Origin of the sequence: Curtobacterium sp. MCSS17_007 (genome assembly GCF_003234175.2) — a bacterium.
GTDB lineage: Bacteria > Actinomycetota > Actinomycetes > Actinomycetales > Microbacteriaceae > Curtobacterium.
The window spans coordinates 391,792-449,462 of record NZ_CP126257.1 but is presented as its reverse complement, the minus strand read 5'-3'; the positions used below and the strand labels follow the sequence as shown (position 1 = coordinate 449,462).

51 protein-coding genes (1 of these 51 running past the window's edge) are annotated in these 57,671 nt (G+C 70.9%); 17 read left to right on the top strand and 34 right to left on the bottom strand.

Translation table 11 applies throughout. The features are described 5' to 3' along the window. Position 1 precedes the first annotated feature (1 nt). From DEJ22_RS02210 to DEJ22_RS02130, 17 genes are all read right to left on the bottom strand, one after another. A complete protein-coding gene (locus DEJ22_RS02210; RefSeq protein WP_111226775.1) occupies positions 2–2,146 on the bottom strand; it encodes a PTS fructose transporter subunit IIABC in 2,145 nt (714 codons plus the stop codon). An 82-nt stretch (positions 2,147–2,228) separates the two neighbouring features. Beyond that, a complete protein-coding gene (locus DEJ22_RS02205) occupies positions 2,229–3,230 on the bottom strand; it encodes a 1-phosphofructokinase family hexose kinase (RefSeq protein ID WP_111226776.1) in 1,002 nt (333 codons plus the stop codon). Then, positions 3,227–4,015 carry a DeoR/GlpR family DNA-binding transcription regulator gene (locus DEJ22_RS02200; protein WP_111226777.1) on the bottom strand — a complete coding sequence of 263 codons (789 nt, stop codon included), beginning with the start codon at positions 4,013–4,015 and terminating at the stop codon, positions 3,227–3,229. Before DEJ22_RS02200 ends, DEJ22_RS02205 begins: the two co-directional genes overlap by 4 nt. A gap of 149 nt (positions 4,016–4,164) precedes the next feature. Next, on the bottom strand, positions 4,165–4,719 hold the full coding sequence (locus tag DEJ22_RS02195) for a DUF2231 domain-containing protein (RefSeq protein ID WP_111226778.1): 555 nt from the start codon (positions 4,717–4,719) through the stop codon (positions 4,165–4,167). 78 nt (positions 4,720–4,797) lie between these two features. Beyond that, positions 4,798–5,985, bottom strand: coding sequence for an ABC transporter permease (locus DEJ22_RS02190; RefSeq protein ID WP_258379595.1), 1,188 nt, complete (start codon positions 5,983–5,985; stop codon positions 4,798–4,800). Continuing rightward, the gene (locus DEJ22_RS02185) at positions 5,982–6,752 is read right to left on the bottom strand and encodes an ABC transporter ATP-binding protein (protein ID WP_111226779.1); all 771 of its coding nucleotides are present in this window, start codon (positions 6,750–6,752) and stop codon (positions 5,982–5,984) included. The genes DEJ22_RS02190 and DEJ22_RS02185 overlap by 4 nt, the downstream gene beginning before the upstream one ends. Positions 6,753–6,784: 32 nt before the next feature. Further along, entirely contained in the window at positions 6,785–7,846 is a 1,062-nt protein-coding gene (locus DEJ22_RS02180; protein ID WP_146241724.1) for a peptidoglycan-binding protein, read from the bottom strand. A gap of 35 nt (positions 7,847–7,881) precedes the next feature. Then, positions 7,882–8,382: a hypothetical protein gene (locus DEJ22_RS02175; protein WP_146241725.1), complete on the bottom strand. Its 501-nt coding sequence runs from the start codon at positions 8,380–8,382 to the stop codon at positions 7,882–7,884. Between the two features lie 201 nt (positions 8,383–8,583). Next, positions 8,584–9,120, bottom strand: a complete 537-nt coding sequence (locus DEJ22_RS02170; protein WP_111226782.1) for a hypothetical protein — start codon at positions 9,118–9,120, stop codon at positions 8,584–8,586. Between the two features lie 48 nt (positions 9,121–9,168). Further along, positions 9,169–10,272: a sensor histidine kinase gene (locus tag DEJ22_RS02165; protein WP_146241726.1), complete on the bottom strand. Its 1,104-nt coding sequence runs from the start codon at positions 10,270–10,272 to the stop codon at positions 9,169–9,171. Between the two features lie 32 nt (positions 10,273–10,304). Continuing rightward, complete coding sequence (locus DEJ22_RS02160; protein WP_111226784.1) at positions 10,305–10,958, bottom strand: response regulator transcription factor; 654 nt, start codon at positions 10,956–10,958, stop codon at positions 10,305–10,307. Positions 10,959–10,980: 22 nt separating this feature from the next. Beyond that, entirely contained in the window at positions 10,981–11,103 is a 123-nt protein-coding gene (locus DEJ22_RS02155) for a hypothetical protein (RefSeq protein WP_258379596.1), read from the bottom strand. Between the two features lie 119 nt (positions 11,104–11,222). Continuing rightward, positions 11,223–13,391, bottom strand: coding sequence for an ATP-dependent Clp protease ATP-binding subunit (locus DEJ22_RS02150; RefSeq protein ID WP_111226785.1), 2,169 nt, complete (start codon positions 13,389–13,391; stop codon positions 11,223–11,225). Positions 13,392–13,444: 53 nt separating this feature from the next. Continuing rightward, the gene (locus tag DEJ22_RS02145) at positions 13,445–14,839 is read right to left on the bottom strand and encodes an MFS transporter (RefSeq protein ID WP_111226786.1); all 1,395 of its coding nucleotides are present in this window, start codon (positions 14,837–14,839) and stop codon (positions 13,445–13,447) included. Positions 14,840–14,960: 121 nt separating this feature from the next. Further along, positions 14,961–15,254 (bottom strand): twin-arginine translocase TatA/TatE family subunit, encoded by a 294-nt coding sequence (gene tatA / locus DEJ22_RS02140; RefSeq protein WP_502862171.1) that lies wholly within the window; start codon positions 15,252–15,254, stop codon positions 14,961–14,963. 217 nt (positions 15,255–15,471) lie between these two features. Beyond that, positions 15,472–16,959, bottom strand: coding sequence for a sugar transferase (locus tag DEJ22_RS02135; RefSeq protein WP_181430731.1), 1,488 nt, complete (start codon positions 16,957–16,959; stop codon positions 15,472–15,474). Positions 16,960–17,029: 70 nt separating this feature from the next. Then, the gene (locus DEJ22_RS02130; RefSeq protein ID WP_111226788.1) at positions 17,030–19,711 is read right to left on the bottom strand and encodes a glycoside hydrolase family 2 protein; all 2,682 of its coding nucleotides are present in this window, start codon (positions 19,709–19,711) and stop codon (positions 17,030–17,032) included. A gap of 270 nt (positions 19,712–19,981) precedes the next feature. Between DEJ22_RS02130 and DEJ22_RS02125 the strand changes: the two genes are divergently transcribed. Both DEJ22_RS02125 and DEJ22_RS02120 read left to right on the top strand, forming a co-directional pair. Then, positions 19,982–20,392: a pilus assembly protein CpaE gene (locus DEJ22_RS02125; RefSeq protein ID WP_502862168.1), complete on the top strand. Its 411-nt coding sequence runs from the start codon at positions 19,982–19,984 to the stop codon at positions 20,390–20,392. 103 nt (positions 20,393–20,495) lie between these two features. After that, positions 20,496–21,326: an aldo/keto reductase gene (locus DEJ22_RS02120; protein ID WP_111226789.1), complete on the top strand. Its 831-nt coding sequence runs from the start codon at positions 20,496–20,498 to the stop codon at positions 21,324–21,326. Between the two features lie 90 nt (positions 21,327–21,416). Here the strand turns inward: DEJ22_RS02120 and DEJ22_RS02115 are convergent, their stop codons facing one another. After that, on the bottom strand, positions 21,417–22,565 hold the full coding sequence (locus DEJ22_RS02115) for a class I SAM-dependent methyltransferase (protein ID WP_258379597.1): 1,149 nt from the start codon (positions 22,563–22,565) through the stop codon (positions 21,417–21,419). A 142-nt stretch (positions 22,566–22,707) separates the two neighbouring features. Here DEJ22_RS02115 and DEJ22_RS02110 point away from each other — a divergent pair, with 142 nt between their 5' ends. Beyond that, positions 22,708–23,367, top strand: coding sequence for a GntR family transcriptional regulator (locus DEJ22_RS02110; protein WP_111226791.1), 660 nt, complete (start codon positions 22,708–22,710; stop codon positions 23,365–23,367). A gap of 166 nt (positions 23,368–23,533) precedes the next feature. Here the strand turns inward: DEJ22_RS02110 and DEJ22_RS02105 are convergent, their stop codons facing one another. From DEJ22_RS02105 to dnaK, 4 genes are all read right to left on the bottom strand, one after another. Continuing rightward, the gene (locus DEJ22_RS02105) at positions 23,534–23,944 is read right to left on the bottom strand and encodes a heat shock protein transcriptional repressor HspR (RefSeq protein ID WP_111226955.1); all 411 of its coding nucleotides are present in this window, start codon (positions 23,942–23,944) and stop codon (positions 23,534–23,536) included. A 124-nt stretch (positions 23,945–24,068) separates the two neighbouring features. Beyond that, on the bottom strand, positions 24,069–25,073 hold the full coding sequence (locus DEJ22_RS02100; RefSeq protein ID WP_111226792.1) for a DnaJ C-terminal domain-containing protein: 1,005 nt from the start codon (positions 25,071–25,073) through the stop codon (positions 24,069–24,071). A gap of 23 nt (positions 25,074–25,096) precedes the next feature. Next, entirely contained in the window at positions 25,097–25,756 is a 660-nt protein-coding gene (locus DEJ22_RS02095; RefSeq protein ID WP_111226793.1) for a nucleotide exchange factor GrpE, read from the bottom strand. A gap of 2 nt (positions 25,757–25,758) precedes the next feature. Continuing rightward, positions 25,759–27,627, bottom strand: coding sequence for a molecular chaperone DnaK (dnaK, locus tag DEJ22_RS02090; RefSeq protein ID WP_111226794.1), 1,869 nt, complete (start codon positions 27,625–27,627; stop codon positions 25,759–25,761). A 246-nt stretch (positions 27,628–27,873) separates the two neighbouring features. On the opposite strand from dnaK, the gene DEJ22_RS02085 reads away from it, so the two are divergent. From DEJ22_RS02085 to DEJ22_RS02070, 4 genes are all read left to right on the top strand, one after another. Continuing rightward, positions 27,874–30,507: an Ig-like domain-containing protein gene (locus DEJ22_RS02085; protein ID WP_111226795.1), complete on the top strand. Its 2,634-nt coding sequence runs from the start codon at positions 27,874–27,876 to the stop codon at positions 30,505–30,507. 92 nt (positions 30,508–30,599) lie between these two features. Next, the gene (locus tag DEJ22_RS02080) at positions 30,600–31,736 is read left to right on the top strand and encodes a glycosyltransferase (protein WP_111226796.1); all 1,137 of its coding nucleotides are present in this window, start codon (positions 30,600–30,602) and stop codon (positions 31,734–31,736) included. Then, positions 31,733–32,773 (top strand): glycosyltransferase, encoded by a 1,041-nt coding sequence (locus DEJ22_RS02075; protein ID WP_146241727.1) that lies wholly within the window; start codon positions 31,733–31,735, stop codon positions 32,771–32,773. The genes DEJ22_RS02080 and DEJ22_RS02075 overlap by 4 nt, the downstream gene beginning before the upstream one ends. Then, a complete protein-coding gene (locus DEJ22_RS02070) occupies positions 32,770–34,206 on the top strand; it encodes a tyrosine-protein kinase domain-containing protein (protein WP_111226798.1) in 1,437 nt (478 codons plus the stop codon). Before DEJ22_RS02075 ends, DEJ22_RS02070 begins: the two co-directional genes overlap by 4 nt. A 111-nt stretch (positions 34,207–34,317) precedes the next feature. Here DEJ22_RS02070 and DEJ22_RS02065 read toward each other — a convergent pair whose 3' ends face one another. Continuing rightward, on the bottom strand, positions 34,318–35,577 hold the full coding sequence (locus tag DEJ22_RS02065) for a nucleotide sugar dehydrogenase (RefSeq protein ID WP_111226799.1): 1,260 nt from the start codon (positions 35,575–35,577) through the stop codon (positions 34,318–34,320). 66 nt (positions 35,578–35,643) lie between these two features. Here DEJ22_RS02065 and DEJ22_RS02060 point away from each other — a divergent pair, with 66 nt between their 5' ends. Further along, positions 35,644–36,075 (top strand): DUF3060 domain-containing protein, encoded by a 432-nt coding sequence (locus DEJ22_RS02060; protein WP_181430732.1) that lies wholly within the window; start codon positions 35,644–35,646, stop codon positions 36,073–36,075. A gap of 43 nt (positions 36,076–36,118) precedes the next feature. Here the strand turns inward: DEJ22_RS02060 and DEJ22_RS02055 are convergent, their stop codons facing one another. Next, on the bottom strand, positions 36,119–37,114 hold the full coding sequence (locus DEJ22_RS02055) for an acyltransferase family protein (protein ID WP_111226801.1): 996 nt from the start codon (positions 37,112–37,114) through the stop codon (positions 36,119–36,121). Between the two features lie 167 nt (positions 37,115–37,281). On the opposite strand from DEJ22_RS02055, the gene DEJ22_RS02050 reads away from it, so the two are divergent. The 5 genes from DEJ22_RS02050 (at position 37,282) to DEJ22_RS02030 (ending at position 42,791) form a co-directional block, all read left to right on the top strand. Then, positions 37,282–38,019: a hypothetical protein gene (locus tag DEJ22_RS02050; protein ID WP_111226802.1), complete on the top strand. Its 738-nt coding sequence runs from the start codon at positions 37,282–37,284 to the stop codon at positions 38,017–38,019. Between the two features lie 239 nt (positions 38,020–38,258). After that, positions 38,259–39,326, top strand: coding sequence for an O-antigen ligase family protein (locus DEJ22_RS02045; protein ID WP_146241728.1), 1,068 nt, complete (start codon positions 38,259–38,261; stop codon positions 39,324–39,326). Further along, positions 39,265–40,662 (top strand): lipopolysaccharide biosynthesis protein, encoded by a 1,398-nt coding sequence (locus tag DEJ22_RS02040; protein ID WP_349775154.1) that lies wholly within the window; start codon positions 39,265–39,267, stop codon positions 40,660–40,662. The genes DEJ22_RS02045 and DEJ22_RS02040 overlap by 62 nt, the downstream gene beginning before the upstream one ends. 88 nt (positions 40,663–40,750) lie before the next feature. Then, on the top strand, positions 40,751–41,842 hold the full coding sequence (locus DEJ22_RS02035) for an acyltransferase family protein (protein WP_181430734.1): 1,092 nt from the start codon (positions 40,751–40,753) through the stop codon (positions 41,840–41,842). A gap of 10 nt (positions 41,843–41,852) precedes the next feature. After that, positions 41,853–42,791 (top strand): ankyrin repeat domain-containing protein, encoded by a 939-nt coding sequence (locus tag DEJ22_RS02030; protein ID WP_181430735.1) that lies wholly within the window; start codon positions 41,853–41,855, stop codon positions 42,789–42,791. 163 nt (positions 42,792–42,954) lie between these two features. Here the strand turns inward: DEJ22_RS02030 and DEJ22_RS02025 are convergent, their stop codons facing one another. From DEJ22_RS02025 to DEJ22_RS02000, 6 genes are read right to left on the bottom strand one after another with little or no spacing between them, the layout of a single operon-like run. After that, complete coding sequence (locus DEJ22_RS02025; RefSeq protein ID WP_111226956.1) at positions 42,955–44,151, bottom strand: family 1 glycosylhydrolase; 1,197 nt, start codon at positions 44,149–44,151, stop codon at positions 42,955–42,957. A gap of 8 nt (positions 44,152–44,159) precedes the next feature. Next, positions 44,160–45,047: an alpha/beta fold hydrolase gene (locus tag DEJ22_RS02020; RefSeq protein WP_111226806.1), complete on the bottom strand. Its 888-nt coding sequence runs from the start codon at positions 45,045–45,047 to the stop codon at positions 44,160–44,162. Then, on the bottom strand, positions 45,044–46,816 hold the full coding sequence (locus tag DEJ22_RS02015) for an ABC transporter ATP-binding protein (protein ID WP_258379598.1): 1,773 nt from the start codon (positions 46,814–46,816) through the stop codon (positions 45,044–45,046). The genes DEJ22_RS02020 and DEJ22_RS02015 overlap by 4 nt, the downstream gene beginning before the upstream one ends. Next, positions 46,813–47,739, bottom strand: coding sequence for an ABC transporter permease (locus tag DEJ22_RS02010; protein WP_111226807.1), 927 nt, complete (start codon positions 47,737–47,739; stop codon positions 46,813–46,815). The genes DEJ22_RS02015 and DEJ22_RS02010 overlap by 4 nt, the downstream gene beginning before the upstream one ends. Beyond that, on the bottom strand, positions 47,736–48,716 hold the full coding sequence (locus DEJ22_RS02005; RefSeq protein ID WP_111226808.1) for an ABC transporter permease: 981 nt from the start codon (positions 48,714–48,716) through the stop codon (positions 47,736–47,738). Before DEJ22_RS02005 ends, DEJ22_RS02010 begins: the two co-directional genes overlap by 4 nt. Then, positions 48,713–50,473: an ABC transporter substrate-binding protein gene (locus tag DEJ22_RS02000; RefSeq protein ID WP_258379599.1), complete on the bottom strand. Its 1,761-nt coding sequence runs from the start codon at positions 50,471–50,473 to the stop codon at positions 48,713–48,715. The genes DEJ22_RS02005 and DEJ22_RS02000 overlap by 4 nt, the downstream gene beginning before the upstream one ends. Positions 50,474–50,639: 166 nt before the next feature. Here DEJ22_RS02000 and DEJ22_RS01995 point away from each other — a divergent pair, with 166 nt between their 5' ends. Then, entirely contained in the window at positions 50,640–51,836 is a 1,197-nt protein-coding gene (locus DEJ22_RS01995) for a glycosyltransferase (protein ID WP_111226810.1), read from the top strand. A 94-nt stretch (positions 51,837–51,930) separates the two neighbouring features. Here DEJ22_RS01995 and DEJ22_RS01990 read toward each other — a convergent pair whose 3' ends face one another. Then, positions 51,931–53,034: a LacI family DNA-binding transcriptional regulator gene (locus DEJ22_RS01990; RefSeq protein WP_181430736.1), complete on the bottom strand. Its 1,104-nt coding sequence runs from the start codon at positions 53,032–53,034 to the stop codon at positions 51,931–51,933. 205 nt (positions 53,035–53,239) lie between these two features. On the opposite strand from DEJ22_RS01990, the gene DEJ22_RS01985 reads away from it, so the two are divergent. Continuing rightward, positions 53,240–53,395, top strand: coding sequence for a hypothetical protein (locus DEJ22_RS01985; RefSeq protein ID WP_181430737.1), 156 nt, complete (start codon positions 53,240–53,242; stop codon positions 53,393–53,395). A gap of 118 nt (positions 53,396–53,513) precedes the next feature. Here the strand turns inward: DEJ22_RS01985 and DEJ22_RS01980 are convergent, their stop codons facing one another. Next, positions 53,514–54,257 (bottom strand): GntR family transcriptional regulator, encoded by a 744-nt coding sequence (locus DEJ22_RS01980; RefSeq protein ID WP_258379600.1) that lies wholly within the window; start codon positions 54,255–54,257, stop codon positions 53,514–53,516. 135 nt (positions 54,258–54,392) lie between these two features. On the opposite strand from DEJ22_RS01980, the gene DEJ22_RS01975 reads away from it, so the two are divergent. Then, positions 54,393–55,541 (top strand): MFS transporter, encoded by a 1,149-nt coding sequence (locus tag DEJ22_RS01975; protein ID WP_111226959.1) that lies wholly within the window; start codon positions 54,393–54,395, stop codon positions 55,539–55,541. 123 nt (positions 55,542–55,664) lie between these two features. On the opposite strand, the gene DEJ22_RS01970 is transcribed toward DEJ22_RS01975, so the two are convergent. Together DEJ22_RS01970 and DEJ22_RS01965 are read right to left on the bottom strand one after the other, a co-directional pair. After that, the gene (locus tag DEJ22_RS01970; RefSeq protein ID WP_111226812.1) at positions 55,665–56,831 is read right to left on the bottom strand and encodes a baeRF2 domain-containing protein; all 1,167 of its coding nucleotides are present in this window, start codon (positions 56,829–56,831) and stop codon (positions 55,665–55,667) included. Continuing rightward, complete coding sequence (locus DEJ22_RS01965; RefSeq protein WP_111226813.1) at positions 56,831–57,115, bottom strand: hypothetical protein; 285 nt, start codon at positions 57,113–57,115, stop codon at positions 56,831–56,833. The genes DEJ22_RS01970 and DEJ22_RS01965 overlap by 1 nt, the downstream gene beginning before the upstream one ends. A gap of 270 nt (positions 57,116–57,385) precedes the next feature. Between DEJ22_RS01965 and DEJ22_RS01960 the strand changes: the two genes are divergently transcribed. After that, a protein-coding gene (locus DEJ22_RS01960; RefSeq protein WP_111226814.1) for an ABC transporter substrate-binding protein crosses the window boundary here: on the top strand, positions 57,386–57,671 show its start. 1,079 nt of this gene lie beyond the right edge of the window; only the first 286 of its 1,365 coding nucleotides appear in the window; its start codon is at positions 57,386–57,388; the stop codon falls past the right edge of the window.

Here is a 57,671-nt window from a genome sequence, read left to right as displayed (position 1 = left end):
GCTACGCCGCGGCCGGTGCGCGCTGGCCGACCGTCTCGCCGGCCACCGCTGCCTGCTCGGCGGCGGCGGACTCTGCCGCCGGCGACTTGCGCACCCACTTCTTCAGGCCGACCAGGACCAGCGCGGAGACGACCGTGCCCGCCAGGATCGCGACGATGAACATCAGGATGTCCCCGATGGCGAAGAAGACGAAGATGCCGCCGTGCGGGGCACGCGACGTCACGCCCGCCGCCATCGAGATCGCACCCGTGATCGCGGCGCCCACCATCGAGGCGGGGATGACGCGCAGCGGGTCGGCCGCGGCGAACGGGATCGCGCCCTCGGAGATGAACGACGCACCGAGCAGCCACGCGGCCTTGCCGTTCTCGCGCTCCGGCTTCGTGAAGCCCTTGCGGTACAGCACGGTCGAGGCGAGGGCCAGGGCCAGCGGCGGGACCATGCCGGCTGCCATCACAGCGGCCATGATCTCGAACGGCACGACGTTCGTCGCGGTGCCGGCACCGAGCCCGGCGACGGCGAAGGAGTAGGCGACCTTGTTGACCGGGCCACCGAGGTCGAACGCCATCATCAGGCCGAGGATGACACCGAGCAGGATCGCCGAGGCGCCGTTGAGCGAGTTGAGCCAGTTGGTGAGCTGCGTCATGAGCCACGCGATCGGGCCGCCGAGCACGAGGAGCATGAGGCCCGAGGCGATGATCGACGCGAAGAGCGGGATGATCACGACCGGCATGAGGCCACGGAGCCAGCGCCAGGTCGGGATGCGACCGATCCAGTACGCGGCGGCACCGGCGATGAGACCACCGACGAGCCCGCCGAGGAAGCCGGCGTTCATGAAGACGGCGATCGACCCCGCGACGAAGCCCGGCGCGATGCCCGGACGGTCGGCGATGGCGTAGGCGATGTACCCGGCCAGCGCGGCGACGAGGAACCCGAGGGACACCCCGCCGATCTGGAAGGCCGCTGCGCCGAGGTAGTAGTCGAGGCCCTCCGGCGGCAGGTTGAGCAGCGTGTAGTTCGTCAGCGTGTAGACGGCGTTGTTCTGGCCGGAGTCGCCGTGCGGCAGCGCGATCGCGTAGCCGGAGAGCAGGAAGCCGAGGGCGATGAGGAGACCGCCGCCCGCGACGAACGGGATCATGTAGGAGACACCGGTGAGCAGCCAGCGCTTGAGCGCCTGGCCGAAGTGCTCGTCGGCCTTGTTCGACTCGGTCGCGATCGCGGCACCGCCCTGCACGCGCGCGGCGTGCGGGTCGTCGGCTGCTCGGATGGCCTCGGCGATCATCGCGTCGGGCTCGTCGACACCGCGCTTGACCGGTCCGGACACCAGCGGCTTGCCGGCGAAGCGGTTGCGGTCGCGGACGTCGACGTCGACCGCGAACACGACGGCGTCGGCGCGGGCGATGAGCGCCGGGTCGAGCGGCTCGACCTGCGAGGAGCCCTGCGTCTCGACGTGCATCTCGGCACCGGCGCGCTCGGCGGCGGCGACGAGGGCATCGGCGGCCATGTAGGTGTGCGCGATGCCGGTCGGGCACGCGGTGACGCCGACGATGACCTTGCGGGCACCGGTCGCGCCGGCTCCGGCAGCGGCGCCCGGCGCGCTTGCCATCGCGGCGGTCGTGGCCGTCGTGGTCGTCGTCGTCCCGGAGGCGCTGCTCGCGCCCCCGACGCCGGCTGCGGCCACCTCGCCGCCCACCTCGCGCTGCACCAGGTCGACGACCTCCTGCGGGGTCGCGGCGGCGCGGAGTGCGGCGGTGAAGTCCTCGCGGATGAGCGCCCGGGCGAGGGTCGACAGGACGGTGAGGTGGTCCTTGTCGGCCCCCTCGGGCACGGCGATCATGAAGACGACGTCGGCGTCGCCGTCCGGCGCGCCGAACGGCACCTTCCGCGCCAGGCGCGAGAACGCCAGCGTCGGGCTCGACACCGAGGCCGACCGGGCGTGCGGGATCGCGATGCCGCCGGGCACACCGGTGCCGACGCTCGCCTCGCGCTTGATGGCGTCCTCGGCCAGGGTGGCGCCGTCGGCCGCGCGGCCGGTCGCGGCGACGCGGTCGGCGAGCACACGGATGACGTCGGACGACGTCGCGCCGAGGTCCTCGTCGAGGCCGACGAGCTCGGCGCTGATGAGGCGCTGCGTCGTGTCTGCGGACATGGGGTTGCTCCTTTGCAGTGGCGCCGTGGCGCGGGCAGTGCTGGTTCGTGGAGTGGTGGCGGGGGTGGTGCTGCGGGATCGGTCAGGCGATCGGCGCCGGGACCTGCGTCGTGTGCCGGGTCCGGACGGTCACGCTGCCGGGGTCGGTGTGGTCGAGGGCGGGCACGTCGCTGCCGGGCAGGGCCGCCGCGGCGGCTCCCGTGGCGACGGCCTGGGCGAGACGCTCGGCGGCCGTGGCCCCGGCGACCTCGGCGAGCAGGTAGCCCGCGAGGGACGAGTCACCCGCGCCGACCGTCGAGCGGGCGACGATGCGGGGTGCTGCGGCGACGTGGCTGCCCTCGCCGCAGACGAGCACGGCGCCCGCACTGCCCAGGGTGAGCAGGACGGTGTCGACGTGCTTGGCGCGCAGGCGGTGGGCAGCGGCGACGGCCGCCTCGAGGTCCTGCTCGTAGACCTCGGGGTCGCCGCCGACGACCTCGGCGAGCTCCTCGGCGTTCGGCTTGACCAGGTCGATCCGCTCCCCGGACTGCAGCAGCGCGGTGAAGGGGACGCCCGACGAGTCGACCGCGATGCGGACGGTGTCACCGTGCCGCGCACGCACCGCGCGGACGAGCACGGCGAGCGCGTCGTCGGGCAGGCCGGGCGGCAGGGACCCGGCGAGGACGACCCAGCGGGCGGCGGGACCGGTCGGGGTGGGGCCGGCAGCGTCGGCGACGAGCGCGGCAAGGTCGTCCATCCGTCCGGCAAGCGAGGGGCCGGGCTCGTTGAGCTTCGTCGTCGTGCCGGTCGGCTCGGTGACGGTGACGTTCGAGCGCAGCGGGGCCCCGATCGGCAGCGCGGCGGTCGGGATGCCCCGGGTCGCCAGGCCGAGGAGCACGGGGTCGAGCTCGTCGCCGGGCAGCACGGCGAGGGTGTCCCCGCCGCTCGCGACGACGACCCGGGAGACGTTGACGCCCTTGCCGCCGGGCTCGGCCGTGGTGCGGACGGCGCGCTGCACGGCACCGCGCTGCAGTTCGCCGCCGAGCTCGATCGTGCGGTCGAGGGACGGGTTGGGCGTCACGGTGACGATGCGGGTGCTGCTCATGCGACCACGACCTCCACGTCGGCGTCGGCGAGCGCGCCGGCGAGGTCCGCCGGGGGCTCCTGGTCGGTGACGAGGGTGTCGACCTCGTCGAGGCGGGCGAAGCGCATGAGCGCCTCGACGCCGTGCTTGGCGGCGTCCGCGAGGACGACGCTGCGACGGGCCGCGAGCACGTAGGCGCCCTTCACGGCGGCCTCGTACTCGTCGGGCGTGCTCAGGCCGAACCCGGCGGAGAGTCCGTTCGTGCCGACGAAGGCGATGTCCGGGCGGAGCGCACCGATCTGCTCGACGGTGGCCGTGCCGACCGCGGCGCTCGTCACCCCGCGCACCCGGCCGCCGAGCAGGTGCAGTTCGACGTGCCCGCTGTGCTGCAGGGTGGCGGCGATCGGTACCGAGTTCGTGACGACGGTCAGGGTCGCGCCCGGGGTCGCGGGCTCCCAGCGGGCCAGCTCGGCGGCGACGGCCGCGCAGGTGGTGCCGGCGTCGAGGGCGATCGAACCGGTGAAGGTCGACGGCACCAGGCGCATCGCGGCGCGGGCGATCGCCGTCTTCGCGGTGCCGTGCTGCCCCTCGCGCTCGGCGACGGAGAGCTCGACCACGCTGGAGCGGCCGACGGGCACCGCTCCCCCGTGCACACGGCGCAGGACCCCGGCGGTCTCGAGTGCGTCGAGGTCGCGGCGGACGGTCTCCGTCGTCACGTCGAAGTGTTCGGCGAGGTCGGCGACGGACACCCGCCCGGCCGACTGCAGCGTGGCGGCGATGGCGTCCTGCCGCTCGGTTGCGTACATGCCCGAACTCCTTCGTTCTCGTTGGTTCCAGGAACTGTACGTCCGAAAGTCACACGAACGCAACCGTTTCTTCCCGAAACCAACACGAACGAAGGAACGCCCGACCTGCCGGAGCAGATCGGGCGTTCCCGGGGCGGTCGAGCGGGCCGTCAGTCGTCGTACGGCACGCGGTCGCTCGAACCGATGCCGGCGCGCTGCCGGTACGACAGGTGCCCGCCCAGGTAGCCGCCGACACTGACGACACCCAGGCCGACGAGGCCGAGGGCCTTGCCCGCAGCGTGGTTGCCCTTCCGGCGCTGCCACCAGGAGAGTCCGAAGAACGTGATGCCGACCCAGTTCACGGCCTGGTGCACCCACCCGGTCCGGCGCTGCTCGATGGAGAGCTCGGACCAGTCGACGTACCCGGCGAGCGACGCGCCCCCGGCCGATGCGATCCCGACGCCGGTGAGGGTCTGCGCGGCACGTGCGTTCCCCTTCCCGCCGATGGCGTCGAGGACGGACGCCGAGATCCACGCGCCGAGGGGCACCTGCACCATGAGCGGGTGCAGCGGGTGTCCGAAGGGCACACCGTGCAGCAGCTGCCGCAGCGCCTTCGGCTTGGCGACGGCACGCACCGCACGGGTGTCGAGGTCGACGGCCTTGTCGAGCACGCTGGCGTGCTCGATGGAGTCGGTGAGGCGACGCAGGATCGGCAGCTCAGGCATGCCCTGGACCCTAGGCCTGGAGGCCCGGTGCCGGTTCCAGGAACCGGCACCGGGCCTCCAGTCGGTGCGTCCTGCGGCTCACACCGCGGCGAGCGCCGACGTCGGTGGGATGCGGGCCGCACGCGCCGCCGGGTAGATGCCGGACACCCCGCCGATGACCACGGTCGACCCGAGCCCGCCGACCACCGCCCACGGGGGTACCGCGACCGGGGCGCCGTTCACGATCGCGAACACCGTGGTGACCCCGATCCCGACCACGACGCCGACGACACCGCCGAGCAACGACAGGAGCAGCGACTCGACCAGGAACTGGTCGCGGATGTTCCGTCGCCTCGCCCCGAGCGCCCGACGCACCCCGACCTCGGCACGCCGTTCGAGCACGGTGATGACCATCGTGTTCGCAACGCCGATCCCGCCGACGAGCAGCGCGACCCCGCCGATCCCGACCAGGAGCCCGGTGAACGAGTCATCGGTCGCGTTCTTGGCGGCGAGCGCGTCCGACGGGTTCGTGACGCCGACCGTGCTCGGCTTGTCCGGGTGGATCGCCCGAGCCAGGACGTCCCGCGCCTCGGCGACCCGCTCGGGGTCGACGCGCGTGTAGACGGCCGACGGGTTCCCGGTGAAGCCGAGCCGTCGCGCGGTCCCGAGCGGGACGAAGACCTGGGAGTCGAGGTCGGGCGCGAGCTGCATCGGCTCGAGCACCCCGACGACCTGGATCCACCGCCCACCCGTCCACACACGGCTGTCGGGACGCACGTGGTCGATCCCGAGCGCCGCCGCAGCCTCGGAGCCGAGCACCACCTGGTCGACGGCGTCCGGTCGGGTGTCGAGCCAGCGTCCGGAGGCCGTACGACCACCGAGGACCGCGGGCACGTCGCCCCACGCCGCCATCGTGCCGAGCCCCTTCGTCTCGAGCGGTGACACGAAGGGGTTCCGGTAGACGTACCCCTGCTCCACCTTGCCGACCCCGGCCGCCGCGAGGACGTCGTCCTGCCGCTGGGCGGACGCGACCGCGGTCTCCGGCAGGGGCGGGGTCTCCCCGAACCCCTGTGCCTTCGTCGCGGTGAGCACGTTCGTGCCGAGGGCGTCGAGCACCTGGTCGAGCTTCGCCTTGCTCGACGACGAGATGCCGACGACCGCGATCATCGCGGCGATGCCGATCGCGATGCCGAGGGCGGAGAGCACGACCCGCGTCGGACGGGTCCGCAGACCGAACAGGCCGAGCCGCAGCAGATCGGCGGCGCCGACCGCGTTCCGGCGGATCACCGGCCCGATCCCCGGTCTGCGGTGCCGCCGGACGAGCCGTACGCGCCGACGAGCCCGGTGCCGTCGGCGCGGATCGTCTCGGCGAGCACCCGGGCGTCGGTCGGGACCCCCTGCGCGTCCTCCTGCACCGCGCCGTCCCGCATCCGGACCTGACGCGGGAGCGCAGCTGCGAGCTCGAGGTCGTGCGTGATGACGAGCACGGTGGTGCCGGCCGCGTTGAGTTCCCGCAGCAGCTCGAGCACCGCCGCACCCGATGCCGTGTCGAGCGCGCCGGTCGGTTCGTCGGCGAGCAGGATCGTCGGCTCCCCGACGATCGCCCGCGCGATGGCCACGCGCTGCTTCTCCCCGCCGGAGAGCTCGTGCGGGCGGTGGTCGACCCGGTGCCCGAGACCGACGCGCTCGAGGGCGGCCACGGCACGGCGCTGCCGTTCCCGTCGGGGGGTCCCGGTGTAGAGCAACCCGTCGGCGACGTTCTCGGTGGCGGTCGCCCCGGCCTGCAGGTGGAAGTGCTGGAAGACGAAGCCGATGTGCTCCGCCCGCTGCGCGGACAGGTCGTCGTCGCGCATCGCGTCGACGCGGTTCCCGGCGATCGTCAGGGTTCCCGAGGTCGGCCGGTCGAGCGTGCCGACGATGTTGAGCATCGTCGACTTGCCCGACCCGGAGGGGCCGACGACCGCGACGAGCTCGCCGGCACGGACGTCGAGCGAGACCCCGCGGAGCGCGTGCACGTCGCCGTGGGTCTTCACGACGTCGCGGAGCGCGACCACCGGGTCGGCTGGTACTCCACGGTCGGCGGCGCTCACGAGGGCACCACGACCCGGTCGCCCTCGTGCACGCCGCCCGTGACGGCGGCACGCCCGTCCGCGACGAAGCCCACGTCGACCCGTACCCGCTTCGTCGTCGATCCACGGACCACGTCGACGGCGTACTCGTCCTCGCGCGCCCCGGCGACGAGCGCCGCGACCGGCACCGTCATGACGTCCTCCTCGGTCCTGCCCGCCGCTGTGACCTGGGCCGATGCGGCAGTCGGCAGCTCCCGGTCGCCCTGCTCCAACGCGATGGTGACCAGGACCTGCGCAGGTCCGTCTCCCTCGTCGGGCGCCGGCGATGCGTCGACGACGTCACCGTGGATCGGGTCGCCCACGCCGTTCACCCGCACGCTGACCTCCGTGCCGACCGCCACCCGGTCGGCGTCCTGCTGCCGCACCGTGCTGGTCACGACCCGCTCGGTGCTCGTCACCTCGAGCACGTCGCCGTCTGCGCCAGCAGCGGGCTGTCCGAGTTGCCCGACGACGGAGTCCACGCGGACGTCGCCGTCGACGAAGGCGATGTCGTCCGCCGTCAACACGCCGGTCACGGTCCGCCCGCGGTCCCGCTGCCACTGCCGGACGGCCCTGAGGGTCCGCGGCCCGAAGACGTCGTCCTCGCCGACGGAGTACCCGAGCGCGGCGAGGTTGCTGTTCAGCTGAGCAACGTCGGTTCCCCGACGGCCGTACTCGAGCGACCGCCACAGCGGCACCGCGCCGTGCATCGAACGGACCTGGCGCTCGTCGACGGCGTAGAGCGGCTCGTCGCGGTGGATCACCTGACCGGGCGACGGCAGCCAGGTGAGGGTGCCGGTGGCGGCGCCGGGGAGGCCGACCGGTTGCCCGAACCCGAGCGTGCCGGCGAACACCTGCTGGTCCGTCAGTGTCTGCTTCGTCACCGGGGCCGTCGTCCTCCGCTCGTGCGTCGTCTCGGCCGACGCGGTGTCGTGGCCCGTGTCGAGCAGTGCCCAGGTGGCCCTGCCCGCGCCGAGCACGGCGACGAGGCAGACGCCCGCGACGACCGCCCGCCGGGTCGTCCACTTCGTGGTGGTCATGTCGTGCTCCTCCTGCCCGGTCCGTCCTGCCCCGCTCACCGGCCGGTCGTCCGGGTGCTCGGTGCGTGCTCGCGCAGGCACTCCTGGAACACCTCGTCGAACCGCGGTTCGGTGGCGCGGGGGTAGTCACCGGTGTTGATCGACCCGGGCTGCTGCTCCGGGAAGTCGTCGTAGCCGTTCTCACGGATGCACGACGCCACCGCGGCGTACTCGCGTTCCCACTGCTGGGCCTGCTGGTCGCTGGTGCCCTCGATGCCGAGCTGCTGCGAGCAGGTGCCGGCGCGTTCCTCCCAGGCCTCGGCATCGGCGCCCTCCGGGGAACGGACGACTCCGGAACGGACCTCGTCGTCGGAGGCGTCGGCGACCTCGAACCCGCCGGCACGCATGCAGGCGGACCACTTCGCTCCGATGCCCTGTGCGGTCGTCGGTGCGTCCGATGTCGTGTCCTGGGACGAGCAGGCGGCGAGGCCGAACGGGAGTGCGGCGACGACGAGCGCCGCGGCGAGGAGCCGTGTGGATCGAGATGTCGTGTTCATGTCGACCATGCTCGGCAACGGGGTGTTTCCGGAGGTGTGCCGGCCGCGTTGCACTGACGAAACAGCACCACCCGACAGCAGCGCCGAGGGGCCCGCCAGAGCCGTGCGCGAGCACGGCGAACGCCCCCTCCGGCTGACGGAGGGGGCGTTCGGGTCGGGAGGCCCGGTCGGGGCTTCCCGTTGCGACAGGCCGCAGCGGGCTCAGTGTCCGGACGGCGTCGGTCGGTGCTCGTCCATGCACGCCTCGACGCACTCCTGGTACCCGTGCGCGTCGATCGGCGTGTACTCGGCCTGCGCCTCGGGGTCGTCCGGGAAGTCGTCGAACCCGCCCTCCCGCACGCACTTCGCGAACGCGGGGCCGAGGTCCTGCACCTGCGCGCCGGAGGCAGCTCCGGCCGCCGCACTCCCCGGAGCGTCACCGGCGCACTCCTCGGAGTCTGCGAGGAACCGGTCCTGGTCGGCACCCTCGGGGATGGAGAACCCGCTGCCCGAATCGGACACTCGCTCATCGGACACGTCGTACCCCTTGTCGCGCAGGCAGGCGTCGATCGCGAGGCTCCGGTCCTTCGCGGACGTGGTGGCCTTCGCAGAGGTGGTCGCGCCCCCGGTCGGGCCGCTGGTACCGGAGGTGCCCCCGCTGGCGGAGCACCCGGCCAGCGTTCCGCCGACGACCAGCAGGGCGGCGGCGGCGAGGAGCGTGCGGTGGAGCGGACGGACGGTTGCGCTGGTGTCGTTCATGCGGCCCACTCCAGCGCCAGGGCTGTTTCGCCGGCGTCGGCCCGGACGTCACACCGACGGAACACCGGTGTCGACGACGACCTCCAGCCCACCCTCCGACAGGGGGCGGACGTCGAGGTCCCAGCCGTGCGCCCGGGTGATCGCGGCGACGATCGACAGCCCGAGCCCGCTGTGCCGGTCGGATCCCGGTCGGCCGCCCCGGCAGAACGGCTCGACGAACCGCTCCGCCGTGGCCGGCTCGACGATCTCGCCGCTGTTGCGCACCGAGAAGCGGTCGCCGTGCACCACCACCTCGACCCAGCCGCCCGGCCGGTTGTACTCGACCGCGTTCGCGACGAGGTTCCGGAGGAGCTGCCGCAGCAGGATCGGTTCCGCCGACACCGCGCCCCGACCGGGAGGCACGGTGTGCGTCCGGCAGGTGAGGTCCACCCCGAAGTCCGTCGCGGTGGCACCAGCCTCGTCGACGACCTCCTGCGCGAACGCCCCGACGTCGACCGCCTCCGTCCGGCCGTCCAGGCCGCGCTCCGCCTCGGCGAGCACGAGCAGGCTGTCCACGAGCCGTTCGGTCCGGCGGTTCTGCTCGAGGAGTTCCTGACGCGCCGCGACGACGTCCTCGGGCCCCGCGTCGTCGGGCAAGCCCACCTGCAGCGCCGCCCGCTGGACGGCGAGGGGCGTCCGCAACTCGTGCGACGCCTGGGCGACGAAGCGCCGCTGGCTCTCGAATGCCGCCTCGAGCCGGTCGAGCAGGTCGTCGATCGTCCGGGCCAGGCGGCGCAGCTCGTCGTCCGGACCGCCGAGGGCGATGCGCTCGTGCAGCGTCGACGCGGAGATGTTCCGGGTGATCGCGGTGATCCGGTCGACCGGGCGGAGGACCCGGCGGCTGAGGAACCACCCGACGCACCCGGCGAGCATCCCGGCCGCCGCGACCCCGACGGCGGCCCACTGCCACTGTGTCTGCGTCGCGAGCCGGACGACCGCTGCTCCGCCGTCGCCAGTGGGTGCGAGCGGCTCCGCGACGGCGCCCGCGGACTCGTCGGGTCGCAGCGCCACGGCTGCGTCGTGGTACTCCGCGGACAGCGTCCCCACGGAGCCGCTCGTCACCAGGACGAGGACCGCCGCGGTGATGACCATGGACGCCGTGGCGAAGGTCACGGTCGTCCGCGCCCGGACCGACCAGGACCGCGTCACAGCGCGTAGCCCTGCCCCGGCACGGTCCGGATCGGGTCCGGCTCGCCGAGCTTCTTGCGGAGCTTCGACATCGTCACCCGGACGACAGCCGTGAACGGGTCGATGTTCATGTCCCAGACCTTCTCGAGGAACTCCTCGGCCGGGACGATCCGACCGTCGGCGCGGAGCAGGACCTCGAGCACGCCGAACTCCTTGGCCGTGAGGTCGAGGGGGCGCCCGTCACGGGTGGCCATCCGACGGTTGGAGTCGAGCAGCAGGTCGTCGTGCTCGAGCACGGGCGCGACGGCGACCGTGCTCCGCCGCCCGAGCGCCCGGACCCGCGCGACCAGCTCCGGGAACTCGAACGGCTTCGCCAGGTAGTCGTCGGCGCCGAGCTCGAGCCCGTGGACCCGGTCGCTCAGGGCCGTGGCTGCGGTGAGCATGAGGATGCGCGTGGCGGCGGAACGTGCGGTCAGCCGGCGCGCCACCTCGTCACCGTGCACGCCCGGGAGGTCACGGTCGAGCACGACGACGTCGTAGTCGTTGACGGCGAGCAGTTCGTCCGCCTCGTCGCCGCGGTGTGTGACGTCGACCGCCATGCCCTGCCGGGTCAGCCCTCGGGCGACGAGGTCGGCCAGGGCTGCTTCGTCGTCTGCTACCAGGACACGCATGCCAGTATTCCACATGCGGTACCTATGCGACCGCTGGGTCCCACGAGACCGTCCCCCTGGCCTCGTCGATCCTGACGACGAACACCCGCGTGTTCGGGCCGGGGGCGATGGGCAGGGGCAGGGCAGCGAGTGCCAGGTCGTCCATGCTCTCGACCCTGTCCGTCCGCCTGTTTCACCCACGTTGCGGCCATGCACGTGCAGGAGGCCCGGTGGCGGCCTGTCGGACCGGCACCGGGCCTCCTGTGCGGCACGTGCTGCTGCGGACTACTCCTCGACGATCTCCGCGAGCTCGAAGGGTTCGACGACGAGCGCCTCGCCGTCGTCGGAGACGTCGACACGGACCGTGTCGCCGTCGCGGACGTCGCCGGCCAGGATCGCTCGCGCGAGCTGGTCGTCGATCTGGCGCTGCATCAGGCGACGCAAGGGGCGTGCGCCGTACACCGGGTCGTACCCGCGCTCGGCGAGCCACCCACGGGCCGACGGCGTGACCGCGAGCTCGAGCCGACGGTCGGACAGGCGCCGGGCGAGCCGGTCGACGTACAGCGACACGATCTGCCCGAGGTCCTCGTGCGTCAGGGCCTGGAACACGACGATGTCGTCGAGGCGGTTGACGAACTCGGGCCGGAACGACTGCTGCACGAGCTCGCGCACGGCCTCCTCGCGCTGGTCGGCACTGAGCGACGGGTCGGTCAGGAACTGCGAGCCGAGGTTCGACGTCAGGATCACGATGGTGTTCCGGAAGTCGACCGTGCGGCCCTGCCCGTCGGTCAGGCGCCCGTCGTCGAGCACCTGGAGCAGCACGTCGAAGACCTCGGGGTGCGCCTTCTCGATCTCGTCGAGCAGCACCACCGAGTACGGCCGACGGCGGACGGTCTCGGTGAGCTGTCCGCCGGCCTCGTACCCGACGTACCCGGGCGGGGCGCCGATGAGCCGGGCGACCGAGTGCTTCTCGCCGTACTCGCTCATGTCGATGCGGACGAGGGCCTTCTCGTCGTCGAAGAGGAACTCGGCGAGCGCCTTGGCCAACTCGGTCTTGCCGACGCCGGTGGGGCCGAGGAACAAGAACGAGCCGGTCGGTCGGTCCGGGTCCGAGATGCCCGCTCGGGTGCGGCGGACGGCCTCGGACACGGTGCCGACGGCGCTGCGCTGCCCGATGATGCGGCGGCCGAGTTCGGACTCCAGGTGCAGGAGCTTCTCGGTCTCGCCCTGCAGCAGGCGCCCCATCGGGATACCCGTCCACTGCGCGATCACGGCGGCGATGTCCTCGTCCGTGACGCTGTCGTTGACCATGCGCTCGGCGCTCTCAGCCTGCTCGGCAGCGGCCAGCTCGGCCTCGATGCGGGGCTTCTCGCCGTACTCGAGCCGCGAGACGGTCTCGTAGTCGGCCTCGCGCTGCGCCCGCTGACTGCGCATGTTGAGATCGTCGAGCTGCTGCTTGAGCTCACCGATGCGGTTGAGGTTCGCGCGCTCGGCCTGCCAGCGGCGCTCGAGCTCCTCGAGCCGCTCCTGGCGCCCCGCGAGCTCGGCGCGCAGGGTCTCGAGCCGGGCCTTCGAGGCGTCGTCCTTCTCCTGCTTGAGCGCGAACTCCTCGACGCGCAGCCGGTCCACGGAGCGCTTCAGCTCGTCGATCTCGACGGGGCTCGAGTCGATCTCCATGCGGAGGCGGCTGGCGGCCTCGTCGATCAGGTCGATCGCCTTGTCCGGGAGCTGCCGGCCGGAGATGTACCGGTTCGACAGGCTCGCCGCGGCGACGAGCGCAGAGTCGTTGATCGTCACCTTGTGGTGCGCCTCGTACCGTTCCTTGAGCCCACGGAGGATCGCCACGGCGTCCTCGACGCTCGGCTCCCCCACCCAGACCTGCTGGAAGCGGCGCTCGAGTGCGGCGTCCTTCTCGATGTACTCGCGGTACTCGTCGAGCGTCGTCGCGCCGATCAGCCGGAGCTCGCCACGCGCCAGCATCGGCTTGAGCATGTTCGACGCCGCGACCGAGCCCTCGCCGCCGCCGGCGCCCATCAGTGTGTGCAGCTCGTCGATGAACGTGATGACCTGCCCGTCGGAGTCGTTGATCTCCTTGAGCACGGCCTTGAGCCGCTCCTCGAACTCGCCGCGGTACTTCGCGCCGGCGATGAGGGCGGAGATGTCGAGCGACACGAGCCGCTTGTCCTTGAGGGAGTCGGCGACGTCGCCGGCGACGATGCGCTGGGCGAGCCCTTCGACGACGGCGGTCTTGCCGACGCCGGGCTCACCGATGAGCACGGGGTTGTTCTTGGTGCGGCGGGTCAGCACCTGCGAGACGCGCCGGATCTCGGCGTCACGCCCGATGACCGGGTCGAGCTTGCCGCTCCGGGCGATCGCGGTGAGGTCGACGCCGTACTGCTCGAGGGCGGTCTTCTGCCGCTCCTGCGAGTCAGGGGCGCCCTGGAGGTTCGCCATGCGGTCCGTCCTTTCGTTGCGGTGGTCCCGTACTTGAGTCTACTCCACTCAACTTACGAACGGGGGGAGGTATTCCGGATCCCGACGGCACTCACCACCGCGCCCGCGAACAGGAGGAGCGCCATCACGACCATCGCCCGGTGGAGACCCGCCGTGCTCACGCCACCACCGAGCACGACCCCGGCGAGCGCCACGACGACCAGACCGGCGACCCGGGCGACGGCGTTGTTGACCGCCGAGCCGACACCGGCCTCGCGCTCCGGCACGGACCCGAGCACGGCGCTCGTCAGCGGTGTCACCATGGTCGCGATCCCGACGCCGACGAGCACCAACCCGGGGAGCACCGCCCACCAGTACGCCGCCGGGTCGTCGCCGGCGCCGAGCATCACGAGCGCCCCCACCGCCGCGATCGCGGGTCCGGCAGCCATGAACCAGCGCGGGCCGTACCGCCCGGCGAGCCCACCGACCGTGGTGGACAGCGCGAGCAGCAGGAGCGTCGGCGGCAGGCTGGCGATGCCGGCGAGCCACGCGGGGAACGACCAGACCTCCTGCAGGAAGAGCGTCACGACGAAGCCGACCATCCCGAGCGCACCGTAGATCGAGAGGGTCGCGAGGTTCCCCACCGCGAAGTTCCGCGCACGGAAGAGCTCGAGCGGCACGAGCGGCCCTCCACCGGTCCTGGTGACCCGTCGCTCCCACGGCACGAACGCCACGAGCGCCACGGCACCGACGACGAGTGCCGCGACGACGAGCGGCGACGACCACCCGAGCCGCTCCTGCTCGATCAGCCCGAGGACCACCCCGCCGACGCCGACCACGGCGAGCACGGCACCGAGCACGTCGATCCGATGCCCGGACTCCGGTCGCACGTCACCCGTGATGCGCACCACGAGCGGGATCGTCACCGCGATCGGCACCGCCGACAGGACGAACACCCACCGCCACCCGATGCCGTCGACGACCAGCCCGCCGACGACCGGCCCGACGATGACCGCGGCGCTCGACCAGGCCGTCCACGTCCCGATCGCCTTCGCCTGCGCCGCCCCACGGAAGGCGGCGACGATGAGCGCGAGCGCACTCGGGGTGACCAGGGCTCCGCCGACACCCTGCAGCGCGCGGGCGACGATGAGCACCGCACCCGACGGGGCGACCGCGCAGGCGACCGAGGCGAGACCGAACACCACCAGGCCCCACGTGACGATGCGGACCCGGCCGAACACGTCGGACAGCGACCCGGCGACCAGGATGAGCGAACCGAGCGTCACCAGGTAGGCGTCGACCACCCACTGCTGCACGATCAACCCGCCACCGAGTTCGTGCCGGACCGCCGGGAGCGCCACGGTCACGACGCTCGAGTCGAGCCCGACGACGAACGACGCCAGGATCGCCACGACGAGCACCACGCGGCGGTCGTCGCGGAGCGGCGCGGTGCCGCGTGCGGTGGTCATGCACCCATCGTGCTCTGACCGCGGTCAGCGGGGAACGCGGAAGCCCCCGCGACCGATGGGTCGCGGGGGCTTCGCCGACAGGACGGGGCTGGGTCCTGGTCTGGTTCCCGGTGCGGGAGGTCTAGTTGCGGGGCTCCGTGGAGTGCACGTTCGGCTGGACCGAGGGGCCCGGGTTCACGACAGGGGCGGCGCTGTCGGCCTGCGGCGCGGTGTACTGGGCCGACCCGGGCTGCGCGGAGTCCTGCACCGTGCCGTCCTTCGTCTGCTTCTTGTCGTCGCCCATCTCCTTCTTGAAGATGTTGATCGACTGGCCGAGACCCTTGGCGAGCGCAGGGAGCTTCGTCGCGCCGAACAGCAGGATGATGATCCCGAGGATGATCAGCAGGTGGATGCCACCGAGGTTTCCGAGCATCATGTCTCCTTGTTCTGGAACAGGTCGCCGTCTGCGTGTCACCGTCGACGCGAGCGGCGGAAGTCCGTCGTCCTGCAAGCGTAACCCGCGGCATCCACCATGGCCAGACGGGTCGTGCGACGGACACCGGACACACAGGCAGCACCCCCGGAAGCCGCTGCGTTCCGGGGGTGCTCCGTTCCGGTCGAGGGTCGAGGCGCGACCGGAGTCGAGGGGGCGCTCAGTAGGCGCCCCGCGAACGCAGGACCGAGGGGACCGTCCGCGCGAGGATCACGACGTCGTGCAGGAAGGACCAGTTCTCGACGTAGTGCAGGTCGAGCCGCACCCCCTCGGCCCAGTCGAGGTCGGACCGGCCGCTCACCTGCCACAGTCCGGTCATGCCCGGCGTCACGAGGAGCCGACGGTCGGCGAAGTCCTCGTAGACGGCGACCTCTCGAGGGAGCGCCGGACGGGGACCGACGAGGCTCATCGTGCCGGTGAGGACGTTCCAGAGCTGCGGGAGCTCGTCGAGGGACGTCCGCCGCAGGAACGCCCCGACGCGGGTGACCCGCGGGTCCTGCCGCACCTTGAAGAGCGGACCGGCGCCCTCGTCCAGCGCGTCCAGCTCCGAGACGCGGTCCTCGGCGTCGATGCACATCGTCCGGAACTTGCAGATGCGGAAGGGTGCGCCGCCGCGGCCGATGCGCTCCTGCCGGAAGAGGACCGGCCCGCCGTCGTCGAGACGGATCGCGAGCGCGACGGCCGCGAACACCGGTGCGAGGAGCAGGAGACCGACCGCAGCGCCGATGACGTCGAGGGCGCGCTTGCCGGTGCGGCACCGGTAGTCCGGGGTCTCCACGTGCATGAGCGGCAGGCCGTCGACCGGTCGCTCGTGCACACGGTCGGCATCGATGTCGGCGAGCGGGGACGACACCACGAGCTCGATGCCGTGCTCCTCGAGCTGCCACCCGAGCCGCCGGAGTCGTTCGTGTCCGCCCGGGATCGCGCCCGCGACCACGACGGCCTCGACCCCGTGCTCCGTCGCGAGGTCGAGCACGTCGTCGACCCTGCCGACGACCGGGACCTCGTCCGGACCGAGCACGACGGAGTCCGTGCCCGAGTCGGCACCGCTCGCAGCGTCGGTCGCCACCGCGGCGACGCGGTAGCCCGCGGCGGGGGTCGCGGCGATCCGATGCCCGACGTACCGAACGTCCGCCGGGTCACCGACGACGAGGACGTCCTGCAGGTGCTGCCCCCGCGCCCGTCGTCTCGCGAGCACGGCGCGCGCGTTCCGCCGACCGAGCGCGAGCAGCGCGGTACCGAGCGGGAAGGCGATCGCGACGTAACCGCGGGCGAGGTCGAGCTGCGCCACGTAGGCGACGACGGCGGTTGTCGCGCACGCGGCGAGACTTGCGACCAGGACGCGGCGGTACTCCTCACCACCGACGCCGGCGATGCGCGGCTCCCGCGTCCGGAAGGCTGCGAGGAAGGCCATCCACAGGGCGATGACCGCCGGCCCGGCGACGAACTCGAGCCACCCCGGCTGCTCGGGCGCGAGGAGGGACTCGCCGGGGAACCGGATGCCGTGGGCGACCCAGGACGCCGCGATCAGCAACGCGAGGTCGACGGCGGCCACCGTCCGTGCGTACCCAGAGAGGCCGGCGCGGTCGGGCCGGCGCACGGTGGCCGGAGCGGCTGCTGCCCGACCCTGGCGAACTGCGATCGACACCGGGCACTCCTCCATCGACGACCGCGCGACGAGGAGGACGCACGGGTGGCATCGCCACCCGAAGAGTATATCAGTCTGAAATACCGAGAGCGAGGACCTTGTCGAGCGTCCACGTCACCGGAGCGTTCGCGATCGCCGCCACGTCCTGCGCGGTCAGCCCGCGCAGCCGGAAGCCCACACGCTCCCCCGGCAGCAGGGTCATGAACCCGCGGTCGACGGTGCCGGTCGGCGCGAGGCGGTCCGGCTGGAGCAGCAGGTCGCGCACGAGCGAGTCCGCCTCGACGACCAGGTCGTGGCCGTCGCCGTCGGGTGCCGGTGTCACCGAGGTCCGGTACCGCGCCGGCTGCCAGCGCATCTCGCGGTCCGGCGACGGCGTCCACACCGCACGGTGCCAGTCCATGTCGGCGACGACCAGCTCGTTCGTCGGGTCGTCGACGACGCCCACCGACTCCGGCAGCGCCACCACGGCGACCCCGGACGCGGACAGCTGCACCGGCAGGGTGACCTCGGCCAGGATCGCTCCCGAGAGCGCGATGCGCCGGACACGGACGACGCTGTCGATGCCGGTGCGCGACGACCGGACGGCGACCTCGATCGGGGCGTTGCCGAAGGCGCCCGGCGAGACGCCGAGCGAGAGCGTGTCGGCCAGCTCCGCCGTCTCGCCGTCGTGGGTCGGACGGTCGGGGTGACCCGTGCCTCCCGGCCGGTCGTCGCCGTCCGCCGGACCGGCGGCCGTCGCGCGGGTGGCGACCGGACGGATCGTCAGCAGCACGTCGTCGTACAGGCGACGCAGCTCGTGCGCGAGCGGCTTGAGCCGCCCCGCCGAGTCGATCGCCGACCACGAGGACACCGGCCAAAGGTCGTTCAGCTGCCACACCACGACCCCGGAGTTGCGCGGCCAGTGCGTGCGCCAGTGTTCGACACCCGTCGCGATCGCGCGGGTCTGCTGGAGCTGCGTCAGGTAGTGCCAGCGGTCCAGGTCGCCCGGGTCCACGGCGCCGAAGCGCGGCGCGATGCCGCGCGCGAGCTTGCCCATGCCGTCGTCGGCCTTCTGGTGGTGGACGACCCCGGGCGAGTCGACGCGCATCGGCTCGTCGGAGACCGCATCGCGGAGCGTGCGCCACGCGGGCGGGGCCTGCCACCCGAATTCGGAGACGAACCGCGGCACGGAGTCGCGGTAGTGGTCGTCCGACAGGCGGTTCCAGACGTCCCACGAGTGGTGCGTCTCGTGGTCGACGTGGTTCGCGGGCAGGCTCTCCGACCCCGACCACGGTGAGGCGACCGTGTAGAAGCGCGACGGGTCGACCGCGTCGACGATCGTCGGCAGCAGGTCGAGGTAGTAGTCGAGACCCCAGCCGCGGTCGCCGAGCTCCTCGCCCCACCCGTCGGCGTCGTGCAGCCAGATGTTCTCGTTGTTGCCGTTCCACACCACGAGCGACGGGTGCCCGGCGAGGCGGGCGACGTTGTCCCGGGCCTCGGCGATGACCTCGCTGCGGATCGGCTCGATCTCCGGGTAGGCCGAGCAGGCGAACGGGAAGTCCTGCCACACGAGCAGGCCGAGCTCGTCGCACACGTCGTAGAAGTCGTGCGACTCGTAGACGCCGCCACCCCACACCCGCACGAGGTTCACGTGCAGGTCCGCGGCGGCACGCAGCCGGTCCTCGATCCGGGCGCGGTCGACCCGCGACACGATGACGTCGTCGGGGATCCAGTTGACACCCCGGACGTCGATCACCGTGCCGTTCACCACGACGGTGAAGGGCTTGCCGATCTCGTCGGCGGCGGTGTCGATCCGGGTCGAGCGGAACCCGGTGCGGCTCGTCCGGCGGTCAAGGACCTCGCCGTCCACCGTCTGCAGCTCGACCGTCACGTCGTACTGCACCTGCTCCCCGTAACCCCGGGGCCACCACCGGCGGACGTCGGGCACCCGAACGGTGACGACCGTCTCGTCGCTCTGCGGGGTCAGCTGCGCACGGGAGCGCTGCCGGGTCGTACCGCCGTCGACCGTCGGGCCGCTCACCGTCACGACGAGCACGAGGTCGTCGTCCTCGCCGTCCTGGTCGAGGTCGTTCATGCCGGACCGCTCGACCGTGATGTGGGCGTCGAGGACGCCCTCGCCGGCCTCGACGTCGACGAGCGGACGCACCTCGGCCAGCCGGGCGGTGGACCAGCGCTCGATCGCGACCGGACGCCACGGCCCGCTCGTGACCGCGGTCAGACCCCAGTCCCACCCGAAGTTCGAGGCCATCTTGCGGACGTACGGGAACGGCTCGTCGTACGGACCCGGCATCGAGCCGGCGCGGGCGGCGACACGGCCGGCCTCGCGGTACGGCGACTCGAAGAGCATCTCGAGCTCCCGTTCGCCCGACGGGCCGGGCACGTCGTTGAGGTCGAAGCGGTAGCGGCGGTGCATGTTGCGCGTGGTTCCGACGACGACGCCGTCCAGGCTCAGCTCGGCGACGGTGTCGAGCCCCTCGCACACCAGGTCGACGCGTTCGAAGCCCCGCGGGGCCACGTCCACCGTGCGGCGGTACGACCAGTCCGCGCGGCCCACCCAGGCGGCAGCGGGCTCGTTGCGGTCGAAGAGCGGGTCCACGACGAGACCCTCCCGCTCGAGGTCGGTGTGCACCTGACCCGGCACCGTGGCGGGGATGGTGCGTCCCGCGATGCCGTCCGGTGCACCGACCGGCGGCTGGTCGCCGGCGATCGTCACGGTCCAGTCGTCGCGGAGTTCCTCGCGCTCGAGGGTCATGCGGGTCCTTTGCTGGGCGGACTTCGGCGGTGCGGACGCGGTCGGGCGGCAGGCTGCGGCCGGCGCCCGGATGCCGGACCGCCGGTCGCGCCCATGGCCGCGGAGACGGCCTGGAGGCACGGCACCGGTCGCCCAGCATCGTCGCGTCCGCGCGCGCGGACGATCGCTCGTCGCGCGCGGGGGTGCTCGGCGATGCTAGTACGCGGACCTTGCCGCCCGCCTCCGCCCGGCGGCGGGTCCGCGCTCGGCGGTGGCGCATGGCAGGGTGGGATGGTGATCACCGTCGACACCGCCAAGGCCCTCCGTGACGCCGGACTCCGGTGGCACCCCGCGACCGGGGACCGCTTCGTCATCGACAAGCCCGGCGTCGACGACGACGTCTACACCGTGTCCGAGATGACCGTCGAGCGGCACGACCACCCGTCGGGCACCGTGCTCGGGTTCAACGGCACGACGGAGTGGGCGCTCGACTCGGTCTCGGCGGACGAGTCGCTCTGGCTCCCGCGCGAGGACCAGCTGCGCGAGTTGCTCGGCCCGGCGTTCGTGTCGCTCGCGCGCTCCGGGCCGGACCTGACCGTCACCGCGACGGTCTCCGGTGCGCCGCGGACGTTCTCCGGGTCGGACGCCGAGGAGACCTACGGCGCGGCGCTGCTGGCCTACATCGAGGCGTCGCTGGCCTGAACCAGCCGGCGCACGACGCTCGACCGTCCGGTCTGCGCAGGGGGACGCGCCCGGCTGGACGTTGCCGGAATGCCTCCTGGGCCCCGTTTGGTTGCATGGCGGCATGACCGTTCCGAACATCACCCTGAACGACGGCAAGACCATCCCGCAGCTCGGCTTCGGCGTCTTCCAGATCGAACCGGAGAACACCAAGGAAGCGACCTTGACGGCGCTCGAGGTCGGCTACCGCCACATCGACACCGCCGAGATGTACGGCAACGAGAAGGAGGTCGGCGAGGCCATCGCCGAGTCCGGCATCGACCGCTCGGAGATCTTCGTCACCTCGAAGCTCAACAACGGCTTCCACGACCCGGCGCTCGCCGCCGAGAACGGCAAGAAGTCCGCCGACCTGCTCGGCGGCTACACCGACCTGTTCCTCATCCACTGGCCGCTGCCCACCGTGTCGGACTTCGTCCCGACGTGGAAGGCGATGGAGGAGCTGTACCACGCCGGCACCGCCCGCTCGATCGGCGTGAGCAACTTCCAGGCGCACCACCTCAACCGCCTCGCCGCCGAGACCACCATCACGCCGGCCGTGAACCAGATCGAGGTGCACCCGTACCTCGTGCAGGAGGAGCTGCGCGCCTACGGCCGCGAGCACGGCATCGCGACCGAGGCCTGGTCGCCGATCGCGCAGGGCCTCGTCCTCGACGACGAGACCATCACCCGCATCGCCGACGCCACGGGCAAGACCCCGGCACAGGTCGTCCTCCGCTGGCACATCCAGCGCGGCGACATCGTCTTCCCGAAGTCGGTCACCCGCTCGCGCGTCGAGGAGAACTTCGCGATCTTCGACTTCGAGCTCACCGACGACGACATGACCGCGATCACGTCGCTCGACAAGGGCCACCGCACGGGTCCGGACCCGGACACGTTCGACTACGTCCCGGCCTGAGCGGGACAGGTCACCTGACGAGGTGACCGACGGACGGACGGGAGGCCCGTGGCTGCGCAGCCACGGGCCTCCCGTCGGTCTGCACTCGCCTCAGGACGTGACGCGTGACGCGGTGACCGTGAAGCGCGATGTCCGCACCACCTGTCGGGTCGGGCCGACGGCCCGTTCGAGGTCGGAGCGGTAGCGCAGGTGCCCGTTCCAGACACACCAGAGCTCACCGTCCTGCTGCAGGATCCTCGCTGCGTTCCGGAACATCGCTGCAGCGGCCTCGGTGCTGACGCTCGTGCCGTCGTGGAACGGCGGGTTGCAGAGCACGAGCTTCGTCGAGCCGGTGTCGAGCTCGTCGCCGGCATCGGTCCGCGCGGTCGTGACGCGGTCGCCGACGCCGTTCAGGTCCGCCGTGAGCCGCGTCGACGCCACGGCGGCGCTCGAGACGTCGGTGGCGACGACCTTGATCGTCGGACGACGCCGCGCGAGCACGGTGGCGATCGTGCCGTTCCCGCACCCGAGGTCGACCGCGTTCCGCGCCGCCGGCACCGCCTCGTCGACCACGTCGAGCAGCACCCGCGTACCGAGGTCGAGGGACGTGCCGGCGAACACCCCGCCGTGGGCGGCGATCGTGATGCCGAGCTCGTCGTTGTGCACCCGCCGCGGCCAGGGTGCCGTCACGTCGGCGCGGGCGGCCGCGGCGTGCAGCGGGTCCTGCGCGATGAGCAGCCGCGACTTGGCCCGCCCGCGGGAGGCCGTGACCTCGCCGAAGTAGCGACGCAGGACGTCGTTCTGCGACAGCGTCATGTGCTTCACGCGACCGCCGCAGACGACCACGACGTCCGGGGCCGCCCACCGGGCGATCGCACGCACGACCTCGTCGAGCCGGTCGTTCGACTTCGGCAGCCGGAGGAGCACGAGCCGCACGTCGCGGAAGGCGTCCTCGAACGTCGCCGGGTGGTGGAAGCCCCGCCGGCCGAAGGTGCCCGCGTTCGCCGTGAGGGCGCGCTCTCCCACGAGCGAGTCCTGCACCACCCGGACGTCGCGCGCTCCGTCCACGGCGAGCAGCCCGAGGGTGAGCACGCCGTAGCGGTCGTCGACGACGGCGACCTCGCCGGGCTGGCGCAGCGCGTCGCCGTGCAGGAACGGTGCCTCGTCGAGCATGAAGCGGTCGGTGCCGTCGATCGCGACGATGTCCGGCTGGTCGCCGTCGCTGCGGCGCCGGAAGTGGTCTGCGAAGTCGAACGGCACCGCCCAAGGGTACCCAGTGGCCCCGAGCGAGCGTGCCGTGGTGGACATCCGCGGTATATCACCGACGCACCTGGTATCCCAAGGCTCTACGCTCGTGGTCAGCCGCTCCCACCGGGCGGGAAGACGAGCGCGAGAGGGGCCGATGTTCGCTTCGCCAGACGCCCAGCTGCGACCGCGGCTCCGCGACCAGGCGCGGGAACGCCTGCGGACCGAGATCATGGACGGCTCGCTCGCGCCGGGCACCCTGCTCGACGACGAGCAGCTCGCCCTGCGCCTCCGGTGCTCACGGACCCCGGTGCGCGAGGCACTGTCGGACCTCGCGCACCTCGGACTCGTCGAACTCCGCCCGAACCGGTACACGCGGGTGGTCGTCCCGCGGCACGAGGAGCTGCTGCCCACGCTGCAGGCGCTCGGACTGCTCTTCGGCGGGGTGGTCCGGACCGCCGTCCCCGGCATGGACGACCGTGCGCGGTCCGTGCTCTTCCGACGCCTCGGGCTCCTGCTCGACTGCATGGGTGACCCGCTGTGGACCACGAGCCGGGGGGACGCCCTCTCGCCGATCTACCGCTCCCTCATCGCTGCGTGCGAGAACCCGGTGCTCGCCGCCGTCCTCGAGAGCGCCACGGACGGGCTGACCTACCGGCTCCGGCACGACGCCGTGCGGAACGCGCTGCCGTGGGAGCAGATCCGCAACGGTCTGGTCGCGCTCCGGATCGCGATCGACTGCCGGGACGGCCGCCTCGCCGAGCGGGCGACGTGGACGATCCACCAACTGCCCGACCCGGACCGGAAGGAGCGCTGAGGTGTGCGTGGAATGCCTGCGCGCCGTCGTCCGGGACGTCCGCGCCCGACGACTGACATCCTGTCGGCCACCGGACGAGCGAGCCCAGCCCCCTCGCTGCACCGCCGCGGACGGGACGACTGAGCTGCGGGACGACCTGCCCTGGCCGTGGTGAGTCCGGCCGGCGTCAGCGCTCGGGCCGGTACAGCACGACCGCCGTGTTCCGCTGCGGTCGCATCCCGGCACGCAGCGACACCGCGGCACCCGTCGTCGTCGCCGCGAACACCCGCGCGCCCGGCCGGTTGATCATCTGGTCGGCGAGGGCACGCTCGAGCTCCCGCACGCGGTCGCGCAGCGCCTTGTTCTCGTTCTCGAGGTCGAGCACCCGTCGGATCCCCTCGAGCGACACGCCCTCGCTGCCGAGTCGGGCGATCTCGCGCAGCTGCGCCACGTCGCGCATCGAGTAGCGGCGGGAACCTCCGCGGGTGCGGCCGGGGACGACCAGGCCGAGCCGGTCGTACTGCCGCAGCGTCTGCGGGTGCATCTCAGCGAGCTCCGCCGCCGTCGCGATGGCGAAGACGGGCGAGTTCTCGTCCATGTCGGTCATGACGCGTCCCTTCCGTCGTCCTCGTGGTCCTGGGAGACAGTCTGGAGGCCCGGTGACGGTTCCTGACGGAGCCGCACCGAGCCTCCAGACCGGTCTTGGTGTTGGTCGCGCAGCGCTAGCTGCGTGCCTTGGCGAGCAGGTCCTCGCGCGGGTCCTCGTCGGGCAGGGCGGCGCGGAGCGCCTCGACGGCCTCGCGCTGCTTGTCCGACAGGTGCGACGGCACCGCGACCTGGACGGTCGCGAGCAGGTCGCCCGTGCCGTTCTTCGTCGTGACACCGCGGCCCTTCACGCGCAGGACGCGACCCGACGGGGTGCCGGGAGCGACCTTGAGCTTCACCGGGTCGCCACCGAGGGTGGGGACCTGGATGGTCGCGCCGAGTGCCGCCTCGGCGAACGTCACGGGGACGTCCACGCGGAGGTGCTGCCCGTCGCGCTCGAACACCGGGTGCTTGCGGACGCTGACGGTGACCACGAGGTCACCGGCCTCGCCGCCGTCCGGGCTCGACTCGCCGCGGCCGCGCAGGCGGATCTTCTGCCCGTCCGCCACACCAGCCGGGATGCGGACGTTCACCGGTCGGCCGTTGCCCTGCGACAGTTTGACGGTGTCGCCGGCGATCGCGGTGGTGAAGTCGAGGGTCGTCGACGCCGTGACGTCGCGCCCCTTCGTCGGTCCTCCGAACCCGCGGAAACCGCCGGTGGGCTGGCCGAAGCCCTGACCGCCGCCGAACATCCCGCCGAGGATGTCCTCGAAGCCGCCGGCACCACCACGGGCACCGCCCTGGCCGAAGCGGACACGCTGCCCGCCCTGTTGGCCGAACATCCCACCGAAGACGTCCTCGAACCCGCCGCCCTGGCCCGGGCCACCCGCGGTGAAGCGGGCGCCCGACCCCATGGCGCGGACCTGGTCGTACTCGGCACGCTGCTCCTTGTCGGAGAGCACGGAGTACGCCTCGCTGATCTCCTTGAAGCGGGCCTCGGCGGCCGCGTCACCCGGGTTGGAGTCCGGGTGGAACTGCCGCGCGAGTTTCCGGTAGGTCTTCTTCAGCTCAGCGTCGCTCGCCGTCTTGTCGACGCCGAGGACCTTGTAGAAGTCCTTGTCGAACCAGTCCTGACTGGCCATGAATCCCTACCTCCTTCCCGCGATCAGGCCGGGACCGCCACGGCGACCTTGGCCGCCCGGAGCACCCGCTCGCCGAGCTTGTAGCCCGGCTCGACGACGTCCGCCACGGTCTGGCCGGTCGCACCCGGCGTCGGGAGCTGCACGATCGCCTCGTGCACGTTCGGGTCGAAGGGCTCGCCCTTCTCACCGATCTGCTCCAGCTTGAACTTGCCGAAGCCGCCGCGGATCTTCTGCGCGATGACCTGCATGGGGCCCTCGGCGAGGTCGCCGTGTGCCTCCGCGCGGGTCAGGTCGTCGAGTGCGGGCAGCAGGGCCCGGACGACCTCGGCGATGACGGCGTCGCGGTTCGCCTCGCGGTCGCGCTCGACGCGCTTCCGGAAGTTCACCAGCTCGGCCTGCGCGCGGAGCATGTCGGCACGCATGTCGGCGACGAGGTCGCGGTCGGCCTGGCTCAGCTTGTCCTCTTCGATGCCGCGGGCGGCGTCGTCGAGCAGCGCCTGGTCCTCCGGGGAGAGGTCGTTCGCTTCGTCAGCCTGCGGGCCGCCGGCGGCGGGGCCGTCCGTGGGGAGTTCCACGTCCGGCCCCTCCGCCTCGATGAGGTCCTCGGGCTCCTGCGCGTTGGTCGCGTCGCCCTCGACCTGGGGCTCGCGGTCCTCGGGCACGTTGTCCTGGGGGTCCGTCATCGTTACTTCTTGTCCTTGTCGTCCTCGTCGTCCACGACCTCGGCGTCGACGATGTCCTCGTCGTCAGCCTGCTGCTGGCCCTGGTCACCGGTCGGCTGCTCGCCGCCGGCCGCCGGAGCGTCCTGCTGCGCGTAGATCGCCTGGCCGAGCTTGCCCTGCGACTCGTTGAGCTTGTCGAACGCGGTCTTCACGGCCTCGTCGTCGTCACCCGCGAGGGCCGACTTGAGGGAGTCGACGTCCGCCTGCACCTCGGACTTGACGTCCGCGGGGAGCTTCTCGTCGTTCTCCTTGATGAGCTTCTCGATCGAGTAGACGAGCTGCTCGGCCTGGTTGCGACGCTCGTTGGCCTCGCGGCGGGCCTTGTCCTCGGCCGCGTGCTCCTCGGCCTCGCGGACCATGCGCTCGATGTCCTCCTTCGGCAGCGACGAGCCGCCGGAGATGACCATCGACTGCTCCTTGCCGGTGCCCTTGTCCTTCGCGGACACGTGCACGATGCCGTTCGCGTCGATGTCGAACGTGACCTCGACCTGCGGAACACCACGGGGAGCCGGAGCGATGCCGGTCAACTCGAAGGTGCCGAGCGGCTTGTTGTCGCGGGTGAACTCACGCTCGCCCTGGAAGACCTGGATCGCGACCGACGGCTGGTTGTCGTCGGCGGTCGTGAAGGTCTCGCTGCGCTTGGTCGGGATCGCGGTGTTGCGGTCGATGAGCTTCGTCATCAGGCCGCCCTTGGTCTCGATGCCGAGGGACAGCGGGGTGACGTCGATGAGCAGGACGTCCTTGCGCTCGCCCTTCAGGACACCGGCCTGCAGTGCGGCACCGACGGCGACGACCTCGTCCGGGTTGACACCCTGGTTCGGCTGCTTGCCACCGGTCAGGCTCTTGACGACCTCGGCCACGGCGGGCATGCGGGTCGAGCCACCGACGAGCACCACGTGCGCGATGTCGTTGACCGAGACACCCGCCTCCTTGATGACGTCGTTGAACGGCTTCTTCGTGCGGTCGAGCAGGTCGGAGGTCATCTGCTCGAACTGCGCGCGCGAGATGGTCTCGTCGAGGTTGAGCGGGCCTTCGCTCGTGAGCGTGAGGTAGGGCAGCTGGATGTTGGCGCTGAGCTGGCTCGACAGCTCCTTCTTCGCCTGCTCGGCAGCTTCCTTCAGACGCTGCTTCGCGATCTTGTCCGTGGACAGGTCGACACCGTGGTCGGCCTTGAACTTCTTGATCAGGTGGTCGACGATGCGCTGGTCCCAGTCGTCGCCGCCGAGGCGGTTGTCGCCGGCCGTCGCGCGGACCTGGATCGTGGAGAAGTCGTCGTCCTTGCCCACCTCGAGCAGGGAGACGTCGAACGTGCCACCACCGAGGTCGAAGACGAGGATGAGCTCGTCCTCCTTGCCCTTGTCGAGGCCGTACGCCAGCGCAGCCGCGGTCGGCTCGTTGATGATGCGGAGGACGTTGAGGCCGGCGATCTCACCGGCGTCCTTCGTGGCCTGACGCTCGGCATCGTTGAAGTACGCCGGGACGGTGATGACCGCGTCGGTGACGTCCTCGCCCAGGTACTGCTCGGCGTCGCGCTTGAGCTTGCCGAGGGTACGAGCCGAGATCTCCTGCGGCGTGTACTTCTTGCCGTCGATGTCGGTCGTCCAGTCGGTGCCGATGTGGCGCTTGACGCTGGCGATGGTGCGGTCGACGTTCGTGACGGCCTGGCGCTTGGCGGTCTCGCCGACGAGGACCTCGCCGTCCTTCGTGAAGGCGACGATCGACGGGGTGGTCCGGAGCCCCTCGGCGTTCGCGATGACGGTGGGCTCGCCACCTTCGAGAACGGAGACGACGGAGTTGGTGGTTCCGAGGTCGATGCCTACTGCACGTCCCATGTGTTGGTGCTCCTTCGGTTGGGTTCGCGGGTCTTGCTGAAGCCTACGCGGAGTTGCGTCCGCTCCACTCAAGTTTACTCAGGGCGCGGCGGGCGTCAAGTGCGAGCGAGAGAAGTTGCGTCGAGGGAACGCAAGCCGAGCGTATGCATTGCGCTTGGTAGAACTTCAGCTTGTACATTCAATATTCTGGTTGACCCATCAGGGCCGCGCATCGACGCGGCGCTCTCTCGAAAGACGAAATAGACCATGAACAAGAAGCTTCGTGCAGTCGGGGCCGCGGGCCTGGCTGCTGCGACCGTCATCACCGGGCTGGGGTTCGGTCCAGCCGCGGCCAACGCCGTCGACCTGGACCAGGAGGATGCGAAGGCGTCGACCACGCAGCACGCACAGCTCGTCAGTAACGGTCTCGATTCTTACAACTTCGGAACCAGCAACCTGGAAGCCAAGTCCAACTCGACCCTGGCAGAGGCACGTGCACACTCGAGGTGGTTCAACATGCCGCAGGTCGGTGGCACCGGCACCATCAGCGATGACTACGGCAACTGCCTCGTGTCCGCCGCTGAGGCTGCGATCACCTGGGCGAAGTGCAACGCGCTCCCCTCGGGGAAGATCACGCAGTTCACGGTCACGAAGGACGGCAGGATCGCGGCCGGCAACCTCCACCTCGCCACGTTCAGTGGGGGGGCCGTCAAGATGACGGCGAGCGGTGGTGGCACCTACTTCAGCGGTGACGCGTTCGGTCTGCCGTTCTCGGTGAAGGTCGATACGCGGGACGTCGCGACGCAGTCGGCGGAGCTGTCGGGCACGGCGGTTCCGGGTGCGGTCGTGCTGGTCAACGGCACGCAGCAGGTCACCGCGGACGCGACCACCGGTGCGTGGAAGGCGACGGTTTCGGGCCTGAAGCTCGGTGAGACGAACCACATCCCGGTCTCGGAGTACGTCCAGCAGGACGGCACCTGGAACCAGAAGCAGGACCGGGTCGCGGACGTGAACTTCGAGCTCACGAACCTGACGGCGGAGGTCGATCGGGGCACAGTGAGCACTGAGGCGCAGGTCACAGGTGTTGCGGAGCCGGGTGCCGTCATCGAGGTGCGTGACGCAACGGGCAAACTCGTCAGTTCGGCTCCCACCACTGGACCGCTGGGCTCGTACACGGTTTCGATCCCCGCTCCCAACGCTGCCGGCGACTACCCGCTCACGGTGTCCCAGGTCTTCGCGGGCCAGAGCATCGGGCAGGTCCCCGTCACCATCCCCTACGGCGCTGCCGTCACCGTGTCGACGCCTTCCGACGGTGCCGCACACAACGGTGGGTCCCTGATCATGATGGGCTTCGGTGCTGCCGGCTCGAAGATCGTCGTGACCGACAAGTCGACGAGCGAGGTCGTCGGTTCGACGGACGTCCTGGTGAACAACGCCTGGAACCTCAGCACCGACTCCCTGAGCGACTCCGAGCACAAGCTCATCGTGACCCAGACCTCAGCTGGGAAGAACGTGACGAAGCAGGAGATCACGATCAACCCCGGCAAGTCGACGGTCGAAGAACCGACCGCGGACGTGCGGTTCGACGCGGACGTGACGAAGAAGGCCGTGGTGTCCGGTGGGGGCGCCGACGGTGCGACGATCACCGTGAAGGACGGGGCGAAGGAACTCGGTGACACCACGGTCGAGGACGGCAAGTGGTCGCTCGAGATCGACCCGATCGGTGCCGGCAAGCACACCCTGACGATCGAGCAGACCGGCATCGACGGCACCCAGACCACCACGGTCGTGGCCGACTACGGCGACGCAGTCGCGATCACCTCGCCCTCCGCGAGCACGATCACGCCGGGCACCATCACCGTTTCCGGCACCGGTCAGAACGGTGCGAAGATCACCACGACCGTCGGCGACCAGAGCGCCGAGGCCACCGTCGAGAACGGGACGTGGTCGACCGACATCGAGGTTCCCGGTTCGAAGACCCCTGCCACGATCACCGTCGAGCAGCACTCGAAGGGCGATCTGCGTACCACCGCTGAGGTCACCGTGAACCCCGACGGGCCGCAGACCCCGACTCCGGTCGTGATCTCCGAACCCAGCACCAACACCTACACGCCAGGAGAGCGCACTGTCGTCGTCGGCACCGCGACCCCGTACGCCACCATCGAGGTCCGGAACCAGTGGAACACCGTGCTCACGACCACCACGGCAAAGGGCGACGGGTCCTGGTCGTTCGCCCGCCAGTACGGCCCCTCCGCGGTCTACACCCTGACCGCGACGCAGACCCGCCTCGACGGCACCACCTCCGCCTCGTCCCCGTTCACCCTCGCCCCGCTCGGTGCATTCAAGCCCCTGAAGCTCGAGACGCCCGCTCTGAACGCCACCTACCAGCCCGGCGAGGCGATGCTGTTCCGCGGCACCGCCACCCCGGGAGCACGAATCGTGGCCACCTCGAGCTGGGGCTCGAAGCTCTTCGAGACCCGCGCCAGCCAGACCGACGGGTCCTGGGCAACGACCCGAGCCTTCGGTCCGTCCGCAACCTACGTGGTGACGCTCACCCAGACCGCCGCGGACGGCACGACCGACAGCATCACCCCGATCGTGCTCACCCCGCCGAAGGGACACCAGGACGTCATCCTGACCGCCCCGAAGGCCGGTGACAAGTACACCCCGGGCGTGCCCGTCATGTTCACCGGCACGGCCACGCCGGGCGCGAAGATCGAGATCAAGTCCCGCCTCTCCGGCAACGTCCTGACCTCGACCACCGCCGACGCTGACGGCAACTGGACCAAGTCGCGTGCATTCGGTCCCACCGCTGTCTACAACCTCGACATCGTCGCAACCGACCCTGACGGCACCACCAGCAGCACCGGCCTCGACGACTTCGGCCCCGCCACCGACTGATCGGCACACGGTCGGACAAGCGCTGCGCCCCCTCACCATCCGGAGAGGGGGCGCAGCGCTATACACAACCTGGCACGTGATATATTTATACGATGAGTACGCAGAGACAGGGATGGTGCGGCGACGTGCTCACCTACCCGATGCACGGCCAACGGAAGCTCCTCACCGAGGGATACCGCACTCGTGACGGACACGTGATCGAGTGGATCGGCACCCTCACCCCGGGCGGCGCATCGGTGGTGAGCCGCCCGGATCCGGTCCTCGCGCCTCCAGTCCGACGACACGGACAGCCGGGCGCTGTCGGTACGCGCGCCGTCCGGTCGCGAGCACCCCTGCTCCCCGACCCACGGGGTCGTCGGCGTTGGTGGGTTGCCTCCGCGCAGTGGTACCCGAAGATCCCCTCCGACAACTCGTCGACGCCCGCCCTGGTCTGGAACCCGTTCTTGGCGCTCACGCAGGACCGCCGTAATCCCTTCCGCGGCGGACGCACCACCGTGCTCGACCTCCTCGACGACTGGACCACGCACCACGCGTTCGCGACCATCCGCGATGACGTGCATCGCGCGTACCGAGCGGCATTCGACGCTGCAACGCGCGTCACGGCGAACGGAGAAGGCGCCGCAGAACTCGCACGGCGTCACGGACGTGACGATGTGGTCCTCCTGCCGAACGGCTGCGACCCCGAACGCTTCGATCCCACCCCGAGGGATCTCCGAGGTGCCACCCGGGTCGGGTACGTGGGCAAGATCGGGAGACGTCTCGACCTCGACGGCATCATCTCGACGGCGGCAGCCCTCCCGGAGGTCGAGTTCATCTTCGCTGGGCCCGTCCTGGACCGCAACTACCGTGCTCCCCTCGCCGAGCAGCCGAACATCCGGCTGCTCGGGGACGTCCACTACGACCAGGTCCCGGCACTGCTGCGGACCTTCGACGTCGGCTGGGTGCCGCACCTCGTCGGCCGCGGTGAGGTCGGCGGTGACGTCATCAAGACGTACGAGTACCGAGCAGCCGGCCTGCCGGTCCTCACCACCGCAATCGCCGGCGCCGGCCGTCGAGGACTCGACGGGGTGACGACGGTGCCGATGAGCCGGCACCACGAGGTCCTCGCGGACTGGACCGAGGAAGGACCTCGAGTGGCGCGCGTCGCGCCGGCGATCCCCGAGCGCGTGACCTGGCAGCACAAGACACGGATCATGCTCGAACTCCTGGGGGTCCAGTGCGCGTCGTGATCGTCGCCGCCCCGTTGTCCGCGCGGAGCGGTGTGTACCGATCGACACTGGACCTCGTCGCCGCAGCACGACGGCGCGGACTCGACTGGCAGGCCTGCATCGGGGTACGTGCGGAGGCGAGCGGTCGGCCGACGACCGCTCCGGGCGTGATCGAGTACACGGCCCGCGATCACGGTGCTCGCGTCGTCCACGAGGTGCAGCGAAGGAGTGCGCCGTCGGTCGCCGCAGCTGACGTGGTCATCTCCATGGTCCCACAGAGCGACGTCGCCGTGTCTGCCGCACGGTCGGTCGGGTCTCCTCTCCGGATTGCTTGGGTGCGCGGGCTCCCGTGGCCAGCACGGGGGGAGCAACCCGGTTGGCGACGATCCGCGATCGCCGCGATCGAACGACGCGCGCTGAGGAGAGCCGACGCGGTGTGGGTCACCTCTCCACTCCTCAGGGAGGAGATGGGGTGGGGCCCCTCCGCGACGGTCGTCCCGGCTGGAATCCCGATCCTCGACCGTCGTCACGATGGATCCGATGCCGGCGAGTTGATCTTCGCCGGGCGACTGTCGGCGGAGAAGAACATCGAGATGTTCCTCGAGGTCGCGCACCGCACCGCCCTCCCGGCTCGTGTCCATGGCGAGGGGCCGCTGCTCTCAAGTGCCCAGCGCACAGCCGCAAGCTCGGTGCGTTGGCACGGTTGGACGCCTCACGAGGATGTCTGGGCTGCCCCCGGGACACTCCTGTGCCCGTCTCACCGCGAAGCCTTCGGCAGGAGCGCTGTCGAGGCAGCGAGCGCAGGTGTCCCCGTGGTGCTCAGCGATCGGACCGGGGTGGCGCCGCTGCTCTTCCGCGATCCAGACCTCGAACGTCGGTTCGTCCTCCCGGTCGGCGACGTCCCCGCGTGGGTTGCAGCAGTCCGCGCCCTCACCGCGGACGAAGACCTGCGGCGTCGCGTCTCGTCCCACCTCGCAGCCAGTGCTCGGCGGCTCTCCGAAGACGCCTCACTCGATGCTGCGCTGGCAGCCCTTGACACACTGATGAGGACCCCGTGACCTTCACCGACACCGCCAGGATGATGCGACGCTCCTGGCTGCTGATCATCTGCGCTGTCCTGATCGGGATCGGACTCGGCGCGCTCTCCGTCCGACTGCAGGACCCTGTCTACCGAGCGGACACGGAACTCTTCGTCGCGATCCAACCCACGTCACCCGATCCGGCTGAACTGGTGCAGGGGAACAGTGCCGCGCAGCAGAAGGTGGCCTCGTACATCGAGGTGGCCAGGAGCGCCCGCGTCCTCCAACCGGTGATCGACGAACTCGGTCTCCGAACCGACGTCTCTCGCCTCGCCAGGCACGTGTCGGCATCCTCTCCGCTCAACAGCGTCCTGCTCGACATCTCGGTGCGCGACGAGGACCCCGCCGCTGCACGTCGCATCGCGATGGCGGTGGCGGAGAGCTTCACGAAGGTGGTCACCGAGCAGTTGGAGAAGCCGACCACCGGCGGAGCGTCACTCGTGAAGATCGAGATGATCGAGCCACCCGTCACCCCGACGTCCCCTGAATCACCGAACGTCGTCCGGAGGACGCTGCTCGGTGGCGCGACGGGCCTGGTCATCGGTCTCGGGCTCGCGCTGCTCCGGTTCTCGCTGGACACGCGAGTCCGCTCGGTGGACGACGTCGAATCCGTCGCGGACGTACCCGTCATCGGAGCGATCGGCTTCGATCCGACCGCCGATGAGCGCCCCCTGATCGTCCACATGGATCCGCGGAACCCGCGAGCTGAGTCCTTCCGGTCACTGCGGACGAACGTGCGGTTCCTGGATCTCGACGAGACCCGCCGGAGCTTCACGATCACCTCTGCGCTCCCCTCGGAGGGGAAGTCGACGACCGCAGCCAACCTGGCGATCGCGATGGCGGAGAGCGGTGCCCGAGTGATGCTCGTCGATGCAGACCTCCGGCGCCCCCGCGTTGCCGAGGTCCTCGGGCTGGACGGAGCAGCCGGGCTCACGGACGTCCTCATCGGACGTGCTGAGCTCGAGGATGTGGTGATCCCCTGGGGAGCGGGTGGTCTGCACGTGCTCCCAGCGGGACGGATCCCGCCCAATCCGAGCGAGCTGCTGGGGAGCGCGAGCATGCGTGCGCTGACGACGCAGCTGATCGCCGACTACGACTTCGTCGTCATCGATGCCCCACCGCTGCTCCCGGTGACGGACGCGGCCATCCTGAGCCGCATCACCGGCGGAGCGGTCGTCATCTCCGCTGTCGGCCGGGCAACCCGCAAGCAGCTCCGCACGGCGCTCGACGCTCTCACGAGCATCGGAGCACGAACCTTCGGCGTCGTCCTGACGAAGGTCCCGAACAAGAAGGGTACGTACGGGTACAGCACCTACTCGCGGTACTACGGCGACGACCTGAGTGTCGATGAGACAGCCACACCCAAGCGGCCGGGGCGTCGAGCGGCCGACATCGATCCGACGCAGCAGTAGCGGTCTCCGTCGAGTACGCCGCGTCGACACGAACACGGCCTCCCAGGGATGACGATGGCCCCCGTTCGGATTGCTCCGAACGGGGGCCATCGTCATCCCGAGCAGGCACGGTCACAGCACCTGCACGTCCTGACCCACCGGCAGCACGTGACGCGTGTCGAACGTCGGAACACCTTCCAGCAGGGAGTGATCGACGTCATCGTGATCGGTCAGCAGCACGGCCAGGTCGATGTCGTCGAGGGACCCCGGGGTGAGCTCCCGACGTTCCACCCCCGCGGGCCACCGGTGGTCCTCGACGTGCGGATCGACACCGACGAGCTCCGCGCCCAGCTGCTTGAGCAGTTCGACGACGCGGATCGCCGGCGCCTCTCGCGTGTCTCCGGAGTTCTTCTTGTACGCGAGACCGACCAACGCGATCCGGCTCCCCCGGACGGCGCGGCTGCGGTCGTTGAGCATCGCGACAGCACGTCCGACGACGTGGTCCGGCATGTGCTCGTTCACGTCGTTCGCGAGCTCGACGAACCGGAAGGTGCGCCCGAGGCGGCGTTTGACCTGCCACGAGAGGTAGCTCGGATCGACCGGTAGACAGTGACCACCCACGCCGGGTCCAGGAGTGAAGCGCATGAACCCGAACGGCTTGGTCGAAGCGGCGTCGATGGCTTCCCAGACGTCGACACCGAGTTCGTCGGCGAGGACCGCGAGTTCGTTGACGAGTCCGATGTTGACGTGTCGGAACGTGTTCTCGAGCAGCTTCGTGAGCTCTGCCTCGCGGGTGCCGGAGACCGGGACCACCCGGTCCACGAGCATGTCGTAGAAGCGTGCCACACGGTCCTTCGACGCCGCATCGATCCCCGAGACCACCTTCGGCGTCGAGACGAAGCCCCAGCGAGCGTTGCCGGGATCGATGCGTTCGGGGCTGTACCCCACCGCGAAGTCGGCGCCGGCCCGCAACCCCGAGATCTCCTGCAGGATCGGGACCACGAGCTCATCAGTGGTGCCCGGGTACGTCGTGGACTCCAGCACGACCAGGCAACCGGGACGCAGCGTCTCAGCGATCGAACGGCAAGCTTCCTCGACGAACCGCAGGTCGGGTAGGGCATCGCGGAGCGGCGTCGGGACGGTGATCACGGCGACGTCCCAACGGCCGAGCCGATCGTAGGAGCCGACCGGGTGGTACCTGCCTGCGTCGAGCGCGGCCCGGATCGTGCTCGACGGCACGTCCTCCACGAAGGACGTCCCCGCGAGGAGAGCGTCCGTCCGCCGCCGGTCGACGTCGACGCCCGTGACGTCGAACCCGACCTCCACGGCGCGCATCGCGAGCGGTAGCCCGACGTATCCCTGACCGATCACGATCACGTGCGACTGCTGCATGTGTTCCTCTCGTAAGAAATGTCACATGATATATTAGCACCTTCCGATCTGACCACAGGAGGTCCCATGCACCGCTCCACGACACTCGCCGCCACCTTGATCACCGCCGTGCTCACGGCTTCGCTCACAGCCTGCTCGTCCACCGCGCCCGACGGGCGCGGGACTCCGCCAGCAGCCGACCCGACAGCGAATGCGGAGGAGACCCGTTACGGCGAGTGCATCAACGGGAACGAGACCATCCTCGCGTCGGACCTGGAGCGCGAGCAGGAGCAGTCGTTCGGCGACTGTGCATCCATCTCCGTCGTCGGGAAAGCGCCGGCAGGTTCGGTCATCCGTCTCGGAACGGTCGAGGTCCTCGTGGTGGAGGGCGACGAGGCCACGATCTCCGTCGACACGGCGCAGCGCATCGTGGTCCCGGGTTCCCACAACAAGATCACCCACGGCGGCGAGAGCTCCGTCGAGGATCACGGCGCCGACAACACGATCACGGCACAGTGACATGACGCCAGGCGGGCCGCCCCACCGAGCAGCCCGCCTGGCATCACCAGGAGCGCCGGACCAGGGGAGGGCGCCCGAGCAGCAACGGCGCCGCTCGAGTGCGGAGGAGAGCGAGCATCACCACCCACGGAACGACGCAAGCAGCTGCGAAGCCGGTCCACGACCCCGACGTCGGTACGTCGAGCACCCAGAGCACCGCGGGATGCGTCAGGACGACACCGACACCACAGACGGCGAGCGCACTGACGGCTGAACACACCCGGCTCGCGCGCACCTGGTCCAGCAACTGCGCGACGCACACGGCACCGACACAGACCAGGAGTGCGCACACCGCAGACAGGAACGGTGTTCCGAGCTGCCCGTACTTCAGGTCGAACGGCGCGACGCCGCTGGCCATCATCACCACCGCGGGGGCGAGCGCGCCTCCTGCGACGAGCACGACCATCAACGGTCGTACCGCTCGCGCACGCTGCACCACCCGACCCGCGGCGAAGAACACCATCGCAGGCACGGCGACACCGGCCGCGAAAGGGACGGCCGCCACAGTCGAGGGCCACAGCGCGGTGAGGGCCCATCCGATCGCGCCCACCAGCCACGGGACCCAGGCGCCCGCCCGGCTCAGCACCACGACCGAGAGCCGGACGACCACCAGCGCCGTGACGAACCAGAACGTCGAGAACGGACGGGTCGCGTGCGCTCCCCCGAGCAACACCTCGGCAATGCCTGCGGTCGAGCAGCGTGACCCGCAACCGGACGCCACCCAGGCAGCCCCGATGACGATCAGCCAACTCACGTAGGGCAGCAGCAGCGAGAGGCAGCGGATCGATCGGAGGAGCGTCGCACCGCTGGTCCGATCGAGGTACCCGGACAGGAAGAAGAAGAGGGGCACGCTCCACGGGTAGATCCACTGACGCACCGTGGCCGAGTCGGCCCAGACGTGCCCGACGATGATCGCGATGATGCCGACCACCCGGACCATGTCGACACCCCAGCTGCGGCATCCGGCGTCGGGGGACGGCTTGTCGGTCGAGGAGATCACATGTTATATATTAATGCATGCTCCCGGTTCGGTCGATCACGACGAAAGTGCGGCGTCTCCTCGAGCGTGCGGCACGGTCCTGCCGGTGTCGTGTCGCGCAACTCCGGTTCGCCGCCTTGTCGGCGTGCGGTCGACGTCCACTCGTCGACCCTTCGCACCCCGTCTCGGTGTCCCTGACCTCGTACGGCGTCCGCCTCGAACGCGTACACCTCGTCATCGAGTCGATCGGCCGCGGGTCGCTGCGCCCGAGCCGCGTCGTGCTGTGGCTCGGTCCCCAGGTCGATCCGGAGGCCCTGCCGAGACGACTGAAGCGACTGTGCGGGCGGGGCTTGCAGATCCGTTCGAGCCCGTGGGACATCCGATCCCACAACAAGTACTTCCCGATGGTGCACTTCGAGGACCCGGTGGGCCCGCTGGTCACGGCCGACGATGACGTCTTCTACCCCAGGTGGTGGCTCCGCCGCCTCGTGGACGCCGCTGCAGAGTCGCCCGACGACGTCGTCGGCCACCGCGTCCGATTGGTCAAGGTCGATCGCGACGGGAGCCCGGCACCGTACGAAGGCTGGCACTTGACGACGTCCACCGAAGGACGCACGCGCCACTTCGCGACCGGGAGCGCCGGCGCGCTGTACCCGGTCGCCGTCCAGGAAGCGCTCCGTGCGTCCGGGCGGTCGTTCATCGACCGCTGCCCGACCGCGGACGACATCTGGCTGCACCACGTGACGTTGCTGTCCGGGTCGAAGGTCCGACAGGTCGGCCCGAGAGCACGGACGTTCCTGGAGGTTCCGGGCACACAGTCGACCGCTCTGAACCACGACAACACCGCGGCGGGCGGGAACGACCGGCAGGTCGCCAGCACCTACGACGCGCACACGCTCGACCTGATCCGATCGGACGTCCCGTGATCCTGCTCGTCGTCACGGTGGTCGGCGCCATCGCCCTCGCAACAGCGAGCCGGAGACACCCTGCGTGGTGGATCTGCTCCTCGATCTCGATCGCGGTGCTGCTCCCCCGGACTGCGACCCGAGCATGGTTCGGGGGCGCTGGCGACCTGGCGGACGTACACCCAGCGGTCTGGTTCTTCGCCGCCGGTGCCGGGGTGACCCTCTGCTCCCGCGGCACCCGAGAGCCGTTGCCCAGGTCCGTGAGGCTCCTCCTCACGGGACTCGTGGCCTGGGTCGCCGTCGGGGTCACGCTCTGCACCGTCGCCCACGGAGTCGCGGACGGCGCGGCGTTCATCCGGATCTGGGCACTCCCCGCCGTCGCCTTCGTCGCGATCATCACGGCCGTCTGCGCGGACCCGTCCCGGAAGGTCGTGCCGGCAGTCCTCGCTGCGGTCTTCGCCCTCGCGGCGATCGAATCCGTCCTGTCGCTGGCGCAGCGCACGGTCGGTGCCGCGGTCGTCTTCGAGGAGTACCGGTCGCCGCTCGCGTGGATGGCACGGACAGGCCGGAGCGCGGGGACGTTCGACACCCCGCTCGACCTCGGTGCATTCCTCTCGATGAGCCTCGCCGTGGTCGGCCTCGATCCCAAGCCGTGGCGGCGGTGCAGCTGCGCGGTCCTCCTCACGCTCGGCATCGTCTGCACCGGCTCGAGGACGGCCATGCTCCTCGCTGTGGTCCTGCTGCTCGCCGCCCTGTTCAACCACCGGACGTCCCGGTTGTCCGAGCCGGTCCTCGCGGCTGCACTGCTCGCCGGGGGGCTGTTCCTCGCGACCTCGGCAGCAGCGGCCTCCCTGTTCGAGCGGTTCGGCGCCCGCGGGTCGCTGTCGACGTCTGCCCGTGAGCTCGCACTCCACACCGGTCTGCAGTTCGTGCAGGCCAGACCCCTGACCGGAAGCGGCCTGGGCTTCAGTTACCGGTGGGTGGAGGCGAACCTGCCGAGCAGTTTCGAGAACGCCTACCTCAGCCTCGCTGCCGGAGCAGGCACCCTCGTCTTCGCCGGTCTGCTCGGCGTGCAGGTCGCGGCTGTCCTGCTGGTGCCGTCACGACCGCGGTTCCGCACGCGCTCGATCGGTGTCGTCGCCATCACGTGGGGTTTCGCCTACAGCTCGTACGGCGCGACCAACACCTTCGGTCTGCTCGCATGGTCGTTCATCGCGGTCATGGTCGCGGCGCTGGTCCAGCGACCAGAAGGCGGATCGTCGTCACGTGGGGAGCTGCGCGGCAGTCGGCGGCGCTGCCCCCGGGAGGCCGGCCGTGCGCTCCGCTGACGGTCGGCGACGCGGTAGGTCGGTGTCCGGAGCACTCCTCCGGAACGCGCTGGGCAACGTGGCGGGCCCGCTCGCCGGACTGGCGAGTGCTCCGCTACTCGCTCACGGTCTGGGAGTGGACGGTCGAGGCGAGGTCGCGGCGGTGACTGCTCCGATCCTCCTGGCTGCCACGGTGTCGGCCGTCGGGATCCCTGATGCCGTCACCTACTTCGTCGCTCGAACGCCAGGGTCGGCGGGCACCGCGCGGAGACGGGGATCGGCACTCGTCGGCATCGCCGCCCTCACCGCCGCCGTCGTCGTCGTCGCTCTCGCGCCGACCCTGGCGGCGGGCTCGCACGAGCTGACACCGCAGATCGCGGTCCTGGCACTGACCGTCGTGCCGAGCGCACTGGTCGGGATCCTCCGCGGTACCGCCGCCGGCCTCGGGCACTGGGGGCAGATCGCGATCGAACGCACCGTCGGCCCGGCGGTCCGCCTGGTCGCCTTCATCGTGCTCTGGCTCAGCGACTCGCTCTCCGTCGCCTCGGCGGCGACCGTGATCACGCTCGCTCCCGTGATCAGCGGCTTGGCGTACCTCCGGTCAGACTGCCAGAGGACCGCGCGGGACGACGAGGCCGAGCCGGAGGACTCACTCCGAGAGCAGGCCGCGGGCGTCGTACAGCTCCTGGGTTACGGGACCCGAGCCTGGGTCGGTTCGCTTGCCGGCGTCGCGCTCAGTCGTCTCGACCAGGTGTTGATGACGCCGCTGGGTTCCACCGAGCAACTCGGCCTGTACGCCGTCGCGGCGACGATCAGCGAACTCCCACTCGTGCTCACCACAGCTGTCCGCGAGGTCGTCCTGACAACGCATGCGCGCGATCCGGACGAGCACGCCCTTGCACAGGCCGGACGTACCGCGTTCGCGGCCAGCGCGGCAGCAGCCCTCCTCATCGGGGCGAGTGCCCCGTGGTGTCTCCCGATCGTCTTCGGATCCGGTTTCGACGGGGCCGTGCCCCCGACCGTCGTCCTCCTCGTCGCCGTGACGATCGGCGTACCCGGCTCGGTCGCGGGCGCAGGGCTGAGCGCTCGGGGCCTCCCGCACCTCCGGAGCGCCTCCATGGTCATCGGCGCCGTCGTGAACGTCGTCGCCCTCGTCGTCCTCGTTCCGTCGTGGGGAGCAGTCGGCGCCGCGGTGGCGACGCTCGTCTCCAACGTCGTTGCCGGTTCGATCAACGTCGGACAGGTGTCCCGTCTGACAGCGCAGTCGTTCGCGTCGTTCCACATCCCCACCAGGGCTGACGCCTCCTGCGCACTCCGGTGCGTCCGGCGGTGCTGCCGGACGCACCGGCTCGGCTGAACACGAGATCGGAGCCCACTGTCACGTCGTCTTGCATGTTGGATGTGGAGTACGCAACCCTGAGCTCCGCCCGTGTCAGGATCGTCCCGTGTCCAGCGCGCGCCTCCCGTGGATCGACATCGCGAAAGCACTTGCCGTCGCCGCGATCGTCCTCGTGCACACTGATGCCAGCCTCTCTGTCGAGCGCGCTTCCGGACTCGGGGCAGCCGCGTCGATGTCGCTCGGCGTGCTCTTCCTGGTGTCGGGCTTCGTCGTCCGCAACGACGTCGTCGGGGAACGGGCAACCGGGCGAACCGTAGCGAACAGGATGGTCGGCCTGCTGTGGCTGTACGTCCTGTGGAGCCCTGTCGTAGTGGCCCACCGGCTGCTCACGAGCCTGGCGGACGGGCGGGTCGACCTGTCCGGTGAGGTACTCCGGTTCCTCGCCGTCCCGGTGCGCCCGAGCGGTGAACTGTGGTACCTCTGGGCGCTGGCGGTGCACCTCCTCGTCACGTTCTGGACGCGCCGGGCGCCCGCCGCGGTTGTGCTGGTCCCGGCTCTGGCCGTCTTCGTGACCGTCCAGGGCTGGGGGAAGGACGTCCTCGGTGGACAGACCTGGCACCTCCTGGGCCCCGGGTTGCAGGGACTCCCGCAGTTCGCACTCCTGACGCTGCTCGGTGCGCGAACACCGGGCGTGATCACGAGGATCAGCGCGCTCCGGACTCGCTGTGCGCTGCTCCTCGCGGCCGGGACGTGGTCGTTCGTGGCCACCCTGCAGACGTTGCACCCACCGCACATCGCGCCGGCGACCACCCTGATCGGAGTCGTGGCGACGCTCGCAACGGCTCGGTCGCTGCTCGCGTTCCCCTGGGGACGAGCGCTGGCGTGGGCCGGAAGCAGGTCGATCGCGCCGTATCTCCTGCACATGCTCGTCATCGCCGTGCTCGTGATCGCGCTCGGCGGCCGACCTCCTGTGGCGATGGGACCGGCAGAGCGGACGGCGGCAGCGGGTCTCGTGTTCACCGCTGCCGTCGCCGTCCCGTTGGTGGTGCACCGGTGGACCGCCGGGACGAAGCTCCAGTGGGTGTTCCGCGTCCCACCGGCGTTGCTGTCCGTGCTCGGCCGCTGGTCGACCCCGAGGGCGCACAGCGGGCGTGTCAGCCGACCGTGCGTGGGGCGCTCGGCGAACAGACCACGGTAACGTCGATCCCGTGCGATGGAGTCGAGTGGGCTGGCCCGGGGTCGGGTACGTCTCCCTCGAGGACGTCGAGGGCTACCCCGAGCACCTCGCCCGCCTGGTCACCGATGCACCCCCGTCCGTCGCGGCCCTCGCGTCCGTGACGTGGAACGAGGCACGCATCGCCGAGTGGCACGAGGCCGCCACCACGACGCCGACCGGCGGCCCGGACACCGCCGGCATCGACGAGGCTCCGACCCGCACGGTCCGATCCGTCGTCGTGGTCCGGACCGACGAGGTCCTCGACACCCCGGACGGCCTGTGGCGCCGCTGGAACCACGCGCGCGTGACGCTCGAGTTCCACCGCGCCGTGCTCGAACCCGAGGACACCGCGCCGCTCGCCGTCCTGGCCGGCGACGTGCAGGTCTCCCGCGGCGAGATCGCGCACGTCGATGCGGACGTCTGGGAGCTCCGACTGCTGCTCTCGCCCACCGGCGAACTCGCCGTGCACTTCCGCGACGTGGTGGTCGAGGTCCGTCCCGTCGCCGAGTCCGCGTGGTCCGACCTGGAGTCACGCCCCGCCCACGGCTGGCACGGCCCGGTGCCGGACGGCTGGCTCGAGTGGGCCGCCCCCGCGGTTCGAGCAGCGGGCCACGGCGACGTCGGCGGGCTCTCGCTCGAGCTCGACGGCTTCGGCGTGGACCCGACCGGCATCGACGAGGTCGACCCGCGCTGGGGCTTCGCCCCGCTGCACGCCGCCGCCTGGTTCGACCGACGCGGCACGACCGAGGCCCTCATCGAGCGCGGGGCGGACGTCACGGTGCTCGACGCGGAGGGCCGGACGGCGCTCGACATCGCCCGCGAGCGCGGCTCGCGCAAGGCGGAGGAGGTCCTCCTCGCCTGGTTCGACGCCCACGCGGTCGGCGAGGCGTACGTGGCCGACGACCCCTCGAGCGACGAGGCGACCCGCTGACGGTTCCCGCGGCCCCGCGTGCCACGTCGATGGAGCAGGAACTGTCGGGAGCGTCGGCCGGACTCGACGGTTGCTGCTCCACGACGGAGGAGCAGCAACCGCAGAACGGACGGGAGGCCCGTGGCGGCATCGCCGCGGGCCTCCCGTCCGCCACCCGGTCGCGTCAGTCGCGACGCGTCTCGAGCGCGTTCGCCTGCGCGACCTTCCCGTACCAGCGCGCCGAGTCCTTCGGCGTCCGCGCGAACGTCTCGCGGTCCCATGCCACGAGCCCGAAGGTCGGGCGGTAGCCGGAGGCCCACTCGTAGTTGTCGAGGAGCGACCAGTGCTGGTAGCCGAGGACTTCGATGCCGTCCTCGATGCAGCGGTGGATCCCCTCGAGGGCACCCTGCGTGTAGGCGACCCGCCGGGAGTCGTCGGCGGTGGCGATGCCGTTCTCGGTGATCATCAGCGGCACGTGCCCGGACAGCTCCCACGCGCTGCGGAGCCCGTCGGCCGACGCCTCGGGGTAGAACTCCCACCCGGTCAGGGTCGTCTCGACGTCCTCGGACACGGGCAGCGGCCCCTTCGGCCCGATGAACGTGCGTGTGTACGCCTGGACGCCGAGGAAGTCGTCGCCGGCGGCCTGCTCGAGGTACCAGTCGTCGCGCGGGTAGCCGTACTCACGGAGCATCTCCTCGGAACCCTCCTCGCCGGAGGGCTTGAACGCCTGTGTCGCGATCGTCCAGCCGGACTGCAGGCCGGACACCTGGGAGAGGACCTCGCGGGACCGCTTGTGCGACGCGAGCAGCTGGTCCGCCACGTGCAGGTCGGGGTTCGGCAGGCCGTAGGCGACGAGGTTCGACGCGTCCTCGCCGCCCGCGAGCATCGCCGCGATGTTCGGCTCGTTGATCGTGCAGACGTAGCGGACGCCGTCCTGCACGACGGGGAGCGCGGCCTCGGTGTACCGGGCGAACAGGTCGGCGGCGTCGTCCGCGCGCCAGAAGCCGTCGCGCTCGAACCACCGGGGCACGGTGAAGTGCATGAGCGTGACGATCGGTTCGATGCCGGCGTCGTGGCAGGCCTCGACCATGCGGCGGTAGTGGTCGATCTCGGCGCGGGACACGTGACCGCGCTCGGGCTCGATGCGTGCCCACTCGATGCTGAACCGGTAGGAGTTCAGGCCGAGGTCGGCGGCGATGCGGATGTCCTCGCGGTACCGGTGGTAGCTGTCCGCGGCGTCGCCGGAGGGTTCGACGATGGTGGTGTCGGGCTCGTGCTCGTGCACCCACCAGTTGCTGTTGACGTTGTTGCCCTCGATCTGGTGGGCGGCGGTGGCGGCGCCCCAGAGGAAGCCGTCGGGGAACTGCAGCGTGGTGATGATGGAGCCTTTCAGGTGCGAGCCGGCGCATGCCGGCCGAGGAAGTCGTCGAAGAGCGCGATGGTCGCGGCGGGGTTCTCGACGTGGGGGCCGTGGTAGCTCGTGGGGACGACCTCGTAGCGAGCGCCGGTGTCCTCCGCCATCTGCCGCTGCCACGGGATCGGCCATGCGCCGTCCCACTCGCCGTGCGCGACGAGGACGGGGAGCCCGGTCGCGCGGAGCTCGGCGGACGCGTCGGTGTGGTCCTCGAGGATGTGCCCGCCCGCGACGACGCTCAGGGGGCTCGTCGCGTCGAAGCGGTCGCGGACCATGCGGACGTCGTCGGGGAGCTCGTCGTCCGGACGTCCGGCCCAGAGGGGGTTCGTCGCGTCGAACAGCTGGCGGAGGTTCCCGCCGGTGTCGTGCAGGATCGTCAGCTCGGTGACCTTGCGGTAGGGCCAGCCGTACGGGCCGGAGCAGAACTGCACGACGCTGCGGAACGACTCCGTTGCGGCGATCGCGGCCGCACGGGCGATCACGCCGCCGAGCGAGTGCCCGATGAGGTGCACCGGGGCGCCGCCGTCGAGCAGGGCGGCCACCCGGACGACGTCGGCGGCCTCCTCGTCGAGGGAGTAGTCCGACGGTGACGTCGGCGCAGCGGAGTCGGCCTGACCGCGGCGGCTGATCGCGACCGCGGTCCAGCCGGCGTCACGGAGGAGCGGCATGAAGGTGCGCCAGTCCTCCTTCGAGCCGGTGTACCCGGGGACGATCAGGACGGTGCCCTTCGACTCCCCCGCAGGGACCACGCGGTAGGCGGTGAGCCGTCCGACGGGCAGGTCGATGCCGACGACGTCGACTCCCTCGGGCGTGGGGAGGTGGCCGAAGGGCGCAACGGCAGGGAACTCGTGGAGGGTGCTCATGCCAGCAGCGTCCTCCGCGGGTTCGGCACCGCGTCCAGCAGCGCCACCGTGTAGTCGTCCTGCGGGTGCTGGAGCACCTCGGCCGTCCGGCCCCGCTCGACCACGGCGCCGTCGTGCAGCACCATGATGTCGTCGGTGATGAGCCGGGCACTCAGCAGGTCGTGCGTGATGTAGAGGAGCGAGACGCCCCACTGCTCCCGCAGGTCCTCGAGCAGCGCGAGCACGCCGGCCCGCAGGGTGACGTCGAGCATCGAGACGGGCTCGTCGGCGATGATCACCTGCGGGTCGCTCGCGAGCGCCCGGGCGATGACCACGCGCTGCCGCTGCCCGCCGGAGAGCTGGTGCGGGAGCTTCTGCGCGAACTGCTCGACGGGCGTCAGGCCGACGGTCTCGAGGATCTCGAGCATCCGGCGCCGGGCATCGCGCCCGCGGAGCCCGGTGTAGTTCGCGATCGGCCGGGACAGGATGTACTCCACGGTGTGCAGCGGGTTGAGCGCCGCGTACGGGTCTTGGAACACCATCTGCACCTCGGAGCGCAGGTCCTTCAGCCCCCGCCTCCCGAGCTTCGTCACGTCCGTGTCACCGAAGCGGACCGTGCCCGAAGTCGGCTGCTCGACGCCGGTGAGCATCTTCGCGATGGTCGACTTGCCCGAACCGGACTGGCCGACGAGGGCGAGCGACTGCCCGGGCTCGAGGGTGAACGACACGTCGCGGACGGCCTGCACGGGCTGCTCGCCACGACGGGGTGCCGGGTACGTCTTGACGAGGTGGTCGACGACGATCGGGTTCTTCGCGGCGGAGCGCTCGCGGGAGCCGACGGTGCTGAACGACGACGTCGTCTCCTGCCGCGTCGCCCCCTCGGACGATCGCAGTGACCGGTCGGGGAACCCGGGCAGGCTGACGATCTCCGCGCGCGGGTCCGCGTAGTGCGACAGCAGCATCTTCGTGTAGTCGTCCTGCGGGTCGCGGAGGACCTCGAGCGAGCGGCCGTCCTCGACGATCCGCCCCTCGTGCATGACGAGCACGCGCTCGGTGGCCTCGAGCACGATGCCGAGGTCGTGGCTGATGAGGATCGCGGTGAACCCCTCGGAGCGCTGCAGCTCGATGATCGTGTCCATCACCGCGTGCTGCACGAGGACGTCGAGGGCCGTGGTCGGCTCGTCGAACACCATGAGCTGCGGTTCGAGGGACAACGCGAGCGCGATCGAGACGCGCTGCCGCATGCCGCCGGAGAGCTCCCCGGGGTACCGCGCGAGCATCGTCTCGGGCAGCTTCACCTTGCCGATCAGCTCGCGCATCCGGGCGTCCCACCGCTCACGCGGCACGTGGCCGTGCGCCTTGAAGACGTCGATGAAGTGGTTGCGGACCGTGCGCACCGGGTTGAGCGCGTTCATGCCGGACTGCAGCACCATCGCGAAGCCGCCCTGGCGCTGCTGCCGGAGTGCCTCGTCGTCGAGGTCGCGGATGTCCGCCCCACCGAAGACGATGCTGCCGCCGTTGGTCCGCGCCGGGGGCTTCTGCAGCCGGGTGAGCGCGTAGCCGAGGGTCGACTTCCCGGAACCCGATTCGCCGACCAGGCCGACGAACTCGCCCTTGCGCAGCTGGAAGGAGACGTGGTCGACGGCCTGGACGGCCGTCTGGCCGGCCGACTCGTAGACGACGGACAGGTCGCGGACGTCGAGCAGGACGTCGTGCTGGGTCGTGTCGGACGGGAGGCGCGTGGCGGTGCCGCCACGGGCCTCCAGGCCGTCGCTGGTTGCGCCGCTCATGCGGTGACCTCCTTGCGCTTGCGGCGCGCGCCCTCGCGCAGCCGCGGGTTGGACACGGCGTCGACGCCGAAGTTGATCAGGGTCAGGCTCATCGCCAGGAGGGCGATGCAGAGGCCCGGGGCGAAGAGCAGGATCCACTGGCCGGTGAGCAGTGCGTTCGAGTTCTGCGCCCAGTAGAGGATCGTGCCCCAGCTGACGATCGACGAGTCGCCGAGCCCCAGGAACTCGAGGCCGGCCTCGGCGAGGATCGCGCTCGTCGCCGCGCCGAAGAAGCTCCCGACGATCAGGCTCGTCATGTTCGGCAGGATCTCGCGGAAGACGATGCGGGTCGCGCCGTCGCCGGAGAACTGTGCGGCGGTGACGAAGTCGCGGCTGCGCAGGGACTGGGTCTGGCTGCGGAGGACGCGCGCGCCCCACGCCCAGCCGGTGACGACGATCACGGCGATGATCACCGCGATGCCGCCGTTCTGCAGGTACGCCGCGATGACGATCATGAGCGGGAGCCCCGGGATGACGAGGAACAGGTTCACGATGAACCCGATGACCTCGGCGACCCAGCCGCGGATGTAGCCCCAGCTGAGACCGATCGCGACGGCGACGAGCGTGGACAGGAAGCCCGCGACCGCACCGACGAGCACGGAGACCCGGGCGCCGTAGATCAACTGGGAGAGGACGTCCTCGCCGGCGGCGGTGGTGCCCATCCAGTGCGCCCACGTGGCGTCGGCGTTCCGTTCGAAGCCGTTCTGGCTCGCGCCGTAGGGGGCGAGGAGCGGGGCGAACAGGGCGATGAGGACGAAGGCGCCGAGGATGCAGATGCCGACGCGGGCCTTGGTGTTGCTCCAGACGACGCCGAACTGGCGGGCGGCGGCGCGCCACTTGGACGGGGCGGCCTGTTCTTGTGTTCTCACTGCGACAGTGCTCATCGTCGAGTCCTCGGGTCCAGGACGCCGTACAGGACGTCCACGATGAAGTTGGCGATGAGCACCGACACGGTGATCATCAGGAAGAGGGCCTGCATGAGCGGGTAGTCCTGCCCGATCACGGCGTTGAACAGCAGGTAGCCGATGCCCGGGTAGCCGAACACCTGCTCGACCAGGACCGAGCCGCCGACCACGCCGCCGAGCGCCAGACCGAAGCCGGTCAGGTTCGGCAGGATCGCGTTCCGGGCGGCGTAGCGGACGGCGACCGTGCGACCGCGGAGGCCGTTCGCCTCGGCGAAGGTCACGTAGTCGTCGCCGAGGGTGTTGATCATCGCGTTACGCATGCCGATGATCCAGCCGCCCAGGCTCGTCACCAGGATCGTCACCGCCGGCAGGATCGCGTGCCGCAGGACGTCGCCGATGTAGGTGCCGTTCCAGCCCGGCACGCTCGTCGCGGACGAGGCGCCGGTGGTCGGGAACCAGTGCAGGACGTAGCCGAGGAAGAACAGCAGCAGGAGCGCCGTCCAGAAGTACGGGAACGTCGACATGAAGGAGCCCGACAGGGTCGGGAGCGAGTCGAGCCAGGTGCCGCGCTTCCAGGCCGCCGCGACGCCGATCAGGGTGCCGATGACGAACGCCAGGATCGTCACGGTGCCGACGAGCACGAGCGTGTACGGCAGTGCGCGGCCGACCAGGTCGCCGACGGGCTGCGGGTAGAACGTGTAGCTCGTGCCGAAGTCGAGGGTGACGACCTGGTGCAGGTAGCTGACGTACTGGTCCCAGAGGTTGCCGCTGGGGACGCCGAGCTGGGCCTCGATGGCCTTCTTCGTCGCGTCGGTGACCGGGCCGTTCTGGCTGAGCTTCGCGAGCGCCGCGTCGGACGGGCTGCCCGGCATGAGTCGCGGGAGCACGAAGTTCAGCGTGACCGCGGCCCAGAGGGTCAGGACGAAGAGGACGAGTTTCTGGAGGATGTACTTCACTTGGCCTGCTCCTCCAGGATCTTCCTGCCTGCTTCGCTGTCACGGAGTCGGAGCTTCGTGAAGATCAGCAGCGGTGCCGAGTCGTAGTTCTGTGGTGCCATGTACGGGTCCTCCGCGCTCGGCCAGCCGACGAACTTGCCGGTGTTGAACAGGCCCCAGAGGCCGCCGTAGTACATGCCGATCACGGGCAGGTCGTCGTACACGATGGCCTGCAGCTGGTTGAGGATCTGCTGCTGCTCACCCCGGTCGGTCGTACCGCGGTACTCGTCGAGGAGCTTCTGGGTGTCCGCGTTCTTGTACCGCTCGAAGTTGTTCACCGTCGACTTGCCGACCGGCTGGTAGAAGTCGCTCGACAACAGCGAGTTGTAGGCCTGGAAGACGTCGCCGTTCCCCATGCCGCCCATCGCCATGTCGAACTTGCCGTTGTTGATGTTCTGCTGGTAGCCGGCGGGCTGCGGCGCCTGGATCTGCACCTTGATGCCAATCTCCCCGAGGTCGCGCTGCACCTGCTGGGCGGCGCGGAGCCAGTCCGAGTACCCGTTCGCGGTCATCAGGTTGATCTCGAGCTGCTTGCCGTCCTTGACGAGCTTGCCGTCCTGCTGCTCGTAGCCGGACTTCGCGAACTCGGCGAGGGCACGGTCGGTGTCCTGCGTGATCATCCCCTTGTCCGGGATCGACGGGTCGAGGTACTGCTCCTGGTTCGGCAGGATCAGGCCGGTCTGGCCAGCGGCGCTGAGGTTGCCCTCGGAGGCGGTCTCGGCGATGCCGTCGCGGTCGAGCGCGTACGAGATGCCCTTGCGCACGTTGACGTCGTCGTACGGCGCCTTCGTCAGGTTCGGGATGAGGCCGATGACACCGCCGGCCGGGAACCACCACCTGTTGTCGGGTGATGCGGCGCCCCACGTGCCCTTGACGTCCGAGATGAACGAGTACGCCCAGTCGTAGCCGCGCGTGACGGTGTCGAGCTGCGTGTTCGTCGCGGGGAGCACGAGGTGCTTGATCGCGATCTCGTCGGCCTGCCAGTACGTCGGGTTCTTGTCCATCGAGTACTGCTGGTCGGAGTAGTTGCCGAGCACGAACGGGCCGGTGCCGACGGGGTTCGGGTCACGCCAGGTGACGGGGTCCTTCACCTTGCCGTAGTGGTGCTCCGGGAGGATGTACGTCGCGCCGATGATGTTGAGGCTCGGGACGTCCTCGCCCTTGAGGTGGAAGACCAGGTGGTCGCCGTCCCGCTCGATGCGGTCGATGTGCTGCCACGCACCCTTGACGTCCATCGCGGGGAACTTCTTGAGCAGGTCGAACGTGAAGAGGACGTCCTCTGGCGTGAACTTCGTGCCGTCGGACCACTCGACGCCCTTGCGGATCGTCATGTCGATCGTGCGGGCGTCGGGCAGCTCCCACGAGCTCGCGAGCCACGGGGTGCCCGTGCCGTCGAGGGGGTTGATCTCGATGAGCGGCTCGTACATCCACTTGCTCGCGGTGCGGGCGTTCGGGATGTAGGGGTTGAAGTTGCGGTCGAACAGCGGGTTGCCACGGTCCGCGTTGATGAGCATCGTGTCCTTGCCGATGCTCGGGTCCGGCTGGGAGCGGACCTGGATGCTGCAGCCGGTGGCCACGAGGGCCACGACCGCGAGTCCAGCGATGGCGGCGGCGATGCGGCCGCGGCGTCGGGCGGGGGTGTGCGGCGCCGGTGGCGTCCGCGGTCCCTCCGGGCGCGGGTCGCGGTGCCCGCGCGTGCGCTGTGGGGGAAGCGTCATTGCTCGGTCGACCTCCGTGTCGAGTGTGTACTGCAGCCAATGTATGCGCTTACATGTCGGCGCGCAACTGCCGGGTCGCGACGAGGAACAGCGGCGGAGCCGGAGACTCTGCTCTCCATGCTGTCTCACATTTCACCGGTTAAAATATCGGCGGAGAGGAGCACGCATGCAGCGAGCGGCGATCATCGGCACGCGGGGGTACCCGTCGTACTACGGGGGGTTCGAGACGGCCGTCAGGCACCTCGCCCCGCACCTCGCGGACGCCGATTGGGAGGTGACCGTGTACGGTCGCCCGGGTCAGGAGCGCGACGACGACCCCACCCTCGACCGCCGGGTGATCCGTCGGACGACCCGCGGCACCGAATCGAAGTCCCTCTCGACCATGACCTTCGGGCTGACCGCGACGCTGGACGCCGTCCGTCACCGACCCGACGCGGCGCTCGTGATGAACTGCGCCAACGGCTTCTGGTTGCCGCTGCTCAGGGCCGCGGGGATCCGCACGATCGTCAACGTCGACGGACTCGAGTGGCAGCGAGCCAAGTGGGGTCGACTCGCGCGAGCGGTCTTCCGGGCCGGGGCCTGGTGCACCGCGCGGTTCGCTGACCAGCTGGTCTTCGACGCAGAGGCCATCCGCCGGTACTGGGAGCGGGAGTTCCGGTCGACCGGCGTGATGATCCCGTACGGCGGCACCGAGGTCGACTCGCTCCCCCTCCACGCCGACGATGCGCACCTGGCGGGGAAGCGGTTCGCCCTCGTCGTGGCTCGCTTCGTCCCGGAGAACACCGTGCCGCAGTTCCTCGCTGCAGCGGAACGCATCGCCGAGCGTCACCCGGTCGTGATCGTCGGGTCGTCCGGGTACGGCGGCGAGCTCGACGACCGCGTCGCAGCGCTCGCCGCGTGCAATCCCGAGGTCCACTGGCTCGGTCACGTCGCTGACGACGAGCGACTCCTCGCACTCTGGCACCACACGAGTGCCTACTTCCACGGCCACAGTGTCGGCGGCACCAATCCGGCACTGGTGCAGGCCATGCACTGCGGTGCCCCCACCGTCGCGCGGGACACCGTCTACAACCGCGAGGTGCTCGACGGCACCGGCGCCGTCTTCATCGCCCCCGAACCGGACGCGATCGCCACCGCCGTGATCGACCTGCTCGAGGACGAAGAGCGTCAGCGGGCGATCAGCCGGCAGGTGCGCGACCGGGCGCGGACCGCGTACACCTGGGACGGTGTCTGCTCGGCGTACGAACGGGCACTCCGCGGGACCGTCGCGACGACGACGCGGAAGCGGCGGAGCGGTGAGATCGGTCAGCTCGACAGCGCGGACAGCGCCGAGCAGGACGACCTGGCAACCGCCGGACGCTGAGGAGGCCCGGGTCTCCCGGCGTCGCGCGGCGACGGTCCGGACCCGAGCAGCGAGCGGCGGAGGGCGTTGCCGGAGCGGATCGCGCGGTCGACACCTACAGCGCCGGCGGGCAGCTCTCGCGCAGCAGCACCTCGACCGGCAGCCGGACGGCCCGCGGAGGCCCCTCGCGCCGCTCGAACCGGTCGACGATCGCCCGGACGGCCGCACGCCCGAGCTCCCCCATCGGCTGGTGCACCGTCGTCAGGCGCGGCGCCGAGAAGCGCCCGGCGTCGATGCCGTCGAAGCCGGTGACCACGACGTCCTCCGGCACCCGCAGGCCCCGCGCTCCGGCGGCGTCGAGCACGCCGAGCGCCGACTGGTCGTTCGAGCAGATCACGGCACGTGGGACGTCTGCGCCGTCGAACAGGGTCGACGCGAGCTCGCGGGCGCGTGCCCGCCCGAAGTCGCCGTGCACCACGCGGACGTCGGAGCCGGTCAGGTCGTGGTCCGCGAGTGCCTGTCGGAACCCCGCCCACCGCTCCATGTCGTCCGGCGAGTCGATCGGCCCCGCCAGGTACGCCAGCGACCGGATCCCGAGCCGCCCGATCACGTGCGACGCCAGCGTGCGCATGCCCGCGGCGTTGTCGACGCTCACGGAGTCGAAGCCGTGCGACCGTCGATCGTCCGCGAGCACCACGACCGGGATGCGCCGTGCCACGTGCTCGAGCAGGTCGTCCGGCACGGTCTGTGCCAGGACCGCCAGCCCGTCGACCCGGCCCGCGACGTCGTTCACGATGACGTCCCGCGAGGACCCGCGCCCGGCCGCCACCATGAGGGCGAGCCCCCGCTGCCACGCCTCGGTCTCGGCACCGCGGAGGACCTCGTCGAAGTACAGGTTCGAGGAGAACGGCTGCGTGACGTGCCGCCGGTCGTCGACGACCCGGACACCGCCGTCGGTGACGAGGTCGGGTCGCTCGTCCGGCACGACGTCGAACCCGGGCAGCAGCAGACCGACCACGCCGGTCCGCTTGCCGGCCAGGGCCCGCGCGTTGCCGGACGGCACGTAGCCGAGGCTCCGGATCGCCGCCTGGACGCGGTCGCGGGTGCCCTCACGGACGGCATCCGGCGTGCGGAGCACGCGGGAGACGGTGGCGATCGAGACGCCGGCCTCGGACGCGACGTCGTAGACCGTGGGAGGTGCGGTGCGCTGCGTGCTCATGCCGTGCCTCCCGTCCGACGTGCGCCTCGCCGCCGCGCCGGTGCGCGGCCGCACCATCCTAGGCACGGGCTCGCTCCCGACTCCTCCACAGGTGCGCCGACACCCTTGCGTCCGACGGACAGGCAGGCGCAGACTGTTGCGACCTCAGAACGTCCCGTGAGGAAGCGCACCGCCACGGTGCCCACGCACACAGGAGGAACTCTCGATGTCCCAGCAGACGCGGTCCGGCAGCAAGCACGCCATCCGACTCACCACCGACGAGGCCGAGGTGCGCGACGCACTCCTCGACCACACCGAGCACGGGGCGGCATGGGCCGCCCAGGACATCGACGGATCCGAGGAATCCACGACCAGGGCCTGACCGGCCGGGAGGCACGGGTCGGGTCCTCCCCCGCTCGTGCCCTCCCGCGGTCGGTGCGGCAGCAGACAGCGTGGCCGCAGCCGGCGTGGCAGCAGCCGGCTCGACGGCAGCCTGCGGGTCAGCGGTCCGCCGTGTCGACCTGGTCGTGCTCGCCGCCGAGCAGTGCGGGGCTGCCCACGATGGCCATGCCCGCTCCGCGGAGGCGCCGTCGCTCCTGCGCGATCCACGCGAGCAGACGGTCGTTGGTGCCGGCGACGTGCGCCGCGAGCAGTTCCGCTGCACGGTCCGCCTGCCCGGCGCGGACGGCGTCGAGGATCGCGCTGTGCTCCTCCCACGCGGCCTCGCGGGCCTCGGCGGTACGGACCTCGATCCACCGCGTGCGCTCGAGGCGTGTCAGTGCGTCGGCGATGGCGTCGGTGATGAACCGGTTGCCGCCGAGTGCGGCCAGGTCGAGGTGGAACGTCGAGCCCATGCGGATCCCGGCCTCGCGGTCGGGCGTGCTGCGGAGCTGGTCGAGGTGCGCACGGACATCGTCGAGCTGCTCGGCCGAGGCACGCTCGACGGCGAGCCGGGCGGCCGCGGGTTCGAGCACGCCCCGGAGTTCGGCGAGGGAGGCGATCTCGTCGAGGTCGATCGGCGTGACCGTCCACGAGCGCCCCTCGTGGAGGATGAGCCCCTCGCGCTCCAAGCGAGACAGCGCTGCCCGGACGGGAGTGCGCGAGGCGTGGAAGCGCCCTTCGAGACCACGCTCCGAGATGCGCTCACCGGGTGCGATGTCGAGCGTGAGGATCGCCTCGCGCAGGTTGTCGTAGAGCTGGCTCGTCTGCGACACGGGCACGGCGTTCTCGGTCGTCTCGGTCACGGCGGACCAGCATAGTGCGGATCCACGAGGGTTGGTATACCGTGATGGTATACCAATTGCTTCCAGAACGGAACCACCGTGCCCGTGCAGACCGCCACCGCGCCACCGACCGTCGTCCCGGCCCGGGCGTGGACGATGCTCGCACTCGGTGTCGCCGCGCAGGCCGCGGGGACCCTCGTCGTCTCCGCGCCGGCGCTCCTCATCCCACACCTGCTCGCGCAGGGGATGCCGTTCGCGTCCGCCGGGCTCTTCGCTGCTGCGCCGACGATCGGGCTCGTCCTCACCCTCATCGCCTGGGGTGCGGTGACCGATCGGGTCGGTGAACGCGTGGTGATCGCCGGTGGTCTCGCGCTGACCACCCTGACCGTCGTCGGTGCGTGGATCACGGCCGGAGACCCGCTCCTGCTCGGCATCGCGTTCCTGGCCGCCGGCATGACGAGTGCGTCGACGAACGCGGCGAGCGGGCGGGTCGTCGTCGGGTGGTTCCCGAAGGAGCGCCGGGGTCTGGCGATGGGCATCCGGCAGATGTCGCAGCCGCTCGGTGTCACGCTCGCGGCCGTGACGGTTCCCCTGCTCACCGAGACGGACGGCATCCGGAGCGCCCTGCTCCTGCCGTTCGCGCTCTGCGCCGTGCTCACCGTGCTCTGCGCCGTCGGGATCGCCGACCCGCCGCGGCCGCCAGCGGCACCCGCAGCGCGGTCTGCGTCACCCACGAACCCCTACCGCGCGTCGACGTTCCTGTGGCGGGTGCACCTGGTCTCCGTGCTCCTCGTGGTGCCGCAGTTCACCCTCTCGACCTACGGCCTGGTGTGGCTCGTGGGCCTCGGGTGGTCCACCCCCGCGGCAGGGCTGCTCGTGGGGGTCTCGCAGTTCGTCGGTGCCGTCGGCCGGATCATCGTCGGCGCGTGGAGTGATCGCGCGGGTTCCCGGGTCGGGCCGCTGCGGATCGTCGCGGTGGCGGCCGCCGCGGTGATGGGCGCGCTCGCGCTCGTCGACGTGTCGCACTGGGCGCCCGCAGCGGTGTTCCTCGTCGTCGCGACGAGCGTCACCGTCGCCGACAACGGGCTCGCGTACACGTCGGTGGCCGAGGCGGCGGGAGCGTCCTGGTCAGGCCGGGCGCTCGGGGCGCAGAACACCGGGCAGTTCCTCGCGGCGAGCGCCGTCGGTCCGGGGGTCGGCGCGTTGGTCGGGGCACTCGGCTTCGCGGCGTCGTTCGCGATCGTGGCCGCGCTGCCCTTGCTCGCGCTGTCGGTCGTCCCGCGCAGCGACGTCTCCCACGACTGACGCGCGACGTCCGGCCAGGGCGTGGGACCGGCGACGGCGGGACGCAACGTCGGCGGTTGCTCGCAGCGCTGTACCGCTGCGAGGAACCGCCGACGTTGCGTGTTGCGGAAGGGGTCGGGCGGGTCAGGCGGGGACGGCCGGGCCCACCGGCCACCGCAGGAGCGCGGACGCCGGGGCGCCGCTCGGCAGCGACGCGGCGTTCACCAGGACGAGTTCGGCGTCGGTGAGGACCACCGCTCGCACGAGCGCGCACACGGCCGGCACCTGACCGAGCACGGTCGCTCCGGCGGCCTGCTCCGGTGCGGTCGCGACCCACGGCGCGGCGTCGAGGGCCAGGAGCGTGCGGTCGCCGAGCGCCCCCGCGTCGAGCGCGACGACGGCCGCCTGGGCCTGCTGCAACGCGGACACGACGGCGCCGAGCCCGCTGACGCTCTCGTTGTCCCCGCGTCCCTCGTGCGTGCGGAGCAGGTCCTGCACGTCGTGTCGCCGCGTCGCCAGGATCCGGGCGAGAGCGAGGTCGACGTGCTGCACGAGCGCCTTCTCGGACGCATCGTCGGCGCGCGGGTCGACCGCGACCTCGGTGACGAGTGCGCGGGTCGACGTCGAGAGCTCGCCGCGGAGCAGCTCGCGGGCGCGGATGTCCCCGGCGAGCACGATGAGGCGGGGCGAGGTCGCCCGGACGGTCTCCTCGATCGCCGCCGCGACCTCGCCGGCGGTCTGCTTCCAGATCTCCTCGGTGTGCTGGTGCCAGTGCGGCTGCGACCAGCCGCCCCCGGTCTTCGACTTGTGCAGCGTGTCGGTGCGACCCTGGATGCGCTGTTCGTCCTCGGCGGCACCGCTCGGTGCGTGCCCGAGGCGGTAGCCGCGGAAGCCACCGCCCTCGCGCCCGACGGTGACGACCAGGAACGGCAGGTCGAACGGCCGGTGCGCGAGCAGGGGCAGCAGGTCGGGGACGGCCCCGGTGCCGATCGACTCCCTCCCGTGCAGGTGTCCGGGCAGCACCTCGCTGAGCACGAGCTCGTCGTCGCGGACGAGCACGTACCGGGCGACGGGTGCGGGCACGCCGGGTTGCTCGACGAGCTCCTCCTCGATGATCTCGGCGGCGCGGGCGGAGCACCCCTGCTGGGCGAGCGCGTCGGAGACCGTCCGGCGTTGCAGGGCGGCGAGCCGACGCGGGTCCTCCCGGTTGCCCGAGGCGTCGACGTACGCCCACGTCCAGGTGCCCGGCGTCTGGAGCGCCCGGACGACGTCGGACTGCAGGGCGCTGGTCTCACGCGTCGTCTGCGCCATCAGCGGTCGCCCTCCTCGTCGGTCTCGGTCGTGAAGACGGTGTCGGAGCCGGACCCGTCCGCCGTGGTGTCGGTGGAGTCGTCCTGCAGCGACCCCTCGAGCTCGCCGTCGTAGCCGGAGGCCGTGACCGTCTCGGCGTCGTCGGTGTCGTCGGGCACCGGCTCGGACTGCCGGAACTCCTCGACGTGGGCGTTGCTGCCGTGCCCCTGCACGATGCTCTGCGCCTCGTGCGCGAGCTGCTCGTCGAGTTCCGGTCCGTGCGTGCTGTTCCCGCGATCGGTCATGGCGTGTCCTCCCGTTCGTGCCGCCGACGGCGCTGTCGGGCCGCCCGCGGCTTCGGTGTTCTGCGTGCCGTCCACGCTGCGCCCCGGGCACTGACGGCGCTCGGAGGTCGGAGCGAACACGCAGCTGGGTGCCTCGGCAGGCACTCCGGGCCCCGGTGGAACACGGTTCGGTCACGACGTTCTGTGGATACTTCGTGAATGCACAGCAGCGCTCGGTTTTGTGCTTTGCTGGCGGGGAACCCGATCCGACGACGAACCGGAGCTCAGGCAATGACGCCGACCCCATCGCAACGAGTGTTGTCCAGAAGGAACCTGTTGGGCCTCGGGCTCGGCACAGCAGCGGCGGGGTTGCTCGCCGGTTGTGCCGTCCCTGGCTCGACGAACGTCAACAAGGCGGCGCTGGTACCGGCCGCCGCCGGCGGTGAGACCGTCCAGCTCACGTACTGGGCCTGGTTGAAGGACCTGCAGAAGGTCTGCGACGTCTGGAACGCGAAGAACCCGCGGATCCAGGTCACCGCGAACTGGATCCCGGGCGGCACCGCGGGCGGGTACCAGA

Bases quoted from the DNA above. Each gene is read 5' to 3' on its own strand.
- DEJ22_RS02125 (WP_502862168.1), top strand. From the start codon at position 19,982: ATGGTGATCACCGTCGACACCGCCAAGGCCCTCCGTGACGCCGGACTC.
- DEJ22_RS02175 (WP_146241725.1), bottom strand. From the start codon at position 8,382: ATGAACACGACATCTCGATCCACACGGCTCCTCGCCGCGGCGCTCGTC.
- DEJ22_RS02015 (WP_258379598.1), bottom strand. From the start codon at position 46,816: ATGAGCGGCGCAACCAGCGACGGCCTGGAGGCCCGTGGCGGCACCGCC.
- DEJ22_RS02180 (WP_146241724.1), bottom strand. From the start codon at position 7,846: ATGACCACCACGAAGTGGACGACCCGGCGGGCGGTCGTCGCGGGCGTC.
- tatA (WP_502862171.1), bottom strand. From the start codon at position 15,254: ATGATGCTCGGAAACCTCGGTGGCATCCACCTGCTGATCATCCTCGGG.
- DEJ22_RS02060 (WP_181430732.1), top strand. From the start codon at position 35,644: ATGCACCGCTCCACGACACTCGCCGCCACCTTGATCACCGCCGTGCTC.
- DEJ22_RS01970 (WP_111226812.1), bottom strand. From the start codon at position 56,831: ATGGCGCAGACGACGCGTGAGACCAGCGCCCTGCAGTCCGACGTCGTC.
- DEJ22_RS02145 (WP_111226786.1), bottom strand. From the start codon at position 14,839: ATGACCACCGCACGCGGCACCGCGCCGCTCCGCGACGACCGCCGCGTG.
- DEJ22_RS02080 (WP_111226796.1), top strand. From the start codon at position 30,600: ATGAGTACGCAGAGACAGGGATGGTGCGGCGACGTGCTCACCTACCCG.
- DEJ22_RS01975 (WP_111226959.1), top strand. From the start codon at position 54,393: ATGCTCGCACTCGGTGTCGCCGCGCAGGCCGCGGGGACCCTCGTCGTC.
- DEJ22_RS02150 (WP_111226785.1), bottom strand. From the start codon at position 13,391: ATGGCGAACCTCCAGGGCGCCCCTGACTCGCAGGAGCGGCAGAAGACC.
- DEJ22_RS02120 (WP_111226789.1), top strand. From the start codon at position 20,496: ATGACCGTTCCGAACATCACCCTGAACGACGGCAAGACCATCCCGCAG.
- dnaK (WP_111226794.1), bottom strand. From the start codon at position 27,627: ATGGGACGTGCAGTAGGCATCGACCTCGGAACCACCAACTCCGTCGTC.
- DEJ22_RS02170 (WP_111226782.1), bottom strand. From the start codon at position 9,120: ATGAACGACACCAGCGCAACCGTCCGTCCGCTCCACCGCACGCTCCTC.
- DEJ22_RS01985 (WP_181430737.1), top strand. From the start codon at position 53,240: ATGTCCCAGCAGACGCGGTCCGGCAGCAAGCACGCCATCCGACTCACC.
- DEJ22_RS02065 (WP_111226799.1), bottom strand. From the start codon at position 35,577: ATGCAGCAGTCGCACGTGATCGTGATCGGTCAGGGATACGTCGGGCTA.
- DEJ22_RS02200 (WP_111226777.1), bottom strand. From the start codon at position 4,015: ATGTACGCAACCGAGCGGCAGGACGCCATCGCCGCCACGCTGCAGTCG.
- DEJ22_RS02130 (WP_111226788.1), bottom strand. From the start codon at position 19,711: ATGACCCTCGAGCGCGAGGAACTCCGCGACGACTGGACCGTGACGATC.
- DEJ22_RS02085 (WP_111226795.1), top strand. From the start codon at position 27,874: ATGAACAAGAAGCTTCGTGCAGTCGGGGCCGCGGGCCTGGCTGCTGCG.
- DEJ22_RS01990 (WP_181430736.1), bottom strand. From the start codon at position 53,034: ATGAGCACGCAGCGCACCGCACCTCCCACGGTCTACGACGTCGCGTCC.
- DEJ22_RS02110 (WP_111226791.1), top strand. From the start codon at position 22,708: ATGTTCGCTTCGCCAGACGCCCAGCTGCGACCGCGGCTCCGCGACCAG.
- DEJ22_RS02020 (WP_111226806.1), bottom strand. From the start codon at position 45,047: ATGAGCACCCTCCACGAGTTCCCTGCCGTTGCGCCCTTCGGCCACCTC.
- DEJ22_RS02160 (WP_111226784.1), bottom strand. From the start codon at position 10,958: ATGCGTGTCCTGGTAGCAGACGACGAAGCAGCCCTGGCCGACCTCGTC.
- DEJ22_RS02100 (WP_111226792.1), bottom strand. From the start codon at position 25,073: ATGGCCAGTCAGGACTGGTTCGACAAGGACTTCTACAAGGTCCTCGGC.
- DEJ22_RS01995 (WP_111226810.1), top strand. From the start codon at position 50,640: ATGCAGCGAGCGGCGATCATCGGCACGCGGGGGTACCCGTCGTACTAC.
- DEJ22_RS02195 (WP_111226778.1), bottom strand. From the start codon at position 4,719: ATGCCTGAGCTGCCGATCCTGCGTCGCCTCACCGACTCCATCGAGCAC.
- DEJ22_RS02205 (WP_111226776.1), bottom strand. From the start codon at position 3,230: ATGAGCAGCACCCGCATCGTCACCGTGACGCCCAACCCGTCCCTCGAC.
- DEJ22_RS02210 (WP_111226775.1), bottom strand. From the start codon at position 2,146: ATGTCCGCAGACACGACGCAGCGCCTCATCAGCGCCGAGCTCGTCGGC.
- DEJ22_RS02010 (WP_111226807.1), bottom strand. From the start codon at position 47,739: ATGAGCACTGTCGCAGTGAGAACACAAGAACAGGCCGCCCCGTCCAAG.
- DEJ22_RS01965 (WP_111226813.1), bottom strand. From the start codon at position 57,115: ATGACCGATCGCGGGAACAGCACGCACGGACCGGAACTCGACGAGCAG.
- DEJ22_RS02095 (WP_111226793.1), bottom strand. From the start codon at position 25,756: ATGACGGACCCCCAGGACAACGTGCCCGAGGACCGCGAGCCCCAGGTC.
- DEJ22_RS02105 (WP_111226955.1), bottom strand. From the start codon at position 23,944: ATGGACGAGAACTCGCCCGTCTTCGCCATCGCGACGGCGGCGGAGCTC.
- DEJ22_RS02000 (WP_258379599.1), bottom strand. From the start codon at position 50,473: ATGACGCTTCCCCCACAGCGCACGCGCGGGCACCGCGACCCGCGCCCG.
- DEJ22_RS02155 (WP_258379596.1), bottom strand. From the start codon at position 11,103: ATGGACGACCTGGCACTCGCTGCCCTGCCCCTGCCCATCGCCCCCGGC.